This window comes from Arcanobacterium sp. (ex Cirak et al. 2026) (assembly GCF_053585065.1).
The window spans coordinates 1-54,789 of record NZ_JBQJCE010000004.1 but is presented as its reverse complement, the minus strand read 5'-3'; the positions used below and the strand labels follow the sequence as shown (position 1 = coordinate 54,789).

Below are 54,789 nucleotides of genomic sequence, written 5' to 3'. Positions count from 1 at the left end.
TCCCAGTCGGCAGTGTTTCCGCGGCGTTCGTCGTTCGACAGGCCGAAGCCGATGACGTCGCCAGGGCCATCTCCAGCATACTGAGCTGCTAGACGCGCTAGCGTGCGCCCATCGAGCGGGTGTTTCATACGCGAGGCTGCAACAATCACTCCTACTTGGACGCCGGTGGCGTGCCAGGCGTCAATGGCGGCGTCGAGGACGATTTCGAGCGCGGGGGTGAGACCCCCAACGAATGGTGCGTAGGAAGTGGGATCGATTTGGATCTCAAGGCGGCGAGAACCTTCGCGAGCGTCATCCTGAGCTGCCTCGAGGACAATTCGGCGCATTGCCGCCTCTGTGCGAACGACTTTCCGTGCAGCGTCGTAGTTGCGTTGGAAACGGAACCATCCACGTTTGTCGGCGGGAACAGAGAGCGCACGATTATCGGTGAGGTTTTCCGGTAGACGGATTCCTTCCTCCGCCGCCATATCAGCGAGCGTGGAGACACGCATTGAGCCGGTGAAGTGCAAGTGGAGGTGAGCTTTAGGTAGCAGCGCGAGATTTCTCATGCGGTTCAGTGTAGTGGCGCGTTGAAGCAAGCGCGAAATCTTTCTATAACTAAACGTATGACTTCCACCGAGATTGAGAGAGCAGATCTGGCCGCACTAACCGATGAGACTATCGGTAACATGCTCACATTATTTCTTGGGGAAGATTTTGGCCTAACATCGTGGCGTGTACATGCGATTCATCATCGCGTGGGTGGAGGCGTGTCGGTTGGCTATTCTGTGCGCGGGCACAGCGAGGATACGTACGTCATTGCGTCGAGTGCACGTGTGGATGAAGCGAGTTTGACTGAGCATGGAGGCCATATTTTCGACTATGAAGGGCGACGCTACTTCGTGTGGCGTTTTCCTTTTGACCCGCAACTTCCCGGGCTTGCTTTGGCGTGTAAAGCCAGCGCTCTGTCAGATTTTCTTGGGATGGAAGTTGAAGTGGAGCTGCTCGCATATCGCCCGACGAGACGTGCAGTGGTCAAGGCAACGGGTGAACAGACCTACTTCGTCAAAGTCGTTCCACCTGTGGCAGTGCAGAGTGTTATCGCGAGGCTCACACTCGCCAGAGAGAGTCTTCCATCGCCGAAGATTGTGCGGGCTACTGACGACGGCGTCGTCGTGTGCCATGAAATCCCGGGTGTACCGTTGAGCCGTTTCCTTTCGTCTGACCCAACACCACAGGAAATTGATGCGATGTTTGTTCATCTGCGCAATCTTCTTGATGCGATGTCGGAACGGATTGTGTCTTTGAAGCCACGCAAAGCCTGGGCACAACGAGCTGACGCATATGGTGTGGCAGCAGCGGCAGCTTTTCCTGAGATAAGCGATTGTGCTATTGAATTGGGGAAGGAAATTCGGCGTTTCGTCGAGGTGACCGATTATGGGCCAGTAGTGCCGACCCATGGAGATTTTTATGAAGCCAATGTGTTTGTTGATCCGGCGCATTGGCAGATCTCAGGGATTATCGACATTGATACTTTAGGCCCTGGACATCGTGCCCATGATTGGGGATGTCTCTTAGGACATATGTCAGTATTGGAAGATTTATCTCCAGTGCGATATCAAGGGGTCGCGCGAATTTTACAGCGCTGGCGTGATCTGGCCGCCCAAGAGGTGGGCCAGGCGGCGCTGGGTGCCAGCGCCGCCGGTGTCGTCTTGTCCCTCGTCGCAGGTCCTGCGAAGGCGCGCAAGCGAGGATGGAAGGGGCATTGTCAAGCTCGTTTCGATATCGCGCGTCAGTGGTTCAGTTACGCACAAGGCGCTGGTGAACTATTTAATTGAGAGGAAAAGCTTCATGAGGCGGTCGGCCCCTTCAGCGAGAGCCTCGTCGGCAAGTGCGTAGGACAGGCGTAGGTGCCCAGGTGCGCCGAAGGCTTCGCCTGGAACGAGGGCAACATCGATCTCCTCAAGGATGAGCTGAGCGAGCTCTGCCGAAGTATGGGCGACTTTGCCATTGATCTCCTTTCCTAGCGCATGTTCAACGTTAGGGAAAGCGTAGAACGCGCCCGACGGCGTCGGCACCGAAAAGACATCGATCTGACGGAGCTTGTCCAAAAGCGTGAGACGACGCCGATTGAAGGCAGCCTTCATCACTGCCACAAATTGCTGGTCAGCTTCCACGGCTGCGAGGGCTGCGTGCTGGGCAATATTGTTGACATGGGAGGACAGGTGTCCCTGAAGAATTCGCGCGCCACGAATGACGTCCGCGGGGCCGAACATCCACCCCACGCGCCATCCCGTCATTGCATACGATTTTGCAACGCCATTGACGGTAATCAGCCGATCAGCGATTTCAGGGAGAACTTCCAACAAGTAGGACATTTCGCCTTCGTAGACAAGATTCTCGTAAATTTCGTCGGAGATGACCCAGAGATCTTTTGACATCGCCCACTGACCGATTGCACGCAGCTCATCGGATGTGTAGACGGCGCCGGTGGGGTTCGATGGTGAGCACATGAGCAGGGTTGTTGTTGCCGGTGTGTAGGCGGCCTCAAGTTGTTCCACCGTCACTTTGTAGCCTGCTTCGGCTGGCGCAAATACTTCGATGGGGGTGCCACCGGCTAGACGGATCGCTTCGGGATAGGTTGTCCAGTAAGGGGCTGGGAGGAGGACGTCGTCACCAGGGGAGACGGTCGCCATAAATGCTTGGTAGACCGCTTGTTTTCCGCCATTAGTGACAATGACATTATTGGGGTCTACTACAGCCCCTGAGTCGCGTAGTGCTTTGGCACAGATCGCTTCGCGTAGTTCGAGTAGACCCGCAGCTGCCGTGTAGTGGTGATTTTTGGGATCTTTGGCAGCGCCAATCGCGGCATCCACGATGAAGGCAGCGGTTGGAAAGTCTGGTTCACCTGCACCGAAGCCGATGATTGGTCGGCCTGCGGCCGCAAGTTCCTTCGCTCGCAAATCGACAGCGAGCGTTGCGGAAGGTTGGAGTGAGGAAACATGTGTAGACAGACGCATGGCTTAATCGTGGCACTTTTGTCTGTCATTGGCCAAGTTTGTTACGTAGCAGCAACAGCCGACGACGTCGGTGCGCTAGACGGAGCGCTCAGTGAAGGCGAGCCAGTATGCCGTGGTGCGGATAACACTGACGAATTTTATCTGGTCTGGAAAATGTTGTCAGTGCCCGATACACTTAATCGAGCAAACATTGGCTTTGTGGTGCATTCTTTGCAATAATGTTCAAGGCTTGTGTCAATAGGGTAGTGGCGCAATTGGTAGCGCACCGGTCTCCAAAACCGGCGGTTGTGGGTTCGAGTCCCTCCTGCCCTGCTAGAAAGCGGCCCATCTGGGCCGTTTCTTATATCAACTGAAAGGATCAACCGTGAACGAAGCTCGTAGCTCTGCCGTTAAGGAAGGCTTCTTCGCTCGCATTATCACTTTCTTCAAGGAAGTGATCGCTGAGTTCAAGAAGGTGCAACGCCCAACACGTGAAGAGCTGTGGAAGATGTTCGTCACGGTCGTGATATTCGTGACGATCATTATGGTGTTCGTGACCGCGATCGATCTGGTCTTCAACCAGTCCATGTTCTGGATCTTCGGTTAAATTCAGGCCAAAGTAAGGAAGCTTATATGAGTGAAGAGAATGTGAATAACCTGTTCTCCGACGCACAAGCGACACCAGAAGTCGTGGCCGGGGAAACGACACACGAGGTTGTCTCTGACCCTGAAACCGAGGTGAAGGTCGCGCAAGAGCCTGAGGCTCTCGCAAAAGAAGACGTTCGCGAAGGCGTCGTCACCGAAGAAATGGTTCGTGATCAGATTAGGGGTCTGCCCGGACGTTGGTATGTGCTCCACACCTACGCGGGCTATGAGAAGCGCGTGAAGCAATCGCTTGAAACCCGTATGCATTCGATGAATATGGAAGATTACATCTTCCAGGTTGAAGTGCCGATGGAAGAGGTTTACGAAGTAAAGAAGGGTCAGCAAAAACTGGTCTCGCGGGTTCGTATGCCTGGTTACGCCGTTGTTCGTATGGACCTCACTGATGATTCATGGCGAGTAGTTCAGTCCACTAATGGTGTGACCGGTTTTGTGGGGAACGGCCGTGATCCGGTCGCTCTGTCACTCGAAGAAGCCGTGCAGTTGCTCACGCCTGTTGTTGAGCAGCAGGTTGCTGCAGAGGCTGTAGCAGCCGGAAAGCCAGTACTTTCTGGCACTCCAGAATACGAAACCGAATATGAGGTCGGTGAAGTCGTGACCTTGACCACTGAGCCTTGGGTCGGAATGCCCGCTACAATCTCTCAAGTTGATCCGGTGAACCGCAGGCTCACCGTTCTCATGACACTTGTCGGCCAGGAAACACCGGTCGATTTATCCTTCGGCCAGATCAAGAAGATGGACTAACCCGCTTCTCGATTCGAAGGAAAACCGCCATTATTGCCATATGGCGGAAACTAACAGTTAGGATCAAACATGCCACCGAAGAAGAAGGTTGCCGGACTGATCAAGCTTCAGATCGAAGCTGGAGCTGCTTCACCGGCACCGCCGATTGGCCCGGCTCTGGGTCAGCACGGCGTGAACATCATGGAGTTCGTCAAGGCTTACAACGCTGCGACGGAATCGATGCGCGGAAACATCATCCCGGTTGAAATCACCGTTTATGAGGACCGCTCGTTCGACTTCATCACCAAGACCCCGCCGGCCTCAGGTCTCATCAAGAAGGCAGCTGGCATCAAGTCGGGTTCAGCTACTCCGCACACCGTGAAGGTCGCGCACCTCACCGCGGATCAGCTTCGTGAAATCGCGAAGACTAAGATGCCGGATCTCAACGCTAACGACATCGACAACGCTGCTCGCATCATTGCTGGCACCGCTCGCTCGATGGGCGTCACCACCGACGAAATCTGATAGCCAGCAACATCTGGCACGTGGTAGGGCCCTGAGCTGGTCCGTTCCCCCACAGCTGCTAAGAAGGAGACAAGCAGAATGGCAAAGCGCTCAAAGAATTACCGTAAAGCGGCCGAGCTGATTCAGCCCGGCGAGCTTTATTCGCCGAGCGAGGCATTCGACCTCGCGAAGAAGACTTCGATAACGAAGTTCGCCTCCACCGTTGAGGTGATGTTCCGTCTGAACGTTGATCCGCGTAAGGCTGATCAGCTCGTTCGCGGCACTGTTTCCCTTCCCCACGGCACAGGCAAGACCGCTAAGGTCGTTGTTTTTGCTGTTGGTGAGAAGGCGCAGGCTGCTCTTGAAGCTGGCGCCGACGTCGTCGGCGATGACGATCTGATCGCGAAGGTTGCCGACGGCTGGACTGACTTCGACGCCGCCGTCGCAACCCCCGATATGATGGGTAAGGTTGGTCGCCTGGGTCGTGTGCTCGGTCCGCGTAACCTCATGCCGAATCCGAAGACTGGCACCGTGACCATGGATGTGGCCAAAGCAGTCAAGGATATCAAGGGTGGTCGTATCGAGTTTCGCGTTGACAAGCACGGTAATCTCGCGTTCATCGTGGGTAACACCGACTTCGAGCTTGATCAGCTGATCGAGAACTACAACGCTGCTGCTGAAGAGATTTTGCGCCTGAAGCCTGCTTCGGCAAAGGGACGCTACATCACCAAGGCAACCGTGTCGACGACGATGGGGCCGGGTATCCCGTTGGATGCCACCAAGACTCGTACCGAAGCCTGATCTTCGAAGAATGTTAAGCAATGGGTCTCGCACCGATTGTGTGAGGCCCATTGCTTTACAATTGTGTGGAGAAAATTTGAGGGAGGCGCCATGAATCGACCGTTCGTCATCGGAATTGCAGGAGGAACAGGAAGCGGTAAAACGACGCTGACAAACGCGATAGCAACGCGTTATCAGGGTAAAACGGCTGTGGTGTACCACGACAATTACTACAAGGCTCATGATGATCTCGATTATGAGCACCGTGCTGCGCTGAATTATGACTCCCCAGATGCATTTGATAATGACCTGATGATTGCAGATCTGCGTGCGCTGGTGTCCGGTAGTGCTATCGAATCTCCGGTCTACGATTATGCCGCTCATAATCGTTCTGCCGATACGACGCATGTTGAACCTGCACCCGTGATTTTGGTCGAAGGTATCCTCATCTTTCATGATCCGCGCATGTGCGATTTGTTCGATGTGAAAATTTTTGTGGATACTGATGCAGACGTCAGAATCATGCGCCGAATTAAGCGTGATGTCCTTGAGCGTGGGCGTTCCATTGAATCAGTGGAAGCTCAGTATTTGACAACAGTGAAACCGATGCACGAACTCTATGTTGAACCCTCGAAACGTCGCGCGGATCTCATTGTGCCTGAGGGAGGCCAAAATCTTGTAGCACTCGATATGCTTTTCCACCGCATTGCACATGAGCTGGGAGGGGAACCGCGCTGAGTAATGACAGCGCTTGTGCCATATCGATCATTCAGCTTTGATGTGACCCTCATCGAGTAGCACGCTGCATCGTCGTGGTATGTGCCACGAAACGAAATTCGCGCTAGACAGAGTCGACGGCGATCGGTACGCTAAAGAACGCCCAAGACCGCAGGTCCCACTTCGGGATAAATACGAAACGTAGCCAGCGCAGGTGAGAATTCCATACTTCCTTGATTTGCTAGGGAGAGTTTGGCCTCGCACCTGTTTGTGCGAGGTTTTTTATTTGCTCTGCGGCGTACAACGGAAGGAGGTCCCATGGCACGGACCGATAAGTCTGCAGCGATTGCAGAGCTCAAGGATCTGTTCCAGAACTCTGCAGCCGTTCTCGTCACCGAGTATCGCGGACTGACTGTGGAGCAGATGAAGAAGCTTCGTCGCGCTCTTGGTCAGGAAGCACACTACACGGTTGCGAAGAACACCCTCGCTCGCATCGCGGCCAAAGAAGCTGGCGTCGAAGGACTTGACGACTACCTCAAGGGCCCCGTTGCACTTGCATTCGTTTCCGGTGACATCGCTTCCGCAGCTAAGGCTATTAAGAACTTCTCCAAGGAACATGATGCCCTGATTACTAAGGGCGGCGTTCTCGAAGGCAATGTTCTTGATGCCGAAGGTGTCAAGAAGCTCGCCGATCTCGAATCTCGCGAGGTTCTGCTTGGAAAGACCGCTGGCGTCCTCAAGGCGTCGCTCTACCAGGCTGCTTACATGTTCACCGCGCCGCTGGTCAAGACAGTGCGCACCGTGGACGCCCTGCGCGCGAAGCAGGAAGAAGCTGCCTGATCGGCAGCGCAAAACCAATATTTATCTGCCTCGCAAGTAGGCAAAAGGAAGGAAGGCCACCATGGCTAAGCTCACTGCTGAAGAGCTCATCGAAGCATTCAAGGAGCTCACTCTCGTTGAGCTCTCGGACTTCGTGAAGAAGTTCGAAGAGGAATTTGATGTTGAGGCTGCTGCTCCGGTTGCTGCCGTTGCTGCTGCTCCGGCTGCTGGCGGCGAGGCCGCTGCTGCCGAAGAGAAGGATGAGTTTGACGTTGTCATCGCATCCGCAGGCGACAAGAAGATCCAGGTCATCAAGGAGGTGCGCGCTCTTACCTCGCTCGGTCTGAAGGAAGCAAAGGAGCTCGTTGACTCCGCTCCTAAGGCTGTTCTCGAAGGTGTTAACAAGGAGACCGCCGAGAAGGCTAAGGAAGCTCTCGAAGGCGCCGGCGCCACCATTGAGCTCAAGTGATTTACGCGGCGTAGCCGCTGTTCACTTCAGGAAAGCCCCAGCATGAGCTGGGGCTTTCCTTGTTTTCTCCATGTGATGTCTGTGAAAGAAGTGCGGGCGTGTTCTATAGCTACCGACGTCGGGCGGCGGGTCGGGTTGCGAAGATAGGCGGTTCGTGGGAAAGTCGTACCCGAGGTTTTCCTCGGTTACATTCTGTGCAATCGATGAAACCGCCACCAGCACCGGTGACGGATCTTCGAGGATTGTCCAGACATTATGGTGTCGTGACCCTCTCCACATGGGTGAGGGCTGGACTTGTGTATCCCAAACGTGTAAATTTGAAACTTGCCGTGGCATCTTTGTGCCCAAAATTGAACGTTACACGTCCGATTGGCCCTAAAGCCCGCGGTTTTTAGCCTTACCGGATCAAGGGAAGGAAGCCCCTTTGGCTGCTTCGAGCACCTCTAAGCCTACTGTTGTTGACGGCCGCCTCGCTGCTGACCGCGTCTCGTTCGCAAAGATTCACGAGCCTCTCGCCGTGCCGGATTTGCTGGGTTTGCAAACCTCCAGCTACCGCTGGTTGATCGGCGCCCCCGAATGGCGTGAGAACGCCCAACCGGGGGAGAAATCGGGTCTTGAAGAGATTTTTGAAGAAGTCTCCCCGATTGAGAACACTGCCCAAACTATGGGCCTGGTTCTTTCCAACCCGCATCTTGAGGAAGAAAAAGCCTCGATGGCGGAGTGCAAGGAAAAGGATCTGACATACTCGGCGGCTCTGTACGTGACCGCTGAATTCCAGAACTATGAGACTGGCGAAATCAAGTCCCAGACCACCTTTATTGGCGATTTCCCGTTGATGACACCGCAAGGAACCTTCATCATCAACGGTACCGAGCGTGTTGTGGTCTCCCAGCTCGTTCGTTCGCCAGGCGTTTACTTCGAAACCGCTGCTGACAAGACCTCCGACAAGTTGATCTACTCAACCAAGATCATTCCGTCGCGTGGTGCTTGGCTTGAGTTTGAAATCGACAAGCGCGACGCCGTTGGTGTGCGAGTGGATCGCAAGCGTAAGCAGTCGGTCACAGTCTTCCTCAAGGCGATCGGTATGTCGGAGTCGGAGATCCGTGAGGAATTCGCTGATTACCCGGTTCTCATCGACACACTTGAGAAGGACACCGTCCACACTCAGGAAGAAGCTCTGACGGATCTGTACCGCAAGCTTCGCCCAGGTGAGCCGCCGACGGCGGAGGCGGGTCGTTCCCTCCTTCGCAATTTCTACTTCAACCCCAAGCGTTACGACCTCGCTAAGGTCGGCCGCTACAAGGTCAACACCAAGCTTGGTCTGGACACAGCAGCGACTGAACGCCAGCTCACGATTGCCGATATCACAGCCACGATCCGTTACCTCCTCGCGCTTCATGCGGGCGAGACTGAGACTGTCACCGCCGAAGGCGGTAGCGCTGTCCCTGTGGAGAACGACGATATCGATCACTTCGGCAACCGCCGTATCCGCGCTGTGGGCGAATTGATTCAAAACCAGGTTCGTACCGGTTTGTCGCGCCTAGATCGCATGGTTCGTGAGCGGATGACCACTCAGGAAGCAGAAGCGATCACCCCGTCGTCGCTGATCAACATCCGCCCGATCGTTGCCGCGATCAAAGAGTTCTTCGGCACATCGCAGCTGTCGCAGTTTATGGATCAGAATAACCCGCTGGCTGGTCTGACCCACAAGCGTCGTCTGTCTGCTCTGGGTCCAGGCGGTTTGTCACGTGACCGCGCCTCGATGGAAGTTCGAGATGTTCACCCGTCCCACTACGGACGTATGTGCCCTATTGAGACACCAGAAGGCCCCAACATTGGTCTGATTGGCTCGCTCGCATCTTACGGTCGTGTCAATTCCTTCGGCTTCATCGAGACCCCATACCGTAAGGTTGTTGACGGCAAGGTGACCGATGAGATTGAGTACCTCAACGCTACTGATGAAGATCGCTATGCTATCGCTCAGGCATCAGCTCCGCTGAACGCTGACGGCTCCTTCCGTGACGAAGAAGTCCTCGTGCGTCTGCCTGGTGGCGAGCCAGCGCTGATCGAAGCTCGCGAAGTGGGCTACATGGACGTGTCCGCACGTCAGATGGTGTCCGTTGGTACAGCTTCGATTCCGTTCCTCGAGCATGACGACGCTAACCGAGCTCTCATGGGTGCTAACATGCAGCGCCAGGCCGTGCCGTTGCTTCGCCCAACTGCTCCACTCGTGGGTACCGGCGTCGAGATCCGTACCGCCGTTGATTCTGGCGACGTTACCGTGGCACTCGCACCGGGCGTTGTCACTGAAGTCTCTGCGGATGCTGTTCACGTGGAAGAAGATTCCGGCAAGCACCGTGTATACCGATTGGCGAAGTTTGAGCGTTCCAATCCAGGTAACTGCACCAACCAGAAGGTGGCCGTGAACGAAGGCGACCGCCTCGAAAAGGGTTCGCTTATTGCTGACGGTCCGGCAACCGACGGTGGCGAACTTGCTCTCGGTCAGAACCTTCTCGTGGCTTTCATGGCATGGAATGGTTACAACTACGAGGACGCGATCATCCTGTCTCAGCGTGTTCAGTCCGAAGACATCCTCACCTCGATCCATATTGAGGAGCATGAGGTTGATGCTCGTGACACCAAGCTCGGACCGGAAGAGATCACCCGAGATATCCCGAACGTTTCGGAAGATACCCTGGCAAACCTCGACGAGCGTGGCATCATCCGTATTGGTGCTGAAGTCAAGGCTGGCGACATTCTCGTTGGCAAGATCACTCCAAAGGGTGAAACTGAGCTCACCTCTGAAGAGCGACTTCTTCGCGCAATCTTCGGTGAGAAGGCGAAAGAAGTGCGCGACACCTCGATGCGCGTGCCACATGGTGAGTGGGGCATCGTCATCGGTGTTCACGAGTTCTCTGCTGAGAACCACGACGAACTTGCTGCTGATGTCCGCCAGTCCGTGCGCGTGCTGATTGCTCAGCGACGCAAGATCGTCATTGGCGATAAGATGGCAGGACGTCATGGTAACAAGGGTGTTGTTTCGCGCATTCTTCCGCTCGAGGATATGCCGTTCCTTGAGGACGGAACACCTGTTGATGTTGTCCTGAACCCGTTGGGTGTGCCGAGCCGTATGAACCTCGGTCAGGTCTTCGAGCTCCACCTTGGCTGGATTGCTAAGCAGGGGTGGGATGCAACCGAAGCGCGTGCCAACGGCGAAGAGTGGGCGAATCGCATTCCAGATGAAGCTGTGATCGGTCACCCACACCGTCTTGTGTCCACTCCAGTATTCGACGGTGTCCGCCACGATGAGCTTTCGGGTCTCCTGGCTAACACCCTCCCCAACCGCGACGGTGATCGCATGGTCGATGGCTCTGGTAAGGCTCGTCTGTTTGACGGTCGTACCGGTGAACCGTTCCCTGAGCGCGTCTCGGTGGGCTACATGTACATGCTCAAGCTCCATCACTTGGTGGATGACAAGATCCACGCCCGTTCCACGGGCCCGTACTCGATGGTGACCCAGCAGCCACTTGGTGGTAAGGCACAGTTCGGCGGACAGCGTTTCGGCGAGATGGAAGTGTGGGCGCTCGAAGCATACGGCGCTGCACACACTCTTCAGGAAATGTTGACCATCAAATCCGACGATACTGTCGGCCGCGTCAAAGTGTACGAGGCAATCGTGAAGGGCGACAACGTGCCCGAGCCGGGTATCCCGGAGTCCTTCAAGGTTTTGGTACAGGAAATGCGTTCCCTGTGCCTCAATGTTGAAGCTCTTGATGCCGCAGGCAATCCGATCAACCTGCAGGATTCGGACGAAGATGCGTTCCGTGCCCCGCAGTCGGCTGGAATCTCCACAGGTCTCGAAGGCCTGACCACGGGTGCGGATTTCTGATCCCACTGAAAACTTGTTGCGGGCGGGCCGCGCCGCTCGCCCGCAACGAGTGAACTGATATCAGGCGTAAAAATTGAGGAAGTAGGAATCTTGCTCGACGTTAATCTGTTCGATCAGCTTCATATTGCTCTTGCGACGTCGGAAGACATTCGCAAGTGGTCGCATGGCACAGTGACCAAGCCAGAGACCATCAACTACCGCACCCTCAAGCCAGAGAAAGACGGCTTGTTCGGTGAGCAAATCTTTGGTCCGACCCGTGATTGGGAATGTGCGTGTGGTAAGTACAAGCGCCCCCGTTACAAGGGCATTGTCTGTGAGCGCTGTGGTGTAGAAGTCACTCGCTCCAAGGTGCGCCGTGAGCGCATGGGTCATATTGAGCTTGCTGCTCCTGTGACTCATATTTGGTACTTCAAGGGCGTTCCGTCGCGTCTTGGCTACCTCATGGATATCGCTCCGAAAGATCTGGAAAAGGTCATCTACTTTGCTGCCTACATGGTGACAGATGTCGACGAAGAGCGTCGTCATAATGACCTTCCATCTCTGACGGCTGAGTACGAGCTTGAGCGCGAAAACATCATCAAGGATCGCGACGCTGCTGTCGAACGCGCACTCAAAGCTGAAGAGGCGGCTCTTGCCGAAGCTGAAGCCGCCGACGCTGATGCTGCAGCTCGCGCCAAGATCAAGCGTAATGCTGAATCGGACACGCGTCGTGTGCGCCGTCAGTACGAAGAAGACCTCGCCCGTCTGGAGTCTGTGTGGGATAAATTCACCAAACTCAAGGTTGGCGACCTTGAGGGCGATGAAGAGTCCTACCGTGAAATGAATCTTCGTTGGGGTGACTACTTTGAAGCTTCGCGCGGTGCAGAAGCTGTGCAGAAGCGTCTGAAGAACTTCGATCTCCAGGCTGAGCACGATCTTCTTGTTGAGCAGATCGAGACCGGTACTGCCCAGCGCAAGACCCGCGCCCTGAAGCGAATCAAGGTTGTCAACGCGTTCCTTCACTCGGGTATTGCTCCTGAATCGATGGTTCTTGATGCGATTCCGGTGATTCCGCCGGATCTGCGCCCAATGGTTCAGCTTGACGGTGGCCGCTTCGCGACGTCGGATCTCAACGATCTTTACCGCCGCGTGATCAACCGCAACAACCGTCTCCAGCGTATGCTCGATCTCAATGCGCCGGAAATCATGGTGAACAACGAAAAACGTATGCTTCAGGAAGCTGTCGATGCGCTCTTCGACAATGGCCGCCGTGGACGCCCTGTTCAGGGTGCCGGTAACCGTCCGCTGAAGTCGTTGTCTGACATGCTCAAGGGTAAGCAAGGTCGTTTCCGTCAGAACCTTCTGGGCAAGCGAGTGGACTACTCGGGTCGTTCGGTTATTGTCGTGGGTCCGACCCTCAAGCTTCACCAGTGTGGTCTTCCAAAGACCATGGCTCTGGAGCTGTTCAAGCCATTTGTTCAGAAGCGTCTTGTGGATCTCGAGCTTGCGAAGAATATCAAGGCGGCAAAGCGCCTGATCGATCGTCAGCGCGACGAGGTCTTCGATGTGCTCGAAGAGGTTATTAAGGAGCACCCGGTTCTGCTCAACCGTGCACCAACTCTGCACCGTCTGGGCATCCAGGCCTTCGAGCCACAGCTGATTGAAGGTAAGGCAATCCGTCTCCATCCGCTCGTGTGTTCCGCGTTCAACGCTGACTTCGATGGCGATCAGATGGCTGTTCACCTTCCGTTGTCTGTTGAGGCACAGGCCGAGGCTCGTATCCTCATGCTCTCGGCTAACAACATTCTCAAGCCGTCCGATGGTCGTCCGGTGACTGTTCCAGCTCAGGACATGATTATTGGTCTGTACCACTTGACGATGCTCCGTCCAGGAGCCGTAGGTGAAGGCCACTACTTCACGTCGATGGCTGAGGCGGAGATGGCCAAGGATTTGGGTAAGCTCAATCTTGAGGCTGAGTGCTACATTCGCTTCCACGCCGGTGATATCACCTTGCCGCGTGACTGGGAAGCTCCGGAGGGCTATGAAGAGGGCGACGACATCATCCTCAAGACCTCCCTTGGCCGTGCGCTGTTCAACGAAGCGCTCCCAACCACGTTCCCGTACGTCAACAAGGTCGTCAACAAGAAGGTTCTCGGCTCGCTCGTGAACGAGCTCGCTGAACGTTACCCGAAGGTCGACGTCGGTGCGTCGCTCGATGCACTGAAGAACACCGGTTACTACTGGGGCGGTCGTTCCGGCGTTACCATCGCTGTGTCTGATGTTGCGACTCCGCCAAACAAGGCAGAGATCCTGGAGAAGGCTGAAGCTCGCGCCGCAAAGATCGAGCAGGACTTCCAGGAAGGTAACATCCGCGATTCGGATCGCCGTCGTGACCTGGTGAGCCTGTGGACCGAAGTGACCGATACAGTTGCTGACGAAATGCGTGCCCACTTTGATGACTTCAACAACATCAACCAGATGGTGTCGTCGGGTGCTCGTGGTAACTGGATGCAGATTCGCCAGGTGGCGGGTATGCGCGGTCTCGTGGCTGACCCGAAGGGTGAAATTATTCCTCGCCCGATTAAGTCGAACTACTACGAAGGCCTGTCCGCTCTTGAGTACTTCACGGCAACGCACGGTGCTCGTAAGGGCCTGGCCGATACGGCTCTGCGTACCGCTGACTCAGGCTACCTCACCCGTCGTCTGGTGGACGTTGCTCAGGATGTTATCGTTCGTGAAGCAGACTGCGGTACGCGCCGTGGTCTAACTAAGTCGATCGTCGAAATCGACGCCGATCGTCACGAAATTCGTCTGGTCAACGGTCAGCGTGTGACGGAGAAGGAAGTTTCCGCTGCTGATTGGGCAGCTGGAGAAGTCTTGCCACACGAAGAGATCGACACCTCGGTTTACGCTCGTACCCTTGCGAAGGATGCGGTCGACGCTGAGGGCAACGTTGTGATCGCTGCCGGTACCGATATTGGTGACGTTGCGCTGGAGAAGATGCTCGCAGCAGGAATCAAGGAGATTTCGGTTCGTTCCGTTCTCACCTGTGATTCGCGCGTGGGTACTTGCGCAATGTGCTACGGCCGCTCGCTGGCGACCGGCAAGCTGGTTGATATCGGTGAAGCCGTCGGTATTGTCTCGGCACAGTCAATTGGAGAGCCTGGTACTCAGTTGACAATGCGTACCTTCCACACTGGTGGTGCCGCATCGGCAGAGGATATTACCCAGGGTCTTCCACGTGTTCAGGAGCTTTTCGAAGCGCGTACACCAAAGGGTGAGGCTCCGATCGTTGAGGCGGCCGGCAAGTTGGAGATTGAGGATCTGGAGCGTTCGCGTCGCCTGATCATCAAGCGTGACGACGGCGACGAGGACATCACATACCTCGTGGCGAAGCGCGCTAAACTTCTCGTTCCCGAAGGATCGCATGTCGAGGTTGGACAGCAGCTTGTTGAGGGCTCGGTTGACCCGAAGAAGGTTCTGCGTATCTCCGGTCGTCGCACGGCACAGCTTCACCTCGTTTCCGAGGTTCAGCACGTGTACCGCTCGCAGGGCGTGGAGATCCACGACAAGCACATCGAGGTGATCGTTCGCCAGATGCTGCGTCGTGTTACGGTGCTCGACTCGGGTGAATCGACGCTTCTGCCAGGTGAGCTCGTTGACGTCTCCGTCTTCGAAGACGCCAACCGCGCAACTTTGGCAAACGGCGGAAAGCCAGCTTCTGGCCGCCCAGAGTTGATGGGTATTACCAAGGCATCGCTTGCTACCGACTCGTGGCTATCAGCCGCGTCGTTCCAGGAGACCACGAAGGTTCTGACGGAAGCAGCATTGAACTCCAAGTCGGATCCGCTTGCGGGTCTTAAGGAGAACGTTATCCTCGGTAAGCTCATCCCAGCTGGTACTGGTTTGGAGACGTTGCGTCACGTCTCGGTTGAGCCAACACCTGAAGCTCGCTCGGAGTATGAGTCGGTGAATTCCTTTGTTGGAAATTCCGGCGAGTATGACGATCTTTACGGTTACTCATCGATGGATTTTGACTCCGGCCTCGGTTACGGATTCAATAACTTCTGATACCGTGTGTATGGAGAGAGCCCCACGAAAGTGGGGCTTTTTCCATACCTTCATGTAGGTAAAACAAGGCCGATACATGTACGGAAAACAAGATCGATACATGTACGGAAAACAAGATCGATACACAGCATGTAGAATGAGTCGCATTATTGACAGCGCAATTTTTTCTGTACGATCAAGGCACAATTCCCACGCTGTCAGTGAGAGACAACTGACGTTTACTCTCACTGGAGGAACGATGAAGTTCGCCCGAAAAGTCTGTGTACTCGCATCTCTATCCGCGATTGTCCTCGGTGTCCCGGAGATTGTGTTAGCATCCTCGAAAGATGAAACAAAACGCAGCACTTCGGGTACTACTTACACTCTGTCCGGCAAGAATATTCGCGGCGGATTATCGGCAAATCGACATGCTGCAGATGCAACGGTTTGCCAAGATGTGAAATGGTCATGGGATCGGTGCAGTAAGCCGTTAACGGTGACACGATAATCTGAGCGAGAGGCGATACTCCATGATTGTGAGAGAAGGCAAGAACCTCCGATTTTCCTATGGCTCCCGTGAAGTCTTTTCTGATTTAAATATTGAACTTCCACGAGGGTTAACTGGACTGGTTGGACCCAATGGGGCAGGCAAGACCACTGTTTTGCGCATCTTAGCTGGCATCATCAAGCCGTCATCAGGGTATGTGATGCACGACGGAGAGAAAATTCTCTCGGCTCGTTCGCGGTCAGTTCTCCGTCAGAAAACTGGATATCTCCCACAAAATCCGACGTGGACGTCGTTGACTTCTGTTGGAGACTTTGTCGAGTATTGTTTTCGGATGAATGGCGGTCGCAACGAAGTAAGCCGCGCAGTCGCAGCCGCTCTCGAAGCCACGAATGTGTACCAATTGAGAGATCGTAAGATTGGTCAGCTTTCTGGGGGAGAGCGCCGCCGAGTGTATCTTGCAGGAGCGATTGTTCACAGTCCTGAAGTCGTTATTCTTGATGAGCCCACAGTGGGTTTAGACCCTGAGCAACGTATCCATTTCCGACAGATGGTAGAAAACCTTGCCACTGAGAGTACGGTTTTACTTTCAACCCACATCATTGAAGACCTCAGCGGAATAGCTCACGCAATCAGCGTATTAAACGAGGGCAAAGTGATCTGGAATGGCACTGTTGACGCTCTGCGTTCATATGGTGAGGGAGCGAAAGGGATGTCTGATTTGGAAGCGGGGTATCTGTATGTCTTGGGCCATTAAACATCTTTGGTTTGTTCTAGCGCTCGGCATCACTGCCGCTCTGACACTCCTGTCCTATTTTCTTTCATATTCGCAAACCCATATCTCCTATATATGGGAGATTGACTCAGCGTTATCGGCAACCACTATTGTCGCTCCTGTCTTAGCGGGGCTCGCTGCGGTGCGCTCATGGGTGCAACAATCACGAGCAGAAATCATCTCGAGTTTTCCTGCACGAGGTCAGTTTCTCGCATACGTTGCCGATCCCATCGCGATGTCTGGTGGAGCTATCTTTGGCATAGCATTAGCATCTGCAGTTGTTACTGCGATCAGTTTGGCGCACGGTAACGCTTTTGCATGGTTAGCACTTGCTCCTCTGCCCGTGGCAATCGCACATATCATCGCGATGATCTTTTTGGGGGCAGGATTGGGGTATATTTTTCCCTATTTGCTCACCGGACCGCTTGTTGTTATTGCGCTTTATATTGCGACTGCCTTCGATGTCGGAGGCTTATCGGTTGCGGGAGATTATGCGGGTGCATCGGTCGAATGGTTGGGGCAGATGCAATACTCGACGCGTGCCTTACTTTTTCTCCTCGTATCATTTCTTGCTTTCGTTATCGGTGGGCTCGCAGTACTCACGGCGAATGCATACAAGAATATGACGCTTTCGTCGATAGGCATTGTTTTATTTATCGTGGCTTTGTCCTCTTTCACCCTCCAACGTGATATCCCCTTATGGGAGAATCGTCCATTCGTCGCATGTGCGAACGTAGGTCACTCGGATATCAATATTTGTGTTCCTAACGAACAAAAACATGCGTTGGCTCACATCACTCGGAAACTTGAGTCGCCCGTGAATCGGCTCGTGCAGCTAGATCTGGGTGTGCGAGGGGAAAAAGTGACAATACCGGGATCTATGAGTTTCGCAGACATTGTCTCGAAGTCTGCATTGGACACCTCGACAGCTATGAATTTTCTTTGGGAATTTTCGTGTGTGTCACAGATGTCTGAGGAAGCACGAGACCAGATACCGGCCGAAACGCGCTTCGAGATGACGGATGCACGCGAGGAAGTCGCACGATGGTTGCTTGGCGAAAGTGATATTGTTCGAGCTCGCAACGCCTACACTGTGATGACAAGTGCATGTGACGGTTGAAATGAGAACATTCGCCAAAATTTGGATTCGTATTCCAAGCTTCGTTGCGACTTTAGTGGCAACATTCTTTATTTCTGGAATAGGGGATACGTATTCGCTTGACGTGTTATTCAGATATGAGGCAGAGTTCGTCCCGTTCTATGTGCTTGTATTCCTCGTGCCTGTCGGTTTTATTCCGAGCTTCACTTCACCAAGTCTTGAGATTGAGGAATGTTTCCCTGTTTCACCCCGATTCCGCTATCGCTTGTTGCTTGTATTATGTGTGCCATTGGCTGCAGTTTTGTGTTTGGCTGCTGCTGTCCCTCTCCTTGGGCTGTCGTTTGGATCTTTAGCTATCGCCGCCCGAAATGTGATTGGAGGACTGGGCATCATCCTTGTCTCAAGGCATTTTTTCTCAATGGAATACTCGTGGATACTACCAGTGACGTACGCGGGGCTATGTTGGGTTCTTGGAGCACCAGACTATTCGCAGATCGCCTACCCGTGGGCGCTACCACTTCGTGACGGCTCCGACGTCGTAGCGGCGCTGAGCTTCTGTTGCGTGTATGTGTTGGGCGCACGATTTTTTGTCACAGGTAAATAACGCAGGACATAAGTTGTGAGGCTCGTTCTTGATTTTGGAAATGTGCCCGACCCCACCTGCGTCGGTGAATACATACTTTTGACGTTTTGCTCCCGCGGGCACTATTCTTGACAATGGTGCCCGTTCCGGGGGCTTTATGTTGCCCTGTTTGGAAAGAGCCATTGCCTCCACGCAATGAATTTTTCCAACTTGAAGCCCACGGACGTGATGAGGGGACGGTGTCCCTCTGACCGCAGGCTGAAGTGAAAAGGGCTTGGCAGGCGGGCAAAACTGACGAAATCATTCGACATAGGAGTAATAGTGCCAACTATTCAGCAGCTGGTCCGTAAGGGCCGCTCGAACAAGTCGAGTGCATCCTCTACTCGCGCGCTGAAGGGTTCCCCACAGCGTCGAGGCGTGTGCACCCGCGTCTACACCACCACTCCGAAGAAGCCGAACTCGGCTCTTCGTAAGGTTGCCCGTGTGCGTCTTTCCTCGGGTATCGAGGTCTCCGCATACATCCCAGGTGAGGGTCACAACCTCCAGGAGCACTCGATCGTGCTCGTTCGTGGAGGCCGTGTGAAGGATCTCCCGGGTGTTCGTTACCACATCGTCCGCGGCGCGCTTGACACCCAGGGTGTGAAGAACCGTTCGCAGGGACGTTCCAAGTACGGTGCGAAGAAGGAGAAGAAGTAATGGCACGTAAGGGCCCAATCAAGAAGCGCCCGTTGGTGGCCGATCCGGTTCACCACTCGCAGCTCGTTACCCAGCTCATTAACCGCGTTCTGCTCGACGGTAAGAAGACGAAGGCAGAGGCTATTGTTTACGGTGCGCTCGCAGGTGTCGCCGCAAAGACCAGCCAAGAACCGCTCGACGTTCTCAAGCGCGCGATGGAAAACATCCGCCCGCAGCTCGAAGTTCGTTCGCGCCGCGTCGGTGGTGCGACCTACCAGGTTCCAACCGAAGTCAAGCCGAACCGTGCTAACACGCTCGCTCTGCGCTGGCTCGTTGATTTCTCCCGCCAGCGTCGTGAGAACACCATGCAGGATCGTCTCATGAACGAGATCATGGACGCTGCAAATGGCCTCGGAGCTGCTGTGAAGCGCCGCGAGGATATGCACCGTATGGCTGAGGCTAACCGCGCCTTCGCCCACTACCGTTGGTAATCGAAGGGAGCTATCCAAGTGGCAGAGCATAAGGTTATTACAGACCTCAGCCGCGTTCGTAACATTGGTATTATGGCGCACATCGACGCCGGTAAGACCACCACGACCGAGCGCATTCTTTTCTACACCGGTATCAACTACAAGATCGGTGAAACCCACGACGGCGCTTCGACAACCGACTGGATGGAGCAGGAGAAGGAGCGCGGCATCACGATTACGTCGGCTGCTGTGACCTCCTACTGGAAGAACGCTCGGGGCAAGGATGTTCAGATCAACATCATCGACACCCCTGGCCACGTTGACTTCACTGTTGAGGTGGAGCGTTCGCTGCGTGTCCTCGACGGCGCTGTTGCAGTGTTCGACGGTAAGGAAGGCGTGGAGCCACAGTCAGAGACTGTGTGGCGCCAGGCCGACAAGTACGATGTTCCGCGCGTCTGCTTCATCAACAAGATGGACAAGATGGGTGCGGACTTCTATTTCTCCGTGCAGACCATCAAGGAACGTCTCAAGGCAAAGCCGCTCGTTCTTAACCTGCCGATCGGTGCTGAGTCAGAGCTCTCCGGCGTCGTCGATCTGCTCAAGATGAAGGCAATCCGATTCCCGGCGAAGGACGACAAGGGGAACGACACCCTCGGTTCTGTCGTTGTGGAAGAGGAAATTCCAGCAGATATGCTCGATAAAGCGGAAGAGTACCGCAACGAGCTTATCGAGACCATCGCTGAGAATGACGAAGAATTGCTCGAGAAGTACCTCGGTGGCGAAGAGCCAACCGTGGAAGAGATGAAGGCAGTTATTCGCCGTATGACGATCGCTTCTGAGGCGTTCCCAGTCTTCGCTGGTTCGGCCTACAAGAATATCGGCGTGCAGCCAATTCTCGACGCTGTTGTGGATTACCTCCCCTCACCGCTCGACATTGGTGCTGTTCATGGTCATGATCCGAAGGATGAAGAAGTCGAGCTCACCCGTGAGCCTTCAGAGGATGCCCCGTTCTCCGCTCTTGCCTTCAAGATTGCCGTTCACCCGTTCTTCGGGCGCCTGACTTTCGTCCGTATTTACTCGGGCAAAGTTTCGCAGGGTGACCAGGTTCTCAACGCCACCAAGGGTAAGAAGGAGCGCATCGGAAAGATTTTCCAGATGCACTCGAACAAGGAAAACCCGGTTGATGCTGCACACGCAGGTCACATTTACGCCGTCGTTGGTCTCAAGGACACCACCACGGGTGATTCTTTGACTGATGTCAACCACCCCATCTCGCTCGAATCGATGACCTTCCCGGATCCAGTGATCCACGTGGCCATCGAGCCGAAGTCGAAGGCTGACCAGGAGAAGCTGGGTCTCGCTATCCAGAAGCTGGCTGAAGAGGATCCGACCTTTACGGTTCGCCTCGATGATGAGTCTGGTCAGACCGTTATTGGCGGCATGGGTGAGCTCCACCTTGATATTCTTGTCGACCGTATGCGTCGTGAATTCAAGGTTGATGCGAATGTTGGCTCGCCGATGGTTGCTTACCGTGAGACAATCCGCGGCACTGCAAAGTCCGTCGAGTACACTCACAAGAAGCAGACCGGTGGTTCCGGTCAATTCGCAAAGGTTCTTGTGACCTTCGAGCCTCTTGAGGAGAACGAAGAAGGCAAGACCTACGAGTTTGTCGACGCCGTTACCGGCGGCCGCGTGCCGCGCGAGTACATTCCGTCAGTCGATGCTGGTATTCAGGCTGCCATGGAGAACGGTGTTCTCGCCGGTTACCCGATGGTGAACGTGAAGGCCACCCTCGAAGATGGTGCGTACCACGACGTCGATTCCTCCGAAATGGCGTTCAAGATTGCAGGCCAGATGGTATTCCGTGAGGGCGCTAAGCGCGCGAAGCCGGTTATCCTCGAACCTGTGATGGACGTGGAGGTTCGTACTCCTGAGGAGTACATGGGAGATGTGATCGGCGACCTTAACTCTCGCCGTGGTCAGATCTCCTCGATGGAGGATGCGACGGGTGTGAAGATTGTTCGCGCTCTCGTTCCGCTTTCCGAAATGTTTGGTTACATTGGCGATCTGCGTTCCAAGACGCAGGGTCGCGCGGTGTACACCATGCAGTTCGCAAAGTACCAGGAGGTTCCGAAGGCTGTGTCCGACGAAATCATCCAGAAGACCCGTGGCGAGTGAGCCAACAGGTAGATTACAATAAACAGTAACCAGTAGGTTTCTGGCCTCGGGTTAGGGAGCGTGTGCTTCCGTCCCAAAGCTATACAACCAAACAATCGAATCCCAGGAGGGGAATAGTGGCCAAGGCCAAGTACGACAAGTCCAAGCCGCATATGAATATCGGCACCATCGGTCACGTCGATCACGGTAAGACGACGACGACCGCTGCTATCACGAAGGTTCTCGCAGACAAGTACCCGGATCTGAACGAATTCACCCCGTTCGACCAGGTTGATAACGCTCCAGAAGAGCGCCAGCGCGGAATTACCATCAACGTTTCCCACGTTGAGTACCAGACCGAAAAGCGTCATTACGCTCACGTTGACGCCCCGGGCCACGCTGACTACATCAAGAACATGATTACCGGTGCCGCTCAGATGGACGGCGCAATCCTCGTGGTTGCTGCTACTGACGGCCCGATGGCTCAGACCCGTGAGCACGTTCTGCTCGCTCGCCAGGTGGGCGTGCCGCAGATCATCGTTGCCCTTAACAAGGCTGACATGGTTGACGATGAAGAGCTCCTCGAGCTCGTTGAGATGGAAGTTCGTGACCTCCTCTCGTCCCAGGATTACCCGGGTGACGATCTCCCAGTGGTGAAGATCTCGGCTCTCAAGGCTCTTGAGGGCGACGAGAAGTGGACTGCTTCCATCGAAGAGCTCATGGAAGCTGTTGACACCTACTTCGACGATCCAGTTCGCGATCTCGACAAGCCGTTCCTCATGCCGATCGAGGACGTCTTCACCATCACCGGCCGTGGTACCGTTGTGACCGGTCGTGTTGAGCGTGGCCAGCTGAACCTGAACGAAGAAGTCGAGATTCTCGGCATTCGAGCTCCTCAGAAGACCACCGTTACTGGTATTGAGATGTTCCACAAGCAGATGGACTACGCTGAGGCTGGCGAAAACTGTGGCCTCCTCCTGCGTGGCACCAAGCGTGAGGACGTTGAGCGTGGCCAGGTTGTGGCCAAGCCGGGTTCGATCACCCCGCACACCAACTTCGAAGCACAGGTCTACGTGTTGAAGAAGGAAGAGGGCGGCCGTCATAACCCGTTCTTCTCGAACTACCGTCCGCAGTTCTACTTCCGTACCACCGACGTGACCGGCATCATCACTCTCCCAGAGGGTACCGAGATGGTCATGCCTGGCGATAACACTGAGATGACCGTTGAGCTCATCCAGCCAATCGCTATGGAAGAGGGTCTTGGCTTCGCTATCCGCGAGGGTGGCCACACTGTTGGTTCAGGCCGCGTCACCAAGATCATCAAGTGATGATCTGACCGGTTAAAACAAAGGAACCCCGATGCAATGCATCGGGGTTCCTTTGTTTTCACTTGGTGCCTCAAGGTGATGGAAACATGGCGGAGTGGAACATGGGGTGGAACATAACGTCAGTTTTGGAAAATGCATAACAATGCTGGTAACATATTTCAGGTTCTTGCCAAAACGGCACTCACCAGTTCTGTTATTTCGTGTGTTTGGACACGATCTAATGAATGAAATTGCCTCGTCTGGGGAATTTCTGACATACTGGTTCAGTTGCCCGGGAGGGCTTTAAGAACTTGGCCGATCTGCAAAAGCAGACCGGTACATTGAATGGTTCATCAAAATCACATAGGGCTTGACGGATTGCGACTCATCATCGTGCGGCACGCCCATGCTTATGGGATTTTGGTTAGCCGCGGTAGAGAGAGGGAGACGACGCCATGGCGGGACAAAAGATCCGCATCCGTCTGAAGTCTTATGACCACGAGGTCATCGACAACGCAGCGAAAAAGCTCGTCGACGAAGTTACCCGTACTGGAGCGTCTGTTGTGGGACCAGTTCCGTTGCCGACCGAGAAGAATGTCTTCACGGTCATTCGCTCACCCCACAAGTACAAGGACAGTCGCGAGGCGTTTGAAATGCGTACGCATAAGCGCCTGATCGACATTGTCGATCCGACCCTGAAGACCATCGATACCCTGCGTCGTCTGGACTTGCCGGCCGATGTCAGCGTCGATATTACGCTCTGAGGTAACGCATTATGACCAAGAAAATTACTTTTGCGCCGCAGAAGCCTGCTTACAAGGCGCTTCTCGGTACCAAGCTGGGTATGACCCAGGTGTGGGATGAAGAGGGCCACCTCATTCCCGTCACCGTGGTGTCTGTTGGAAAGAACGTTGTGACGCAGATCCGCACACCTGAGGTTGACGGATACGCCGCCGTTCAGATCGGCTCTGGTGAGCTGAAGAACAAGAACGTGACCAAGCCACTTGCTGGTCATTTCGAGAAAGCCGGAGTCGCTCCGCGTCGCCATGTTGCTGAGATCCGCACCGAGGACGCTGCCGAGTACTCGCTCGGTCAGGAGCTTGGTGTTGAGACCTTCGAGGCTGGCGCAGTTGTCGATGTTATCGGCAAGTCCAAGGGCAAGGGTTTCGCCGGTGTGATGAAGCGCCACGGCTTTGCTGGTGTTTCGGCATCGCACGGCGCCCACCGTAATCACCGCAAGCCGGGTTCGATTGGCGCCTGCGCCACACCGTCCCGCGTGTTCCGCGGTATGCGCATGGCAGGACGCATGGGCTCGACCCGCGTCACCGTGCAGAACCTGACCATTCACGCGATTGACGCCGAGAACAACCTGCTTCTCGTTACCGGTGCAATTCCGGGCCCCAAGGGTGGCGTGGTCGTTATTCGTTCGTCCGTGAAGGGAGCCTGATTTTAAATGGCAGACTTCAAGGTAGACGTGCTCGATGCAACCGGTAAGAAGACCGGCGATATGACTCTGGCAGCTGATCTGTTTGACCTCGAGGTTAACATTCCGCTGATTCACCAGGTTGTCGTTGCTCAGCTTGCTGCTGCACGCCAGGGCACCCACAAGACCAAGACCCGTGGAGAGGTCTCCGGTGGTGGCGTTAAGCCGTTCAAGCAGAAGGGGACAGGCCGCGCTCGTCAGGGCTCGATCCGTGCACCGCACTTCACCGGCGGTGGAACTGTTCACGGTCCTCAGCCGCGCTCCTACGCTCAGCGCACCCCCAAGAAGATGATTGCTGCTGCTTTGCGCCAGGCTCTGTCTGACCGCGCACGCAACGGCCGCATCCACGTCGTGACCGAGTTCCTCAGTGGCGAGAAGCCTTCAACCAAGACCGCTCTCGTTCTGCTGAACAAGGTTGCACAGTCCGGTAACTCGCTCGTTGTCATCGAGCGTTCGGATGAGCTCTCAGCTCTCTCGTTGCGTAACGCACCTGAGGCACATGTGCTCTACGCCGATCAGCTCAATGCATACGATGTGCTCGTTGCGGACGACGTCATCTTCACCGAGGCTGCTCTGAACAACTGGGTTGCCGCTAATTCGAAGGAGACCACGAAGTGACTGAGTACGCAGCTTTCAAGAACAAGAACCCGCGCGACATTATCCTGGCGCCGGTAGCCTCCGAGAAGGCAGCCCGTCTGGAAGACGAGGGTAAGTACACGTTCCTCGTGCACCCGGATTCAAACAAGACCGAGATCAGACTCGCGATCGAGGAGATCTTCAAGGTCAAAGTTGATTCGGTGAACACCCAGAACCGTTACGGCAAGACTCGTCGTACTCGCAACGGCATTGGCCGTCGCAAGGCAACGAAGCGCGCTATCGTGACCCTCCGTGAGGGCTCGATCGATATCTACGGTGACATCGTCGGCTGACGCCGGCAGGACTAAGAGGAAAAGAACTCATGGGAATTCGTAAGTACAAGCCGACGACCCCGGGTCGTCGCGGTGCGAGCGTTGCCGACTTCGCCGAGATCACCCGATCCACTCCGGAGAAGTCACTGCTTCGCCCGCTTCACAAGACTGGTGGCCGCAACAACAACGGCCGCATCACCACTCGTCATAAGGGTGGCGGACACAAGCGCCAGTACCGCGTGATTGACTTCCGTCGTCACGACAAAGATGGCGTGCCAGCACGTGTTGCTCATATTGAATACGATCCGAACCGTACCGCGCGTATTGCTCTTCTGCACTACGCCGACGGTGAGAAGCGCTATATTCTGGCTCCGAATAAGCTCGTTCAGGGAGCCATGGTTGAGAACGGTTCGTCTGCTGACATTAAGCCGGGCAACAACCTCCCGCTGCGTAATATCCCGGTTGGTACCGTGATTCACGCTGTCGAGATGCGTCCGGGTGGCGGCGCCAAGATTGCACGTTCAGCTGGCACTTCGGTTCAGCTCGTTGCGAAGGAAGGTAAGCTCGCTCAGCTGCGTATGCCTTCAGGCGAAATCCGCAATGTTGATGCTCGTTGCCGCGCCACTGTTGGCGAGGTTGGCAACGCTGAGCAGTCCAACATCAACTGGGGTAAGGCCGGCCGTATGCGCTGGAAGGGCGTTCGCCCAACTGTCCGTGGTGTTGTGATGAACCCGTTCGACCACCCACATGGTGGTGGTGAAGGTAAGACTTCCGGCGGTCGCCATCCGGTTACTCCGTGGGGTAAGCCCGAGGGACGTACCCGCCATGCCAACAAGCACAGCGACAAGCTCATTGTTCGCCGTCGCAAGACCGGTAAGAAGCGCTGATCAGGAGGATATGAGCTATGCCGCGTAGTTTGAAGAAAGGCCCGTTCGTTGATGACCATCTCATGAAGAAGGTCGACGAGCAGAATGAAAAGGGCACCAAGAACGTTATTAAGACTTGGTCGCGTCGCTCGGTTATTACGCCGGACTTCCTTGGCCACACGTTCGCAGTTCACGACGGCCGGAAGCACGTTCCGGTGTTCGTCACCGAATCCATGGTTGGTCACAAGCTCGGCGAGTTCGCCCCGACGCGCACCTTCAAGGGTCACGTCAAGGACGATCGCAAGGGCCGTCGCCGCTGAGGCAAGAGGAGAGAATTATGGAAGCAAAAGCACAGGCGCGTTACGTGCGTGTGACTCCGCAGAAGTCTCGCCGCGTGGTCAACGAGATCCGTGGTATGCGTGCACTTGCAGCAGTTGATCTGCTTACATATGCGCCACAGGCGGTTGCGAAGGACGTGAAGAAGGTTCTCGAGTCGGCTCTCGCGAACGCTCGTTACGCTGCAGATGCAGCCGGTGAGAAGTTTGTCGACGGCGATTTCGTGGTTTCGGCTGCCTACGTTGACGAAGGCCCGACAATGAAGCGCATCCAGCCGCGTGCACAGGGTCGCGCAAACCGCATCCTGAAGCGCACGAGCCACATCACGGTCGTTGTCTCGAACGGCACCAAGTCCGAGAAGAAGGGAGCCTGATAATGGGACAGAAAGTTAACCCGACCGGTTTCCGCCTCGGTCTGACCACCGAGCACCGTGCCAAGTGGTTCACTGATTCGTCCAAGCCGGGTCAGAGCTATGCCGATTTCATCGGCGAAGATATCAAGATCCGTAAGATGGTCGAGAAGAACCTTGATCGCGCGGGAATCTCTCGCGTGAAGATCGAGCGCCGTTCGGAGCGCGTGGTTGTGGATATCCACACCGCACGTCCAGGAATCGTCATCGGCCGACGAGGAGCTGAAGCTGAGCGCCTTCGCGCTGATCTTGAGAAGCTTATCGGCAAGGGTATTCACCTCAACATCCTTGATGTGAAGAATCCTGAAGCTGATGCCCAGCTGATCGCACAGGGTATTGCTGAGCAGCTTGCAGCTCGCGTTTCGTTCCGTCGCGCAATGCGTAAGTCGATTCAATCGGCTCAGCGTGCTGGCGTGAAGGGTATCCGCGTATCGGTTTCAGGTCGTCTTGGCGGCGCTGAAATGTCGCGCAACGAGTTCTACCTCGAAGGTCGTGTGCCGTTGCATACGCTCCGTGCAAACATCGACTATGGCTTCTACGAGGCTAAGACCACCTTCGGCCGTATCGGTGTGAAGGTTTGGGTTTACCGTGGCGATATGACCGACGCCGAGTACGAGCGTCAGCTCAACGAGTCGTCGCGTGGCCGTGGCCGTGGCAATGGTCGCGGTGGCCGTCGTAATGACCGTGGTAACCGCGGTGGCCGTGGCAACCGCCAGGAGAACGTGAACAAGGCTGAGGCGCCTAAGGCCGAGCAGCCCGCTACTACCCAGGAAACGGAGGCCTGAGTTAAATGCTCATTCCCCGCCGCACAAAGCACCGTAAGCAGCACCGTCCCACCCGTTCGGGTATGTCCAAGGGCGGCAACACCCTGGCATTTGGCGAATACGGCATTCAGGCTCTCGAGCCGGCCTACATCACCAACCGTCAGATCGAAGCAGCACGTATTGCGATGACCCGTCACATCAAGCGTGGCGGCAAGGTGTGGATCAACATCTTCCCGGATCGCCCGCTGACCCAGAAGCCGCTTGGTACCCGTATGGGTTCAGGCAAGGGCGCTGTGGAATGGTGGATCGCAAACGTGAAGCCTGGCCGTGTTCTCTTCGAGCTCGGCGGCGTTGACGAGAACCTGGCCCGTGAGGCTATGTCTCGTGCGATGCATAAGCTTCCCATGAAGACCCGTTTTATTACCCGAGAGGAAGGTGAATGATGGCTAAGGGCATCAGCACCGCAGAGCTCGATAAGCTCACCGATGCGCAGCTCGCAGAGCGCCTTGGAGAGTCGAAGGAAGAACTGTTTAACCTTCGTTTCTCCGCCGTGACCCACCGTCTCGAGGACAGCGGTCGCCTGAAGGAAGTTCGCCGCGAAATCGCACGTATCTACACCGTTGCCCGCGAGCGTGAGTTGGGCATTCGCACCGCTCCGTCGGCAAAGAAGTGAGGAACTCAATGAGCGAGCAGATTGAAACGACCCAGCGCAATTACCGTAAGGTTCGCACGGGCTACGTTGTCAGTGAGAAAATGGACAAGACCATCGTGGTTGAAGTTAATGATCGCCGTAAGCACCCGCTTTACGGTAAGGTCATGACTCGTACCAAGAAGGTTAAGGCTCACGACGAGAATAACGAGGCGCACCTCGGCGATCTCGTCCGTATCATGGAGACCCGCCCGTTGTCTGCGACCAAGCATTTCCGCCTGGTCGAGATCATTGAGCGAGCCAAGTGATCTCGGTTTTCCGAGAAGTAACCCATCCGTTCGGCAAGGCTCGAAAGAGAACCGGCACGACGACAGGAGATAATAAATGATCCAGCAGGAGTCGCGGCTGAAAGTCGCCGATAACACCGGTGCGAAGGAAATTCTCACCATCCGTGTTCTCGGTGGCTCGAAGAGGCGCTACGCCGGAATTGGCGACACGATTGTCGCTACCGTCAAGGATGCTATCCCTGGCGGAAATGTGAAGAAGGGCGACGTCGTTAAGGCGGTTGTCGTCCGTGCAACGAAGAGCACGCGCCGCGCTGACGGTTCGTACATCAAGTTCGACGAGAACGCGGCAGTGCTCCTGAAGAACGACAACGAGCCCCGCGGAACCCGTATTTTCGGGCCCGTGGCACGCGAGCTGCGCGATAAGAAGTTTATGCGCATCGTCTCGCTCGCTCCGGAGGTGATCTGATGGCGAAGATCAAGAAGGGTGACCTGGTTCAGGTTATCGCTGGTCGCGACAAGGGTCTCCAAGGCCGCGTGCTCGAAGTCGATACCAAGCGTGATCGCGTGGTAGTCGAGGGCGTGCAGCGCGTCAAGAAGCACACAAAGGTGTCCCGCACCGAGCGCGGTGCTGCGACCGGTGGAATCGAGACCGTTGAGGCTCCGATTCACGTGTCGAACGTCGCGCTTGTTGGCCCGGACAAGAAGCCGATTCGCGTCGGCTTCCGTGAGGTCGAAGTGGAGCGTGATGGTCGTAAGAAGATCATGCGCGAGCGTATCGGCCGCCGCGCAGGAGAGGAGATCGAACTGTGACCCCTCGTAAGAAGGCTATGTACAAGGACGAAATCGTTTCTAAGCTCCAGGAGGAGTTCAAATACGAGAACGTTTCGCTCATCCCAGGTCTGTCCAAGATCGTTGTGAACATGGGTGTCGGGGACGCCGCTCGTGATTCGAAGGTGCTCGACGGTGCTATTGCCGACATCACCGCGATTACTGGCCAGAAGCCGCAGGTGACGAAGGCTCGCAAGTCGATCGCTCAGTTTAAGCTTCGCGAAGGTCAGCCGATTGGTTGCCATGTGACGCTTCGTGGCGATCGCATGTGGGAGTTCCTTGATCGTCTGCTCTCGACCGCTCTGCCGCGTATTCGCGATTTTCGCGGCCTTTCCGCGAAGCAGTTCGACGGCAATGGCAACTACACCTTCGGTCTGACGGAACAGTCTGTGTTCCACGAGATCGACATGGACAAGATTGATCGTGTCCGTGGTATGGATATCACTGTTGTCACCACTGCTAAGACCGATGACGAGGGTCGCTCGCTTCTCAAGCACCTCGGCTTCCCGTTTAAGGAGAACTGACAATGGCGAAAACGTCTCTGAAGGTAAAGGCTGCTCGTAAGCCGAAGTTTGCCGTTCGTGCCTACACGCGCTGCCAGCGCTGTGGCCGTCCACATTCGGTTTACCGCAAGTTCGGTCTCTGCCGTGTCTGCCTACGTGAGATGGCCCTCGCGGGCGAGCTCCCGGGCGTCAAGAAGTCCAGCTGGTAAGAAACTACGTCGTAGGTCCGTAAGGGAAACCACGACGAGGAAGGGCAAAAGCCCAATGTCTATGACAGACCCAATTGCAGATATGCTCACGCGTCTGCGCAACGCCAATTCGGCGTTCCACGAGTCGGTGTCTATGCCGTACTCGAAGATGAAGGCCAATATCGCCTCGATTCTCGAGCGCGAAGGCTACATCGCCAAGTTCGAGGTGGAGGAGGCGAAGGTCGGCAAGACCCTCACCCTGACCCTCAAGTACGGTTCGGGTCGCGAGCGTGCGCTCGCTGGTCTGCGTCGTATCTCGAAGCCGGGTCTTCGTGTTTACGCGAAGTCCACCAATCTCCCTCAGGTCCTCGGTGGCCTCGGCGTTGCGATTCTTTCGACTTCGTCGGGACTGCTGACCGATCGCGAGGCCAAGGACAAAGGCGTAGGCGGGGAAGTCCTCGCTTACATCTGGTAAGGAAGGAGTTCACAATGTCTCGTATTGGTAAGCTCCCTGTTGCCGTCCCCGCTGGCGTAGAGGTCAAGATTGATGGTCGCACCGTTTCGGTGAAGGGTCCTAAGGGTGAACTCACCCACGAGGTTCCTGCTCCGATCGAGGTCGCGCTCGAAGACGGCGAAATCGTCGTTACCCGTCCGAACGATGAGCGTGTTTCGCGTTCACTTCACGGCCTGACCCGCACGCTGATCAACAACAACGTGATTGGCGTGACCGAAGGCTACTCCAAGGCTCTCGAAATTGTCGGTACTGGTTACCGCGTCGTTGCCAAGGGTTCGGATCTCGAGTTTTCGCTCGGCTACTCGCACACCATCCTCGTCGAAGCTCCTGAGGGCATCACTTTCCAGGTTGATGGCCCGACGAAGTTCTCGGTGAATGGCATCAACAAGCAGCTGGTTGGCGAGATTGCTGCCCGCATCCGCAAGCTTCGTAAGCCTGAACCCTACAAGGGTAAGGGTGTTAAGTACGCCGGTGAGCAGATCCGCCGCAAGGCTGGAAAGGCTGGTAAGTGATGGCAGTATCAATCAAGGGCAAGGGCAAGTTTGTTGCTCGCGCACGCCGCCACATGCGTCTGCGCAAGCGCATCTCGGGTACCACCGAGCGTCCACGTCTCGTTGTCACCCGCTCCAACCGCCACATGGTTGCGCAGGTTATCGACGATACCGTCGGCCGTACCCTGGTGTCTGCTTCTACCCTCGAGGCCGAGCTTCGCTCTGGCTCCGAGAACAAGGTGGATAAGGCGCGCAAGGTTGGCGAGCTGATCGCCAAGCGCGCTACTGAGGCCGGAATTACTGCAGTGGTCTTTGACCGCGGCGGTAACAAGTACCATGGTCGCGTTGCTGCGGTTGCTGATGGCGCCCGCGACGGCGGACTGACCCTGTAAGGCTAAGCGAGAGGATAAAGACATGACTGCAGAGCAGCATGAAGCGAACGGCACTGGACGCGAACAGCGTCAGAGCCGCCGCGGTGGCCGCAACAATGACCGCCGCAACGATCGCCGCGCCGAGGAGAAGAATCCGTACGTCGAGCGCGTGGTCAGCATTAACCGCGTTGCGAAGACCGTCAAGGGCGGTCGTCGTATGTCGTTCACCGCTCTTGTGGTGGTTGGCGATGGCAACGGCACCGTTGGTGTCGGTTACGGCAAGGCAAAGGAAGTTCCTGCAGCAATTGCTAAGGGAACCGAGGAAGCAAAGAAGAACTTCTTCAAGGTTCCGCGCTTGGGCACCACCATCCCGCACGTTGTGCAGGGTGAAGATGCCGCCGGCGTGGTTCTCCTTCGTCCGGCTTCCCAGGGTACTGGTGTTATTGCTGGTGGCCCGGTTCGTGCGATCATGGAAGCCGCTGGCATCCACAACGTGCTGAGCAAGTCGCTCGGTTCTTCGAACGCGATCAACATCGTGCGTGGAACCATTGCGGCTCTCAAGAAGCTCGAGCAGCCTGAGGCAGTGGCAGCACGCCGCGGTCTCCCGCTTGAGCGCGTGGCTCCGGCCGCGATGCTCCGTGCTCGTGCGGAGTTCGAGAAGAAGGCTCGTGAAGATGCTGAGGCCGCTGAGGCAGCAGCTGAGAATGAGGCTGCGGCCGCAGGAGTTGGTGCGTGATGAAGCTTCAGATTACTCAGGTTAAGGGCCTCGTTGGCTCGAAGGTTAATCAGAAGGAAACCATGAAGACCCTCGGGCTTCGCAAGATCCACCAGAGCGTGGTTCGTGAAGATACCCCAGCGGTTCGAGGTATGATCCGCGCCGTGGCGCACCTGGTTGAAGTGGAGGAGGTTGACTGATGGCAGAGCAGAACGAAGGCAAGATCCTGAAGGTTCACGATCTCTACCCGGCACCAGGCTCCAAGAAGTCTCGCACTCGCGTTGGTCGTGGTGAGGGCTCGAAGGGCAAGACTGCTGGTCGCGGTACGAAGGGTACGAAGGCTCGTTACCAGGTTCGTCCAGGCTTCGAAGGTGGCCAGATGCCGATGCATATGCGCCTTCCGAAGCTTCGCGGCTTCAAAAACCCGGCTCGTGTTGAGTACCAAGTGGTCAATGTTTCGGCACTGAATGATCTCTTCCCGAATGGTGGAGATGTCACTGTCGAGCAGCTCGTCGCCCTGGGCGCCGTTCGTAGCGGACACCTGGTGAAGGTTCTCGGCAATGGCGATCTGTCGGTGAAGGTTAACGTCACTGTGGATGCTTGGTCTGGTTCCGCTAAGGAGAAGATCGAAGCAGCCGGCGGTTCCGTGAACGCTCGCTGATCGTAATACTCAAGATGGGGTTCGCACTTAGTGCGAACCCCATCTTTATTGTGAAAGTGCACGATCTCTATTGTGAAGATCAAGAAACGTTCTCAGGGAGTGAGATACGCCGCCCAATCTTCTCAAGGACGTGTGCAATTCCTCGTTGCCGGGTATAGTCTTTTCTTGGCGCTCTGTGCGCCGTTACAGAGCCCCGCCACGAGTGGCCACAATCCAGGAGGAGATTCCTTGTTTAGAGCGCTAGTGTCTGCATTCCGCACGCCGGATCTGCGGCGAAAGCTGCTGATCACGATCCTCATCATGGTGATCTATCGCTTCGGTACCTATGTCCCTGCGCCGTATGTCTCATACAAAAATGTTGAGACATGTTTGACGCAAGCTGGTACTGCAGATCTTCTTGCCATGATGAATATCTTCGCTGGCGGTGGCCTACTGAAACTTTCAGTGTTTGCGCTTGGTATCATGCCTTACATCACATCGTCGATTATCGTCCAGCTGATGCGCGTGGTTATTCCTCGTTTCGAGGAGCTTCATAAAGAAGGCCAGACTGGTCAGAATAAGCTGACGGAGTACACTCGTTATCTCACGGTATTCCTAGCAATTGTCCAGTCATCTGTGTTTGCATCGGTTGCTGCCTCTGGTCAGCTTTTTCAAGCCTGCCAGCTTCCCGTGGTTCCGGATTCGAGCCCGTTCCGACTCCTGATGATCATCCTGGCGATGACTGCTGGAACGACCCTCGTGATGTGGCTTGCGGAAGTGATCACTGAACGTGGCATTGGCAATGGTATGTCTCTGTTGATTTTCACCGGCATTGCAGCGAATTTCCCCGCTCTCCTCGGACAGGTGTACCAGGGCAACGGTGGTCTGACCTGGATGATCCTGGTTATTGTCATGTTCCTCGTGATTACTGCTGTGGTTGTCTACGTTGAGTCCTGCCAGCGTCGTGTCCCCGTTCAGTATGCGAAGCGGGTGATTGGCCGTCGCACATACGGAGGCACTTCAACCTACATTCCGATCAAGATTAATATGGCAAACGTGATCCCCGTGATCTTTGCGTCGTCCATCTTGTCGTTGCCACAGATGATTGCTCAGTTTGGAAACCAAAACTCCACCTGGGTTGCATGGGTGCATAATAACTTCACCTACCAGTCCTTCTGGTACATCCTCACCTACGTCGTGCTGATCATCTTCTTCTCGTTCTTCTACACGTCGATTACTTTCAATCCAGAAGAGATCTCGGACAACATGAAACGCTACGGTGGCTTTATCCCAGGTATCCGCGCCGGCGCACCAACGGCGGATTATTTGCGTTACGTTGTTCGTCGCATTAATTGGGTCGGAGCGATTTATCTTGCGATCGTTGCGCTGATTCCGCAGATCGTCTTCGCCCGCATGGGCGTTCAAGGTGCTGCTTTCGGTGGCACGTCAATTATCATTCTCGTTGGAGTGGGTCTGCAGACCGTTAAGGACATTAACGCCCAGCTCCAGCAGCGTCATTATGAAGGATTCTTGCGATGACTCGTCTTATTCTCGTTGGCCCTCCTGGTGCAGGTAAGGGCACACAGGCAACATTCATTTCCGAAGCGTTGTCAATTCCCGCCATCTCCACGGGTGCCATTTTCCGAAAGAATATGTCTGAGGGAACTGAGCTGGGGAAGAAGGCTCAGGAATACACGTCGAAGGGAAACCTCGTTCCAGACGAGATTACTGATGCGATGGTTCGCGATCGTCTTGCGCAAGATGACGCAAAGGACGGCTTCCTCCTCGACGGCTACCCTCGTAATCTCGCCCAGGTTGACGCATTGGATGCGATGCTGGCGGAAAAGGACGAGGTAATCGACGTCGTCGTTGAAATTGCCCTCCCGGATGAGGATATCGTTGGCAGACTTCTGAATCGTGCACAACTTGAGGGACGTGCTGACGATACTGAAGAGGTCATCAAGCACCGCATTGAGGTCTACCATGCCGAGACTGCTCCACTCGTTGATGTCTATGCAAAGCGCGGACTTGTTCTCGAAGTGGATGGTAGCGGAACTATCGAAGACGTGACTGAACGCATCCTGTCTGCGTTGGAAGAGCGTCTTGCCTGATGCGCGTGCGCGACAAGATTGAATATAAGACAGACGACCAGTTTCGCGCGATGCGCGAGGCTGGTCTCGTCGTAGCACGAATCCATCAGGCTCTGCGTGAAAACGTGCGCGCGGGCGTGACAACCAAAGAGCTCGACGACGTCGCTTTGCAGGTTCTCAATGAAGCTGGTGTGAAGTCGAACTTCTTCGGATACTACGGATACCCGGCGCAAACGTGTATTTCAGTGAATTCGACGATCGTGCACGGCATCCCGAACGACTACGTTTTACAACCTGGAGATCTTGTTTCCTTTGACTGCGGAGCGGTCGTGAATGGATGGAACGGCGACGCTGCGTTTTCAGTAGTGTTGCCTGGGGGAGATCCTCAGGTGCAAGTTGACCGTCAGCGGTTGTGTGCTCAGACCGAGGAATCGATGTGGGTTGGTATTGCGGCGATGGCTCAGGGGCGTTTCGTCGGCGATATTGGTGAAGCGATTGACGACTACGTCATGTCACTTCCCTCCAGTGAACGGCCTGATATCGTCCTCGATTATGTTGGCCACGGAATTGGGACGTCAATGCACTTGCCTCCCGACGTGCCGAACTACAACACAGGGGATCGTGGGCCACGACTGAAGCCGGGAATGGCGTTGTGTATCGAGCCTATGCTGACTGCCGGCAAGCAGGACAATAGAACGCTTTCGGATAATTGGACAGTGGTGACCATTGACGGCAAGGATGCGTGTCATTGGGAGCATGAAGTCGTCCTCCACGAAGGTGGCATCTGGGTGATTACTTCTCCCGACGGCGGTGCAAGTGAGCTTGCACGTTTCGGAGTCGATGTTGCTCCTCTCGATTGAGATGTATCGGGTGGCAGGGTTTCCTGCCACCCGATTGTTTTTTCTTTGAGTGACAGGGGTCCTCTCAAGAGGCGCTGACGAAGGATAGGTAGTGACGCGCTCCACCGTATCGCCACTTTTCAAAACAAAGTATCCGGGCGTAAACTTATCTATTGGTGCATTCTGCGTGCAGGATCACTCACTGTTCCATCGGGGCAGTGCCAAATTGCAATCAACGTAAGCGGAGAATATGGCGAAAAAAGAAGGCGTCATCGAGGTAGAAGGTACGGTCGTTGAGGCTTTGCCTAATGCGATGTTTCGAGTCGAGTTGGAGAACGGGCACGTCGTGCTCGCTCACATTTCTGGCAAGATGCGCCAGCACTACATCAAGATTCTTCAAGAGGATCGTGTGGTCGTAGAGATGACTCCCTACGATCTGTCTCGTGGCCGAATCGTCTACCGCTACAAGTAAAACTCCGCCTTTCGAGGCGGGCAAGGAAGAACGACAACTATGAAGGTCAAGCCGTCTGTTAAGAAGATCTGCGAAAACTGCAAGATCATTCGCCGGCATGGTCGCGTCATGGTCATCTGCGACAATCCGCGACACAAGCAACGTCAGGGCTGAAACTGACATTTTGAAAGAGGCATTGCAGGCGAAAGCCAACCCTCGGTCCGAAGGCCGGGGCCCATTTGGGAAGCAATGTTCCACACCTTCGGAAGAAAAATAGGAGCCAACACAATGGCACGTCTCTCTGGAGTTGATCTCCCTCGCGAAAAGCGTATCGAGGTTGCTCTCACCTACATTTTCGGCATTGGACACACTCGCGCGGTTGAGACTCTCGCCGCTACCGGTGTCAACCCTGATACCCGCGTTAAGGATCTCACTGAGGATGAGCTCGTCAAGCTGAAGAATCACATTGACGAGTCCTACAAGGTCGAAGGCGATCTTCGACGTGAGATCCAAGCGGACATCCGCCGCAAGATCGAAATCGGTTCTTACCAGGGCCGTCGTCACCGCTTGGGCCTGCCGGTTCACGGTCAGCGCACGAAGACCAATGCTCGTACCCGTAAGGGGCCGAAGCGTACGGTTGCGGGTAAGAAGAAGTAGTAGTTCCGCTTTTTAGCGAGAATCGACGATATTCAGGAGTATTGACAAAAATGCCACCAAAGTCTCAGAACCGGTCGCGCCGCAACCTTCGTAAGAACGTCGGCAACGGCCAGGCTCATATCAAGTCCACCTTCAACAACACGATCGTTTCGATCACCGACACCAAGGGCGAAGTTATTGCTCAGGCATCGTCGGGCATGGTCGGCTTCAAGGGTTCGCGTAAGTCGACCCCATACGCAGCTCAGCTTGCTGCTGAGAATGCCGCACGCCGCGCAATCGAGCAGGGCGTGAAGAAGGTTGACGTTTTCGTGAAGGGTCCGGGTTCAGGCCGAGAGACCGCTATTCGTTCGCTGACCGCCGCTGGTCTGGAGGTGACGTCGATTTCGGACGTGACCCCTCAGGCTCATAATGGCGTTCGTCCGCCCAAGCGCCGTCGCGTTTGATCCACTGGCCTTCGGGCTTTTCCTCGGCGGCGCCGCCGCCACTTGAGAGGATCGTGTAATAGGCGTCATATAGTGGGCGTCATGTGAAAGGAAAACATAGTGATCATTGAACAGCGTCCAGTGCTGCGTGAGGAGCAGCTGTCCGACACCCGCTCTCGCTTCACTCTTGAGCCGCTTGAGCCGGGCTTCGGATACACGCTTGGCAATTCGCTCCGTCGTACCCTTCTGTCCTCGATCCCGGGAGCTGCTGTGACCTCCGTCCATATTGACGGTGTGCTTCACGAGTTTTCGACTATTGAGGGAGTTAAGGAAGACGTTGCTGAGATCATTCTGAACATCAAGGATCTCGTTATTACCTCAGAAAACGATGAGCCTGTTCAGATGTACCTGCGCAAGGCAGGCCCGGGTCAAGTTCTTGCCTCCGATATCACTCCGCCGGCAGGCGTGGAGATCCACAATCCGGATCTCGTGCTTGCCACGCTCAATGAGAAGGGCAAGATTGAAGTGGACCTCACGGTGGAGCGTGGCCGCGGCTACGTCTCTGCTTCGCTGAACAAGTCCCCGGATGACGAGATCGGCCGTATTCCGGTTGATTCGATCTACTCGCCCGTGGTCAAGGTTTCCTACAAGGTTGAGGCAACTCGAGTTGGTCAGCGCACCGACTTCGATAAGCTCATCGTTGACATCGAGACAAAAGCTTCAATGCTTCCGCGCGACGCATTTGCGTCTGCTGGCAAGACCCTTGTTGAGCTGTTCGGTCTGACGACCGAACTGAACGAGGAAGTTGAAGGACTGGAACTGAAGGAAGCTCCAGTTGTCGAGACACAGTCGTCTGATCTTGCCCGCCCGATCACGATTCTCAATCTCCCGGCGCGTTCACAGAACTGCCTGCAGCGCGAGGGAATCCACACGATTGGCGAACTTGTTCAGCGTTCGGAGGCCGACCTGCTCGATATTCGTAACTTCGGTGCGAAGTCGATCGAGGATGTCAAGGATGAGCTTGCAAAGCTCGACCTCCACCTGAAGGATTCTCCGGCCGGCTTCAATGCTGGTTTCGGTGATGACAATTACGCCATGTTCAGCGACGATTCGCAGGCTTGAGCCCGCGAGAAATACTTTTAATAGGAGAACATCATGCCGAAGCCCGCAAAGGGTCCGCGCCTGGGAGGATCCCCGGCGAACGAGCGCAAGATCATTGCAAACCTCTGCAAGGCGCTCATCACCAACGAGTCTGTTGTGACCACTGAGACTCGCGCGCGTCGCGTGCGTCCGTACATCGAGAAGCTCATCACGAAGGCGAAGAAGGGCGATACCCACAACCGTCGTCTCGCGTTGCGTACTCTTGGTGATCGCGAAGTTGCCTATATCCTCTTCGAAGAGCTTGCTCCTAAGTTCGAGGGGCGCAATGGTGGCTACACACGTATCGTCAAACTTGCTCACCGTAAGGGTGATAATGCGCCTATGGCCGAGATCTCCCTCGTTACCGAGAAGGTTTCGCCGAAGCCGTCCAAGAAGAAGGTCGCTCAGGAGGCAACTCCTGCCACGTCGACTGAGGCAGAAGAATCTGCCTCTTCGGAGTCCTCAGCATCGGCTGAGTCCGCCGAGTGATGTGACGTAAGGGTGTGGGTCGGAAGGAAATCCTTCCGACCCACACCCTTACTCTTACTATTCAAGATGAGCTGGGAGGTCAAAATTATGAGCGGGCTGGCTTCCCATCAGCAGCATCAGCAGCATTAGTGCTCAGCGCTGAGCACGGTTGTGGGATGAGGAGTTGCCATCGACCATGCGCGTACACCTCCCGAAGTACCCGCCATGTTTGGCACAAAAATTGCGGGCGTCAGGCGTGCTCGGACTGACTCAGTAATCCGCGCAGCATTCCCTCCGCCGATATACAGCTGATCCCAACGAAATACGGGCATGAGCGAGTCGATAGCTTTCAGCACTCGTCGCGACCACGCGGAATCACCGAGACGAAGACGCTCTGCCTCACCGACCACATCATCGTAGGTCAGACCCCACTTCATCGGAGCATGAGAGATCTCGAGATGTGGAGCGAGACGTCCGTTGTCGAGAAATGCTGTTCCGAGCCCAGTGCCGAGTGTCATGACAAGTTCGAGCCCATGACCGCGAACAACACCCGCTGCGGCAACTTCGGCGTCGTTGAGTACTAGAACAGGGACGCCAAAGCGTCGTTCAAGTGCTGTTTGCAGATCGAGACCATTCCATGCCTCTTCGAGCGGCGGTAGTGGCCGAGTGTGCGGGCCTGAGCGCCGGATATAGTGCGGGGTGTAGACGACGACTCCGTGTCGGATCATTCCCGGCAGACCCACTGTGATCCGGGTAAATGCTCCATGCGTCTGTCCATGATCGGCGATAATCTCAATGAGGTCATCAGGGGAAAAGGGATAGGGAACCGGCGTTCGTAGAGAATCGCCGATTTGGAAACCTCCGCTGTTGAGTAAAGCAGATTTGATTCCGCCGCCGCCGCAGTCGACGGTCAACGTAAGTTCGTGGGAAACTTCTGTCATGGATTCGACGGTATCGCACACAACCAGAATTCGCATTGATTGCGCTTATGACGGTGCGGCTTTTCACGGTTGGGCTCGCCAACCGCAGTTGCGCACGGTTCAAGGTGTCCTCGAGGAGGCTCTTGAGCGAATCTTGCGAGTGCCAATCACTTTGACTGTCGCTGGACGTACTGATGCTGGCGTTCACGCTAGTGGTCAGGTCGCACATTTCGATGTGTCGTCAACCACATGGCAAGCGTTGCCCGGTCGCTCCACATTTTCTCCAGCGCAGTCACTCGTGCGTCGGCTCAATGCTCTCACCGCGGCAGGAGCCAGGGGAGCAGGGATTCCGGGTTACACCGACGTCGTTGTGACAGGTGTACAGGAAGTGCCGGAAACATTCGATGCCCGTTTTTCTGCTTTATGGCGAGCGTATACCTATCGAATGGCTGAGGGTCCGCGTGCCTGGGATCCTAAACGGCGTGATGTGCTGTGGCTACCAGGAGAATTGGATATCGATGCTATGAATCGGGCTGCCCAAACTATTGTCGGTGAACACGATTTCTTGTCATTTTGCCGTCCACGGGAAGGGGCTTCGACTGTGCGGACACTTCATGAATTGCGCTTTGAGCGTGCCGATTCCCTCCTGCTTGGGTATGCGCGTGCCGATGCGTTCTGCCATTCACAGGTGCGCACGCTCATGGGGACAATGATCGAGGTCGGCCGTCACGCCCGTTCAGAAGAGTGGCCGCTCGAACGGCTCAAGGCTGCCTCTCGTGATGGTGAGGTGGTTGTTGCACCTCCTCACCCCCTCACGCTTGAAGAGATCGGATATCCACGAGAAAAGGACTATGGAACGCAGGCCACATTGGCGCGCAGATTCCGCGGGCCGACGTCGGAAAACGTCGGCAATTTCGGGGAATGAATCCGCTCACAGCCACACCTTTCCTTTGACGGGGCAACATGAACCGACTACAGTGGGTAAATGCTGTGGAAACTCATGCGTTGATGCTAATTCCCACTCGTCGCGCGAGAGCTTCCCACCGTTAACTTTGACCAGGGGTAAACCGCTTTGAAATAAGCCATTTTTGAAGCGTGACGCCCACGATTAACAGAAACGAAGGCTACGCAAGTGCGCACTTATACACCGAAGCCCGGGGACGTTGAGAAGAAGTGGTATGTCATTGACGCCACCGATATCGTCCTTGGCCGTCTGGCAGCTCAAGTTGCCAACCTGCTCCGTGGGAAGCACAAGCCCAACTTCGCTCCGAACGCTGACACCGGCGATTTCGTCATCGTGATCAACGCCGAGAAGGTGGCGCTCACGGGTGCAAAGCTCGAACAGAAGAAGGCTTACCACCACTCCGGTTTCCCGGGTGGTTTGAAGGCTACGTCCTACGCCGAACTCCTGGAGGAGAATCCGGAGAAGGCTGTCATGAAGGCTGTCGCGGGCATGGTCCCGAAGACCACCCTCGGACGTCAGCAGCTGACCAAGCTCAAGGTTTACCGCGGTGCGGAGCATCCGCATGCTGCTCAGCAGCCGGAGGCCTACGAGCTCAAGCAGGTCGTTCAGTAAGGCCCGGGCGCTGCCCGCAAGATTTTAAGGAGAAGCTGTGGCTGAAACCACTGCAACTGAAGAGTTCGAGGAGACCCCGACCTCGTACACTACCGTGAGCGAAACTGAGCTCACGGGTCAGGGCGCTTCGCTAACGGCTCCGGGCGCAGGCCTGGGTCGCCGTAAGGAAGCAATTGCCCGTGTCCGCCTCGTGTCGGGCACTGGCGAATGGAAGATCAACGGTCGCACACTTGAGGAGTACTTCCCGAACAAGCTGCACCAGCAGCTCGTGCATTCGCCGTTTGTTCTTCTGGACATCGAAGGCCGTTTTGACGTGATTGCCCGCATTAACGGCGGCGGTACGTCCGGTCAGGCAGGCGCTCTGCGTATGGGTATTTCCCGTGCGCTTAATGAGATCGATCGCGAGGCGAATCGTCCGGCACTGAAGAAGGCTGGCTTCCTCACTCGCGATGCTCGTGCAGTCGAGCGTAAGAAGGCAGGTCTCAAGAAGGCTCGTAAGGCTTCGCAGTTCTCGAAGCGCTGATCGATACCGATCACTTTCAAAAAGCATCCCCGCCTCGGCGGGGATGCTTTTCTTTTTGTGGTTTGGGTTTGCTCCGGCTTTCCTGGTCACGCCAGTGACAGCGAAGTGGAATAATAGCAGTGTTATAAAAACTTAGTGAAGGAGGCGTTATGGCTCGCATGTTCGGTACAGACGGCGTTCGCGGCCTGGCGAATAAGGACATCACTGTTGATTTAGCGGTGAAGCTAGGCGAGGCCGGTGGTCGTGTCCTAGCGAAAGGTGTTGAAGGCAGACGTCCAAAGGCAATTATTGGCCGTGATACGCGTCAGTCCTCGCCAATGCTCTCGCACGCTCTCGGCGCTGGTCTTGCAGCGGCCGGTATCGACGTGGAACATGCCCGTGAAATTCCGACTCCGGGTATCGCCTACCTCACTGCGGAAAAGGGGTATGACCTTGGCGTGGTGATTTCGGCATCGCACAATGCAATGCCGGATAACGGTATTAAGTTTATTTCCTCCAATGGATTCAAGCTTGATGATTCACTCGAAGATGAGATCGAAGCTGTCTTGGGTCAAGAATGGGAACGTCCAACCGGCGAAGGGGTTGGCCGGGTAACTGAAAACGCTGTAGTGACGGATCGCGCGTACATGGATCACCTCGTGTCGTGCGGTGCCCCGCTGAACGGTCTGCGTATCGCCTTAGACTGCGCTAATGGTGCGGCATCCGAAGTTGCACCGACAGTGTTCCGTGAGCTTGGTGCCGACGTCGTCGTGATCAACGCTGAACCTGATGGCCGTAATATTAATCTCAACGCCGGTTCCACCCACCCAGAGGCTCTTCAGGCAATGGTCGTGGCTTCCGGAGCAGATATGGGATTCGCATTCGATGGTGATGCAGATCGATGCCTTGCTGTTGATGAAGACGGCAACATGGTCGACGGAGATCAGATCATGGGTTTGCTTGCTGTTGACCTGCATGAACAGGGAAAGCTTGTAAACGACACCCTTGTGATCACGGTCATGAGTAACCTCGGTCTGCGCTTGGCGATGAAGGAAAAGGGCATCAATGTCGCGATTACCGGTGTCGGCGATCGTTACGTTCTCGAAGAGATGTTGGACAAAGGCCATGTGCTCGGTGGTGAACAATCAGGCCACGTCATCGATCTTGAGTACGCGACTACCGGCGATGGGACGCTCACAGCGATTCTCGTGTCATCCATTGTCGCCCGCAAGGGTGCGCCAAAGCTTTCCGAGCTTGTCAGCTTCGTTAAGCGTTTACCACAAACTCTGATCAACGTGCGAGGAGTGGATAAGACCGCAACAGACAGGATTGCCGACGAAGTCGCGCAAGCTGAGAAGGAACTCGGTGAAACGGGACGCGTGCTCTTACGTGCGTCGGGAACTGAGCCTCTCGTTCGTGTGATGGTTGAGGCAGCGACACAGAAGCAAGCTGATGATGTCGCCAAGCGTCTGGCAGCTGTTGTAGAAGAGAAATTGGCTTTGTAACACACAGCAACGACAGCAACGCGCCGACGTCGGCAGGACAAACTTCCGACGTCGGCGCGTTGTATCGCTGTATTAGATCCGCTTGAGGTGAACTTTCTCGATGCGATGGTTTTCACCCTTTGTCAGAATGACCGTGGCGCGGGGCCGGGTGGGAGCGATGTTTTCCCGTAGATTCGGCAGGTTAATGGCGCGCCAGATATCGCGCGCGGTGGATACTGCCTGCTCATCAGAGAGCCCAGCGTAGGTCGTGAAATACGAACGTGGATCAGAAAATGCTGTGTCGCGCAGTTTCAAGAATCGATCCACGTACCATTCTTCGAGACTCGTTTCTGGGGCATCGAGGTAAATGGTGAAATCAAAGTAGTCGTAGACCCCAGCATATTGGCCGGTAGAATCCAACTTCGCTGGCTGGAGGAGTGTCAGCCCTTCGACAATGAGGATATCCGGTTGAGACACCGTGATCGTTTCCTCAGGCACAATATCGTAGGAGATGTGATCGTATACCGGAACTTCGGCGTCTCGCCCGGATTTGATCGTGTCAAGGAAGCGCGTCAGTGCCCCAGGAATGTAAGACTCGGGGAAACCTTTGCGTCCCATGAGCCCGCGAGCTTCGAGCTGCGCGTTGGGCATGAGGAACCCATCGGTAGGCACGAGAGCAACATGTGGTGTGCCAGGCCAACGTGAGAGTAATTCGCGCAAGAGACGTGCAGAGGTTGATTTTCCAACAGATACGGAGCCGGCAATACCGACGATAAATGGAGTGCGGGTCTGGGAAAAACCGAGGAATTCTTTTGCTCGTGAAAAGAGTGCCCCTTGGGCTTGTGCGTACATCTGGATAATTGCAGCCAGCGGACGGTAAATCGCATCTGCCTCGGTCAGCGAGATAGGGTCTCCAAGGGATGAGAGCCGAGTGAGATCTCGATCTGTCAGAGGAAGGGCAGTAGACGATGCAAGGTCTGCCCATTGATCGTGGTCAAAAGTCACGTATGGCATGACATAAGTGTGGCATGTTTTCAGTGCCCGAGGCTGGTGGAGTGGCGTGAATGCGCGTTACATTTGCCACGTTGATGACATGAAATTCGTGACGCTTCGCCGTCGGAAACATTCTGTGAGTCGTCTGTCGCAGAACTTTTGGCATATTCAACGTATATTTTGTGGCATGTGTGGAATCGTTGGATATATTGGCCAGTCTGTTTCGGCTCGCCCACTCGCTGTTGTTCTTGAAGGTCTGTCACGTCTGGAATACCGAGGCTATGATTCGGCTGGCGTTGCTATTGCCACAGGCGGCAGCGTTGATCTGCGTAAAAAGCAGGGGCGTGTGGACAACCTGCGCCACTCGCTTGAAGAACTGCCCTTAGGAGAAGGGACAGCCGCCATTGGCCATACCCGTTGGGCTACACATGGTGTGCCGAGCGATCGTAACTCGCATCCACATGCGTCTGCTGATGGCAAAGTCGCCATCGTTCACAACGGAATTATCGAAAACTACCGTTCGCTTCGTCAGGAACTGGAATCCAACGGTATCACCTTCGCCTCCGACACAGATTCGGAGGTTATCGCCCATCTCATGGCTGGACAACTCGCCGACGGTGTAGACATCACAGAAGCAATGCGTCGCGTGGCTTTGCGCTTGGAAGGCTCATTTGCCACGGTTGCTGTGAGCGCTGAACACCCCGACGTCCTGGTAGGAGCGCGCCGAAATTCTCCACTCGTGATTGGGCTAGGTGACGGAGAGAACTTCGTTGGTTCGGACGTTGTCGCCTTCGTCGGCTCGACAACGAAGGCGATGGAAATCGACCAAGACCGCATCGTCACCGTGCACGCCGACAAGGTTGACATCCGTGATTTTGACGGAAACCTGGTGAAGGGGAAGACATACGAAGTCGAATGGAACGCTGAAATGGCGATGCATGACGGCTACGACACCTACATGGATAAGGAAATCCATGAACAACCCACCGCAGTGGCCGAGACGTTGCGCGGACGCATGGTGGATGGCGCCCTGACGTTGGATGAACTGCGTATCCCTGAGGAAGAACTGCGAAGCGTTGACAAGATCATCGTTGTCGCATGTGGAACTGCGGCTTACGCGGGGCACGTCGCCAAGTACGCAATCGAGCATTGGTGCCGAATTGGTGTCGAAGTCGAGCTTGCTCACGAGTTTCGCTACCGCGATCCCATCCTCACGCCCCGAACACTCGTTGTCGCAATTTCGCAGTCGGGGGAGACCATGGACACGCTGATGGCGATTCGCCATGCTCGTGAGCAAGGTTCGAGCGTATTGTCAATTGTCAATACCTACGGTTCGACCATTGCCCGTGAATCGGACGCTGTTTTGTACACCCACGCCGGTCCCGAAGTTGCTGTTGCGTCCACGAAGGCATTCACTGCGCAGATTACGGCCACATATCTGCTCGGCCTCTACCTCGCCCAACTGCGTGGAAATAAATTCCCTGACGAAGTCAGGACGTATCTCGATGAACTCGCCCTCATGCCTGAGCGTATCGAAGCAGTGCTGGATCAGGAAGAAAAGATCAAAGGCTTGGCAAACGAGATGCAGGACGCTGACTCAATTCTTTTCCTCGGGCGCCATGTCGGGTTCCCGATTGCGCTCGAAGGCGCTCTGAAGCTCAAGGAACTTGCCTACATTCACGCTGAAGGGTTCGCAGCTGGAGAGCTCAAGCATGGACCAATTGCTTTGGTTGAGGAGGGTCTGCCAGTGTTTTTCATCGTGCCGACTCCACGTCGTCCGCTTCTGCATTCGAAGGTGATCTCCAACATTGCTGAGATTCGCGCCCGTGGTGCTCGTGTTGTCGCGATCGCAGAGGAAGGCGATAGCGCAGTGGATGACATTTCAGAATTTGTTATTCGCGTTCCGCGTTCCACCCCGACGTTGATGATGCCGCTGGTGACGGTTGTCCCGTTACAGATCTTCGCTGGTGCGCTCGCGATGGCAAAGGGATATGACGTTGATAAACCCCGTAACCTGGCAAAGTCAGTTACCGTGGAATAAAAGGTCATCAGAGCGCCGGCATTGACGTGATACCGGCGCTCTGTCGTTCACAGATAGAACGAGCACTCATTTTTGTCATGCCCGAGGGTTAGGCTTGAGATATGGACAGATCGTATCTACCTCATGATGTTGTCGTGGCGGAAAAGCCTCTTCTTGATGCTGGTGAGCCGTTGATGGCGCTGGCATCGTTTGCGTGCGCGCAGGCAGTGATAGCGGATCTCCACCGACGTGGTGCGCGGGTGAGCGGTTCGACAATACTTGTCCTAGCTGGACGTGGAAACAACGGAGGTGATGCTCTGTTCGCGGGCGCCGCACTTGCACGGCGCGGAGCCCAGGTGAGAATCGCTCATTGCCCTGGTGCTCATAGGGAGGGGTTAGCTGCCGCACTTGCCAATGGGGCACGAGCCTATGAAATCGGAGATTCCCCCAGCGACTGTGCACGTCTGCGCGATCTTGCCGCCTGGGGTAGGACATGGATCGATGGCCTGTTAGGGATCGGGTCAACTGGTGCTGCACGCGCACCTATCTCCACCTGGATTGAGGTTCTCACCCATGAACGCGTGATCAGCCCTGACGAGCCGCGTGTCGTGGCAGTTGATGTCCCCAGTGGAGTGGATGTTGCCACAGGACGCGTGCCCGGTCCAGCCCTGCGTGCTGATGTCACTGTTGCGATGGGCGTGAGAAAACCTGCGCATCTACTGCCGCCGGCGTCGTCTTACAGCGGAAGAATCGTTGACGTTCCGCTCGGAATCGAGTCGTCTCTTCCTCACCCCCCTTACGTGTGTTCTTTGTCCGACGCCGACGTCGCTGACATGTGGATGATTCCGGGGGAGCATGACCACAAGTACACTCGCGGTGTACTGGGGATGCTCACCGGATCTGATCGTTACCCGGGGGCGGCCTTACTCGGAATTGCAGGGGCACTTGCTGTGGGGCCGGGAATGGTTCGCTATGTTGGCTCTGTGGACGTCACATCCCGTTTTCCTGAAATAGTGACAGAATCTGGGCGTGTGCAGGCCTGGGTGATCGGATCTGGGCTTGATGTGTTTGACGATGCTCGACAGATTCTTCGCAATGCTCGAGCCGATTTTCTCCCAGTAGTGCTTGACGCGGGTGCTGTCGCGCTCGCGGCTGAGGAGGACTTACCGGAAGTAACAGTCCTGACCCCACATGCTGGCGAGCTATCGTCACTACTCGGACAGCTGGGTGAACCAATGAGCCGCCGTGATATTGAAGCGCAGCCTATGGAAGCCGCGCGTCTGGCGGCGGAAAAGACGGGTGCAATCGTCGTCGCCAAAGGGAATGTTGATGTGATTGTTCCGCCGACAGGTGTGTCGTACGCTCAGGGTGGTGCCCCGGGGTGGCGTGCCGTTGCCGGAGCTGGAGACACATACGCGGGGATGATCGGTGGGCTTCTTGCGGGGCTCTCGCCAAGCCGTGAAAACGCTGCTTGGGGAGCGGCAGCTGCATCACATATTCATGCTCGTGCAGCGTTGCGTGCTTCGCGTGCCGCGGGGCGGATTGGACACCCTATCCGGGCTTACGAGATCGCCGGTGCCATAAGCGACGTTATTGATGCGATTTTGAATGGAGAATCATGAGTTATCCTTCACGCGCGTATATTTCGAAGAGCGCGTTCCTGCATAACCTCGATATCGCACAGAGTTTTGGGCCGGCGATGGCGATCGTCAAAGCTAATGCATATGGGCATGGAATTGAATTCATTTCTCGTTGGGCTCTCGGTGCGGGAGTGGAGTGGTTCGGTGCTGCACAACTTGAGGAGGCGATGCATCTGCGTCACCTTGTCGGTCCCGGGCCACGCGTCTTTACATGGATCTATTCCCCTGGAGCGAACCTGCGTGGCGCAATCGAGAACAGAATCGATATTAGTGTCGGCAGTTCGTGGGCGCTGACGGAGCTTGTTGACGCGGCGCGTCAGGCGGGAATACCGGCTCAAGTGCATATTGAAGTTGACACCGGAATGGCGCGCGGTGGTGTGTGTCCCCAAGAGGTCGACGCGATCGCGCGTCGGCTACTCGCCTACGAAGCAGAAGGCGCGATCGAGATCGTCGGGTTGTGGAGCCACCTAGCAAATGCTGACAGTATTGATCCAGGGCCAACGCTGGCACAGATCGAAGAATTCGAAGCGGCGCGATCGATTTTCTCAGGGCACGGACTTGTGCCGCGTATGTGTCACCTGGCTGCTTCAGGCGGTGCGCTGTGGTTTCCCCAAGCACGGTACGATATGGTTCGCACGGGGATCATTCTCTATGGGCTTTCACCGAATATTGATCGTGCCAGTGCATCTGAGCTGGGACTTGAACCAGTGATGCGTCTCGAAGCCAATGTCATGGCTGTGCGTGACGTTCCTGAACACACGGGTATTTCCTACGGTCACACTGAAGTGACCACACATCCAACACACTTGGCAGTTGTTCCATTGGGGTATGGGGATGGGATTCCGCGGTCGGCGTCGCGTAACGCCTACGTTTGCGTGAATGGCCAGCGAGCGAAAATTATGGGAACAGTGTGTATGGATCAGTTCATGGTTGAAGCACCAGGTGTCGAAGCAGGTCAAACTGTGGTGCTCTTTGGAGGTGCTCAAACACCAACCGCGGATGAATGGGGACGCGCTGCTGGGTCGATTGGATATGAGATAGTCACCAGGATTGGGCCGAGGGTGGCACGTATCCCTGAGCTCTAACGTAGAATACATAAGCGAAAGGAGAGAGATGGTTTCTCTACTGGTTCCCCTCGCCGCCGATATTCAGGCGGTTGGATATGCAATTGGACAAGCATCTCAGGCTGGCGATCTTGTGATGCTCAACGGACCACTCGGTGCTGGCAAAACGACGATGACACAGGGTATCGCGCGCGGCCTCGGAATTGACGGCGCAGTTGCCAGCCCGACATTTGTTATTGCACAGATTCATCATGGTCGTATTGATTTAGTTCATGTTGACGCTTACCGGCTCAATTCGATTGAAGAGATCGACGCGCTCGATCTGGATACTTCGCTTGAAGAGTCTCTCACTGTCGTTGAGTGGGGGAGTGGCAAGGTTGAAATGTTGGCAGAGGATCGCCTTGAGATTCAGATCGTGCGTCCTGAAGGATCCGATGCAGGCGAAGAAGTTGACGACTTGTACGAAGATGCTCCTCGCACACTGACCTTCATCACTCATGGCACTCGCTCTGCACAACTTGCTGATGCGGTGCTTGCTGACGAGCGAGTTCAGGCTCTAGAACGCCGATGAAAATCGTGGCGTATGTGTTGGTGCTCCTGGGATTGTTCCCAGGAGCAGGGTCGACATTCGCCCTCGATGTTCCACCTGCTGCTGACATCGCGCATTGGTTTGAAAACGATGGGCTACGCGAATCGGAGCGTCAAGCGCCGTCTGTATTCGGAGTTGCTGCAGATAGCCCAACAATTATCACGGTGGGCGCTCCGAAGCGTTCTTTCCGGTTCTCTGGATCGGGTTCAAACGCACAAGTGGTGCAGACAAATAATTGGGTTGCACCAGTGTCGAAGAACGGTGCAGTGGTTGGTGCGATCGAAGCGAATTTCGATGATCGTCGTCCCAAGGCGATTACGGTCAGTGCAGACGTTCGTTTGGGTAGTGCCGCGGGAAGTCCGCAGACGCGTTTGGTTGCTGACTCGGAACTCGACGCGTGGTTTTCGCTGGGCGATCAGGAGATTTCCCCAGCGTCGAAAACAGGTGCTGAACTCGTACTCGGTGAGATCCCACTCAAAGAGTTTCTTGCTAATCGCGGCGCTCTTGCAGGAGAAAAAAGGCAACACTTAACCTCGGGTAGTCCAACCGACGAGTCTAAAGATGGCCATTCACTCCTTGCAATGATCACTGTGGGGTGGGGCGTCGGCCTCCTGGTGGTCTTTTCTCTGCTGTGGTTACGCTGGGATCTCAACCACCGTGAAAAGCTTGAGAAATTGCCGCAGGCGGTGCTACCTCCCGAGCCTGAGCCTGCTCACGATAAGCCGTCGTTCAAAGATGCCGCCCCGAAGGTCGCTGTTTATCAGCTGCCACGTACAAATGAGAATGTGGAAAAGGAAAATAATGACAATCCTGACGATTGATACCTCTGCCGGTATTTCTATCGGCCTGGTGGGAGAGAATTTTGACGTTCTTTCCGCGATTCATGAAACAGATTCACGCCACCATGCTGAGCATCTTGCTCCGTTCGTTGCCAAAGTATTGGCAGAGGCCGGTGTTGAGCGCCCCGACCTCATCGTTGCCGGTACCGGTCCAGCCGCATTCACCGGCTTGCGTGCTGGCTTGATGACAGCCCGTGCGCTATCGCGTGGATGGGGAGTTCCCCTTGAAGGAGTCTCGTCGCTGGAAGTTTTGGCACGTGCAGCGGCTGATTCCGGGGCTCAAGAAATCGTCAGCATTATTGACGCACGCCGTAAGGAAGTCTACGCGTTGCGCGCACGTCCGATGGGAGCAGACGACGTCGCCGTGCTTACTCCAGCACGCGTCCTCAAACCTGCTGTTCTTGTTCAAGAACTGGAACAGGAATCGGCAGTGCTCGCTTCTCCTTCACAGGATCTGTTTGAATCTGAACTTGGCGAACGTGTCGTTGTTTTCGCTGATCCGGCGGTAATGGCACGTCTGGATGCCTCGCGCAGGTCGCGTGTCGAAGCGGGTGAGGAACTGGATTTGGGGACAGAGCCACAGTATTTGCGTCGCCCTGATGTACACGGTGGGGCACACGCCCAACCACAGGCTGAAGGCAACCCGTACCAGTGATTTTCCGCCCGGTTCGCGCTGGCGATGCTGCGCGTCTTGCACGTTTTGATCGCGCTATCTTCGGATCTGACGCGTGGCCATTGCTCGTGTGGCAACACGTGGTCGGAGCATCAGGTCAGCTCTACCTCCTCGCTGAGAGCGAACCTGAGCTCGGACAACCCGCCGGCGATATTGTGGCGTTAGGCGGCGTGGGTTTCGGCCCGGATGCCGAAATCTTGACGATCGCTGTCGCTCCTCAGGCACGGGGTCAAGGTCTTGGCCGGCAGCTCCTCGACAATCTCATTAATGCAGCGTGGTCCGATGGCAGTGAAGCAATCTTTCTTGAAGTGCGTTCGCGTGGGATGGCAGCACAACGGCTGTATGAACGAGCTGGTTTCACGGTGGTGGGTCGGCGAAAGAACTATTACTCCGATGACGATGCCCTCATTATGAAGCTTGAGGCGCCGGCGTCGGGAGATGAGATAAAAAGCAGTGAAAGGTGAGCGTGCGTGCCATGGAAAAAGAGCATGGTGCGGGCGCGGTAGGATATGAGTGTGGAAAAACTAGTTTTAGGAATTGAATCTTCCTGCGATGAAACCGGTGTTGCATTGGTTCGTGGTGGGGAACTTCTTGCGGATGTGACGGCCACGTCAATGGATGAATTTGCACGTTTTGGCGGCATTATTCCGGAGATCGCCTCACGTGCGCACCTGCAGTCGTTTGTGCCGACTCTCAACGCAGCGCTCGAAAAGGCGGGTGTGTCCCTTGAGGATGTCGATGCCATTGCTGTGACTGCTGGCCCGGGTCTGGTTGGATCGCTCACGGTGGGCGTTTCGGCTGCAAAGGCTCTTGCGCTTTCGCTGGGAAAGCCGTTGTATGGTGTTAACCACATCATCGGACACATCGCCGTCGATCAACTGGTTCATGGTGAATTTCCCGATAAGTTCGTCGGACTTGCTGTGTCAGGCGGGCACTCCCACCTGATGCTCGTCAATAACATTGCAACCGATGTGAAAGAACTTGGGGGCACACTTGATGATGCCGCAGGTGAGGCTTTTGACAAGGTTGGTCGCCTGCTCGGTACACCGTATCCGGGCGGCCCGCATGTTGATAAATTGGCTCAGGCAGGTGATCCAACGGCCATTCGTTTCCCGCGTGGGCTGTCAAAGGGCAAAGACAAGGTGAATCACCCTTACGATTACTCTTTCTCAGGTTTGAAGACTGCTGTTGCTCGCCATATTGAGGGCACTCTTGCGCGTGGAGAAGAACTTCAACGCGAAAATATCTCGGCGGGTTTTCAAGAGGCTGTTGCCGATGTTCTCACAGCAAAGGCATTCCAAGCCTGCGAAGATTTCGGTTGTGACACGCTGGTTATTGGTGGAGGTTTCTCAGCAAACTCGCGCTTGCGGTCGATGGCTCAGGAACGTGCTGCTCAGCATGGAGTGACAGTACGAATTCCTCCCATTCGCTACTGCACTGATAACGGTGCCATGATCGCTGCGCTCGGATACTCGTTAGCGATGGCTGGCGTGGAACCAAGTGATTTAGGCATCACCGTAGATACTGGGCTGTCGCGAGACGTTATCGTCGTACGATGAGTGTGTTGGAGGGGCGTACGTGGTACGCCCCTCCAACACTTAGACTCGTTCAGCCACGATTGCCCGATGCTTGCCCAAAAGTGGAGAGAGAATGATCGTGGCAGAACCGGGACGTTTCACGTCGAGTTTCAGTTTCTTTCGCAGAGTCTCGGGGACGACGTCAGTGCCCCGTTTTTTAATTTCGACCCGCCCGATATCTCTCTGAGTCAAGGCACGGCGAAGTGCTTTGACATCGAAGGGGAGAACGTCAAGCACTCGAAAACACGATAAGAATCCCGAGCTAACCTTGCCACCAGTGAGGTAAGCAATCGCATGGGAGACCGGCGCTAACCCGAGGTGATCAGCAAGTGAGGCAACCGATCCCGATCGAATAATCGCAGGATCGGGTTCGTACAGGTATTCTCCGAGCTCTTGTGGTGGTAGCATCGGAGCCTCGCGGGTTGGGTCGTCGACGTGGGGATCCCACGTCTGTACATCGTCTGAGAGGACGAGCGCTTCACGTCCGGGTTGTTCTGCCAATTCTCCCAGCCAAATCACTGCCTCCACCAGTTCTCCGCCGTCGGAAATCCATGTTACTCGGGAATCTTGGGGTAGGTGCTGATAATCGATCCCCGGGGCAACTTTGATCCCTGCGGCTCGAAACATCCGCGCGATCGAGATTGCTGTGCTGAGCGATGGCATCCATTGGTCAGGAGAAGTCAACCGCTTTCCGTTCGCTCGCCGTGCAGGATCCAGCCAGACAGCATCAGTCCCAAACGAGGGCAGATCGAGCGAGAATGCGTCGCCGCGATAGACCTTTGTCGTGGGAAACTGGGCGAGGTTGAAGGATGCTGCCGCAGCGGCGTCGGGAGAAATGTCAATAGCGGTGACATCCATTCCAAGCCCAGAAAAGGCGAGGGAATCGCCGCCGATGCCACAACCGACGTCTAAAATGCTCCTGATGCCGACGTCGCGAAAACGCTTGGCATGGTGGGCTGATACCCGCAACCTGGTAGATTGCTCTAACCCATCAGGAGTGAACATCATCGACTGAGCGAATGGCCCAAACTTCGCTGTGGCTGCTGCGCGTAAACGAGCCTGAGTTAGTGCTGCTGAGACAAGCTCAGGCGCGTATCCCTCGTTGCGTAGACGCTGAGTCAGTGAGAAAACGTTGGCAGCATCGTAGTCACCAATTGCTTCAAGGAGGGCGATACCTTGTGGGGATAGGAGGGAAGAAATCACGTTCTCTATCCTGCCATGTTTCAGCGCGTTCGCGCCCGGCGATGAGTTGGCACTCGCATTGACCGAGTGCCAAAATCAGCCTAATCTAGGAAGTGTTCTGGGAGTGAGGTGACCCCCGCGACGGCGCCCCGTTCCACCAAAAGTTGACAAGACAAAGGAGGAATCCGAATGTCGGTTTCCATTAAGCCGCTTGACGATCGCATCGTCATCCGTCAGGTTTCTGCTGAGCAGACCACAGCCTCCGGCCTGGTCCTTCCCGATACTGCGAAGGAAAAGCCGCAGGAAGGCGAAGTATTGGCAGTCGGCCCGGGTCGCGTGGATGACAATGGCAACCGTGTTGCTATGGACGTCAAGGTGGGCGACAAGGTCATTTACTCGAAGTTCGGTGGTACCGAGGTCAAGTATGGTGATGATGAGTTCATCATCCTCTCTCAGCGTGATGTTCTGGCGGTAGTCGAGCGCTGATCTTTTTGCGTAAAAGAAGTGGGGGGTGACCCCAGCTGGTGCACCCCATGATTTATGTGTTTTGTTTAAATATTGGGTGTGGG

General features: G+C 55.5%; 66 protein-coding genes and 1 tRNA gene (1 of these 67 only partly in view). 62 read left to right on the top strand and 5 right to left on the bottom strand.

What is annotated here, in order from left to right:
- Positions 1-548 carry the 5' portion of an adenosine deaminase gene (locus ACTOVJ_RS03405; RefSeq protein WP_449503728.1) on the bottom strand. The gene continues 472 nt to the left of window position 1, outside the view, so only the first 548 of its 1,020 coding nucleotides appear in the window; it begins with the start codon at positions 546-548; its stop codon lies beyond the left edge, outside the window.
- 57 nt (positions 549-605) lie between these two features.
- Between ACTOVJ_RS03405 and ACTOVJ_RS03400 the strand changes: the two genes are divergently transcribed.
- Positions 606-1,817 (top strand): phosphotransferase family protein, encoded by a 1,212-nt coding sequence (locus ACTOVJ_RS03400; protein ID WP_449503729.1) that lies wholly within the window; start codon positions 606-608, stop codon positions 1,815-1,817.
- Here ACTOVJ_RS03400 and ACTOVJ_RS03395 read toward each other — a convergent pair.
- A complete protein-coding gene (locus ACTOVJ_RS03395; protein WP_449502589.1) occupies positions 1,806-2,999 on the bottom strand; it encodes a pyridoxal phosphate-dependent aminotransferase in 1,194 nt (397 codons plus the stop codon). The two genes, ACTOVJ_RS03400 and ACTOVJ_RS03395, sit on opposite strands and share 12 nt — an antisense overlap.
- Between ACTOVJ_RS03395 and ACTOVJ_RS03390 the strand changes: the two genes are divergently transcribed.
- The 48 genes from ACTOVJ_RS03390 to rplQ all read left to right on the top strand — a co-directional run bounded on the left by ACTOVJ_RS03390 (position 2,982) and on the right by rplQ (position 39,182).
- A complete protein-coding gene (locus tag ACTOVJ_RS03390) occupies positions 2,982-3,218 on the top strand; it encodes a hypothetical protein (protein WP_449504626.1) in 237 nt (78 codons plus the stop codon). The genes ACTOVJ_RS03395 and ACTOVJ_RS03390 overlap by 18 nt on opposite strands.
- A 20-nt stretch (positions 3,219-3,238) precedes the next feature.
- A tRNA-Trp gene (locus ACTOVJ_RS03385) sits at positions 3,239-3,311 on the top strand.
- A 52-nt stretch (positions 3,312-3,363) separates the two neighbouring features.
- The gene (gene secE / locus ACTOVJ_RS03380) at positions 3,364-3,585 is read left to right on the top strand and encodes a preprotein translocase subunit SecE (protein ID WP_278013167.1); all 222 of its coding nucleotides are present in this window, start codon (positions 3,364-3,366) and stop codon (positions 3,583-3,585) included.
- A 26-nt stretch (positions 3,586-3,611) separates the two neighbouring features.
- Positions 3,612-4,385, top strand: coding sequence for a transcription termination/antitermination protein NusG (nusG, locus tag ACTOVJ_RS03375; RefSeq protein WP_449503731.1), 774 nt, complete (start codon positions 3,612-3,614; stop codon positions 4,383-4,385).
- A 69-nt stretch (positions 4,386-4,454) separates the two neighbouring features.
- Complete coding sequence (gene rplK, locus ACTOVJ_RS03370; RefSeq protein WP_449501244.1) at positions 4,455-4,889, top strand: 50S ribosomal protein L11; 435 nt, start codon at positions 4,455-4,457, stop codon at positions 4,887-4,889.
- A 78-nt stretch (positions 4,890-4,967) separates the two neighbouring features.
- Positions 4,968-5,669, top strand: a complete 702-nt coding sequence (gene rplA / locus ACTOVJ_RS03365; RefSeq protein WP_449501243.1) for a 50S ribosomal protein L1 — start codon at positions 4,968-4,970, stop codon at positions 5,667-5,669.
- 90 nt (positions 5,670-5,759) lie between these two features.
- Positions 5,760-6,386, top strand: coding sequence for a uridine kinase (gene udk, locus ACTOVJ_RS03360; RefSeq protein WP_449501242.1), 627 nt, complete (start codon positions 5,760-5,762; stop codon positions 6,384-6,386).
- 297 nt (positions 6,387-6,683) lie between these two features.
- Positions 6,684-7,205 (top strand): 50S ribosomal protein L10, encoded by a 522-nt coding sequence (gene rplJ / locus ACTOVJ_RS03355; RefSeq protein WP_278013172.1) that lies wholly within the window; start codon positions 6,684-6,686, stop codon positions 7,203-7,205.
- A 61-nt stretch (positions 7,206-7,266) separates the two neighbouring features.
- Entirely contained in the window at positions 7,267-7,653 is a 387-nt protein-coding gene (rplL, locus tag ACTOVJ_RS03350) for a 50S ribosomal protein L7/L12 (RefSeq protein WP_278013173.1), read from the top strand.
- Between the two features lie 424 nt (positions 7,654-8,077).
- A complete protein-coding gene (rpoB, locus tag ACTOVJ_RS03345; protein ID WP_449501241.1) occupies positions 8,078-11,542 on the top strand; it encodes a DNA-directed RNA polymerase subunit beta in 3,465 nt (1,154 codons plus the stop codon).
- A 90-nt stretch (positions 11,543-11,632) separates the two neighbouring features.
- Positions 11,633-15,592: a DNA-directed RNA polymerase subunit beta' gene (gene rpoC / locus ACTOVJ_RS03340; RefSeq protein ID WP_449501240.1), complete on the top strand. Its 3,960-nt coding sequence runs from the start codon at positions 11,633-11,635 to the stop codon at positions 15,590-15,592.
- 509 nt (positions 15,593-16,101) lie between these two features.
- A complete protein-coding gene (locus ACTOVJ_RS03335) occupies positions 16,102-16,833 on the top strand; it encodes an ATP-binding cassette domain-containing protein (RefSeq protein WP_449501239.1) in 732 nt (243 codons plus the stop codon).
- Positions 16,817-17,971, top strand: a complete 1,155-nt coding sequence (locus tag ACTOVJ_RS03330) for a hypothetical protein (RefSeq protein WP_449503732.1) — start codon at positions 16,817-16,819, stop codon at positions 17,969-17,971. The genes ACTOVJ_RS03335 and ACTOVJ_RS03330 overlap by 17 nt, the downstream gene beginning before the upstream one ends.
- The gene (locus tag ACTOVJ_RS03325) at positions 17,955-18,554 is read left to right on the top strand and encodes a hypothetical protein (protein WP_449503733.1); all 600 of its coding nucleotides are present in this window, start codon (positions 17,955-17,957) and stop codon (positions 18,552-18,554) included. Before ACTOVJ_RS03330 ends, ACTOVJ_RS03325 begins: the two co-directional genes overlap by 17 nt.
- 300 nt (positions 18,555-18,854) lie before the next feature.
- Positions 18,855-19,229, top strand: coding sequence for a 30S ribosomal protein S12 (gene rpsL, locus ACTOVJ_RS03320; protein ID WP_449501236.1), 375 nt, complete (start codon positions 18,855-18,857; stop codon positions 19,227-19,229).
- Positions 19,229-19,699, top strand: coding sequence for a 30S ribosomal protein S7 (rpsG, locus tag ACTOVJ_RS03315; protein WP_278013180.1), 471 nt, complete (start codon positions 19,229-19,231; stop codon positions 19,697-19,699). The genes rpsL and rpsG overlap by 1 nt, the downstream gene beginning before the upstream one ends.
- A gap of 18 nt (positions 19,700-19,717) precedes the next feature.
- Positions 19,718-21,856: an elongation factor G gene (gene fusA, locus ACTOVJ_RS03310; RefSeq protein ID WP_449501235.1), complete on the top strand. Its 2,139-nt coding sequence runs from the start codon at positions 19,718-19,720 to the stop codon at positions 21,854-21,856.
- Between the two features lie 116 nt (positions 21,857-21,972).
- Positions 21,973-23,163 carry an elongation factor Tu gene (tuf, locus tag ACTOVJ_RS03305; RefSeq protein ID WP_278013181.1) on the top strand — a complete coding sequence of 397 codons (1,191 nt, stop codon included), beginning with the start codon at positions 21,973-21,975 and terminating at the stop codon, positions 23,161-23,163.
- Between the two features lie 434 nt (positions 23,164-23,597).
- Complete coding sequence (gene rpsJ / locus ACTOVJ_RS03300) at positions 23,598-23,906, top strand: 30S ribosomal protein S10 (RefSeq protein WP_278013182.1); 309 nt, start codon at positions 23,598-23,600, stop codon at positions 23,904-23,906.
- 11 nt (positions 23,907-23,917) lie between these two features.
- Positions 23,918-24,589 carry a 50S ribosomal protein L3 gene (rplC, locus tag ACTOVJ_RS03295; protein ID WP_449503734.1) on the top strand — a complete coding sequence of 224 codons (672 nt, stop codon included), beginning with the start codon at positions 23,918-23,920 and terminating at the stop codon, positions 24,587-24,589.
- 6 nt (positions 24,590-24,595) lie between these two features.
- Positions 24,596-25,243, top strand: coding sequence for a 50S ribosomal protein L4 (rplD, locus tag ACTOVJ_RS03290; protein ID WP_449501234.1), 648 nt, complete (start codon positions 24,596-24,598; stop codon positions 25,241-25,243).
- Positions 25,240-25,554, top strand: a complete 315-nt coding sequence (rplW, locus tag ACTOVJ_RS03285) for a 50S ribosomal protein L23 (RefSeq protein WP_278013185.1) — start codon at positions 25,240-25,242, stop codon at positions 25,552-25,554. Before rplD ends, rplW begins: the two co-directional genes overlap by 4 nt.
- 29 nt (positions 25,555-25,583) lie before the next feature.
- Positions 25,584-26,420, top strand: coding sequence for a 50S ribosomal protein L2 (gene rplB / locus ACTOVJ_RS03280; protein ID WP_449501233.1), 837 nt, complete (start codon positions 25,584-25,586; stop codon positions 26,418-26,420).
- A gap of 17 nt (positions 26,421-26,437) precedes the next feature.
- The gene (gene rpsS / locus ACTOVJ_RS03275; RefSeq protein WP_278059360.1) at positions 26,438-26,719 is read left to right on the top strand and encodes a 30S ribosomal protein S19; all 282 of its coding nucleotides are present in this window, start codon (positions 26,438-26,440) and stop codon (positions 26,717-26,719) included.
- 17 nt (positions 26,720-26,736) lie between these two features.
- Positions 26,737-27,108 carry a 50S ribosomal protein L22 gene (gene rplV, locus ACTOVJ_RS03270; protein WP_449501232.1) on the top strand — a complete coding sequence of 124 codons (372 nt, stop codon included), beginning with the start codon at positions 26,737-26,739 and terminating at the stop codon, positions 27,106-27,108.
- A gap of 2 nt (positions 27,109-27,110) precedes the next feature.
- The gene (rpsC, locus tag ACTOVJ_RS03265; protein ID WP_449501231.1) at positions 27,111-27,929 is read left to right on the top strand and encodes a 30S ribosomal protein S3; all 819 of its coding nucleotides are present in this window, start codon (positions 27,111-27,113) and stop codon (positions 27,927-27,929) included.
- Positions 27,930-27,934: 5 nt separating this feature from the next.
- Positions 27,935-28,351: a 50S ribosomal protein L16 gene (gene rplP, locus ACTOVJ_RS03260; RefSeq protein ID WP_449501230.1), complete on the top strand. Its 417-nt coding sequence runs from the start codon at positions 27,935-27,937 to the stop codon at positions 28,349-28,351.
- A complete protein-coding gene (gene rpmC / locus ACTOVJ_RS03255; RefSeq protein WP_370870596.1) occupies positions 28,348-28,581 on the top strand; it encodes a 50S ribosomal protein L29 in 234 nt (77 codons plus the stop codon). Before rplP ends, rpmC begins: the two co-directional genes overlap by 4 nt.
- An 8-nt stretch (positions 28,582-28,589) precedes the next feature.
- The gene (rpsQ, locus tag ACTOVJ_RS03250; protein ID WP_278013191.1) at positions 28,590-28,865 is read left to right on the top strand and encodes a 30S ribosomal protein S17; all 276 of its coding nucleotides are present in this window, start codon (positions 28,590-28,592) and stop codon (positions 28,863-28,865) included.
- 76 nt (positions 28,866-28,941) lie between these two features.
- Complete coding sequence (rplN, locus tag ACTOVJ_RS03245; protein ID WP_278013192.1) at positions 28,942-29,310, top strand: 50S ribosomal protein L14; 369 nt, start codon at positions 28,942-28,944, stop codon at positions 29,308-29,310.
- A complete protein-coding gene (rplX, locus tag ACTOVJ_RS03240) occupies positions 29,310-29,654 on the top strand; it encodes a 50S ribosomal protein L24 (protein ID WP_278013193.1) in 345 nt (114 codons plus the stop codon). Before rplN ends, rplX begins: the two co-directional genes overlap by 1 nt.
- On the top strand, positions 29,651-30,196 hold the full coding sequence (gene rplE, locus ACTOVJ_RS03235; protein WP_278013194.1) for a 50S ribosomal protein L5: 546 nt from the start codon (positions 29,651-29,653) through the stop codon (positions 30,194-30,196). Before rplX ends, rplE begins: the two co-directional genes overlap by 4 nt.
- A 2-nt stretch (positions 30,197-30,198) precedes the next feature.
- Positions 30,199-30,384 carry a type Z 30S ribosomal protein S14 gene (locus ACTOVJ_RS03230; RefSeq protein WP_278013195.1) on the top strand — a complete coding sequence of 62 codons (186 nt, stop codon included), beginning with the start codon at positions 30,199-30,201 and terminating at the stop codon, positions 30,382-30,384.
- A 55-nt stretch (positions 30,385-30,439) separates the two neighbouring features.
- Positions 30,440-30,838 carry a 30S ribosomal protein S8 gene (gene rpsH / locus ACTOVJ_RS03225; protein ID WP_278013196.1) on the top strand — a complete coding sequence of 133 codons (399 nt, stop codon included), beginning with the start codon at positions 30,440-30,442 and terminating at the stop codon, positions 30,836-30,838.
- 14 nt (positions 30,839-30,852) lie between these two features.
- Entirely contained in the window at positions 30,853-31,389 is a 537-nt protein-coding gene (gene rplF / locus ACTOVJ_RS03220) for a 50S ribosomal protein L6 (RefSeq protein WP_449501229.1), read from the top strand.
- Entirely contained in the window at positions 31,389-31,760 is a 372-nt protein-coding gene (gene rplR, locus ACTOVJ_RS03215) for a 50S ribosomal protein L18 (protein WP_278013584.1), read from the top strand. The genes rplF and rplR overlap by 1 nt, the downstream gene beginning before the upstream one ends.
- 22 nt (positions 31,761-31,782) lie before the next feature.
- Positions 31,783-32,475, top strand: coding sequence for a 30S ribosomal protein S5 (gene rpsE / locus ACTOVJ_RS03210; protein WP_449501228.1), 693 nt, complete (start codon positions 31,783-31,785; stop codon positions 32,473-32,475).
- A complete protein-coding gene (gene rpmD / locus ACTOVJ_RS03205; RefSeq protein ID WP_449501227.1) occupies positions 32,472-32,654 on the top strand; it encodes a 50S ribosomal protein L30 in 183 nt (60 codons plus the stop codon). Before rpsE ends, rpmD begins: the two co-directional genes overlap by 4 nt.
- The gene (gene rplO / locus ACTOVJ_RS03200) at positions 32,654-33,115 is read left to right on the top strand and encodes a 50S ribosomal protein L15 (RefSeq protein ID WP_449501226.1); all 462 of its coding nucleotides are present in this window, start codon (positions 32,654-32,656) and stop codon (positions 33,113-33,115) included. The genes rpmD and rplO overlap by 1 nt, the downstream gene beginning before the upstream one ends.
- A gap of 228 nt (positions 33,116-33,343) precedes the next feature.
- Positions 33,344-34,633: a preprotein translocase subunit SecY gene (gene secY, locus ACTOVJ_RS03195; protein ID WP_449501225.1), complete on the top strand. Its 1,290-nt coding sequence runs from the start codon at positions 33,344-33,346 to the stop codon at positions 34,631-34,633.
- Positions 34,630-35,205 carry an adenylate kinase gene (locus ACTOVJ_RS03190; RefSeq protein WP_449501224.1) on the top strand — a complete coding sequence of 192 codons (576 nt, stop codon included), beginning with the start codon at positions 34,630-34,632 and terminating at the stop codon, positions 35,203-35,205. The genes secY and ACTOVJ_RS03190 overlap by 4 nt, the downstream gene beginning before the upstream one ends.
- A complete protein-coding gene (gene map / locus ACTOVJ_RS03185; RefSeq protein WP_449501223.1) occupies positions 35,205-36,044 on the top strand; it encodes a type I methionyl aminopeptidase in 840 nt (279 codons plus the stop codon). Before ACTOVJ_RS03190 ends, map begins: the two co-directional genes overlap by 1 nt.
- Positions 36,045-36,273: 229 nt before the next feature.
- A complete protein-coding gene (gene infA, locus ACTOVJ_RS03180) occupies positions 36,274-36,495 on the top strand; it encodes a translation initiation factor IF-1 (RefSeq protein WP_278013204.1) in 222 nt (73 codons plus the stop codon).
- Between the two features lie 39 nt (positions 36,496-36,534).
- Complete coding sequence (gene rpmJ / locus ACTOVJ_RS03175) at positions 36,535-36,648, top strand: 50S ribosomal protein L36 (protein WP_278013205.1); 114 nt, start codon at positions 36,535-36,537, stop codon at positions 36,646-36,648.
- A gap of 114 nt (positions 36,649-36,762) precedes the next feature.
- Positions 36,763-37,131 carry a 30S ribosomal protein S13 gene (gene rpsM / locus ACTOVJ_RS03170; RefSeq protein ID WP_449501222.1) on the top strand — a complete coding sequence of 123 codons (369 nt, stop codon included), beginning with the start codon at positions 36,763-36,765 and terminating at the stop codon, positions 37,129-37,131.
- A 50-nt stretch (positions 37,132-37,181) separates the two neighbouring features.
- On the top strand, positions 37,182-37,574 hold the full coding sequence (gene rpsK / locus ACTOVJ_RS03165; RefSeq protein WP_278013207.1) for a 30S ribosomal protein S11: 393 nt from the start codon (positions 37,182-37,184) through the stop codon (positions 37,572-37,574).
- Between the two features lie 99 nt (positions 37,575-37,673).
- A complete protein-coding gene (locus tag ACTOVJ_RS03160; RefSeq protein ID WP_449501221.1) occupies positions 37,674-38,675 on the top strand; it encodes a DNA-directed RNA polymerase subunit alpha in 1,002 nt (333 codons plus the stop codon).
- Positions 38,676-38,708: 33 nt separating this feature from the next.
- Positions 38,709-39,182 carry a 50S ribosomal protein L17 gene (gene rplQ / locus ACTOVJ_RS03155; RefSeq protein WP_449501220.1) on the top strand — a complete coding sequence of 158 codons (474 nt, stop codon included), beginning with the start codon at positions 38,709-38,711 and terminating at the stop codon, positions 39,180-39,182.
- A 125-nt stretch (positions 39,183-39,307) separates the two neighbouring features.
- On the opposite strand, the gene ACTOVJ_RS03150 is transcribed toward rplQ, so the two are convergent.
- Entirely contained in the window at positions 39,308-40,102 is a 795-nt protein-coding gene (locus ACTOVJ_RS03150) for an ROK family protein (RefSeq protein WP_449501219.1), read from the bottom strand.
- Here ACTOVJ_RS03150 and truA point away from each other — a divergent pair.
- The 4 genes from truA (at position 40,101) to glmM (ending at position 43,664) form a co-directional block, all read left to right on the top strand.
- Complete coding sequence (truA, locus tag ACTOVJ_RS03145) at positions 40,101-41,006, top strand: tRNA pseudouridine(38-40) synthase TruA (RefSeq protein WP_449503735.1); 906 nt, start codon at positions 40,101-40,103, stop codon at positions 41,004-41,006. The genes ACTOVJ_RS03150 and truA overlap by 2 nt on opposite strands.
- Positions 41,007-41,213: 207 nt before the next feature.
- Positions 41,214-41,657, top strand: coding sequence for a 50S ribosomal protein L13 (gene rplM, locus ACTOVJ_RS03140; RefSeq protein WP_278013212.1), 444 nt, complete (start codon positions 41,214-41,216; stop codon positions 41,655-41,657).
- A 37-nt stretch (positions 41,658-41,694) separates the two neighbouring features.
- Positions 41,695-42,180 (top strand): 30S ribosomal protein S9, encoded by a 486-nt coding sequence (rpsI, locus tag ACTOVJ_RS03135; protein WP_449503736.1) that lies wholly within the window; start codon positions 41,695-41,697, stop codon positions 42,178-42,180.
- 149 nt (positions 42,181-42,329) lie between these two features.
- Entirely contained in the window at positions 42,330-43,664 is a 1,335-nt protein-coding gene (gene glmM, locus ACTOVJ_RS03130) for a phosphoglucosamine mutase (protein WP_449501216.1), read from the top strand.
- Positions 43,665-43,736: 72 nt separating this feature from the next.
- Here the strand turns inward: glmM and coaA are convergent, their stop codons facing one another.
- Positions 43,737-44,657 (bottom strand): type I pantothenate kinase, encoded by a 921-nt coding sequence (coaA, locus tag ACTOVJ_RS03125; RefSeq protein WP_449503737.1) that lies wholly within the window; start codon positions 44,655-44,657, stop codon positions 43,737-43,739.
- A 166-nt stretch (positions 44,658-44,823) separates the two neighbouring features.
- Between coaA and glmS the strand changes: the two genes are divergently transcribed.
- From glmS to tsaD, 8 genes are all read left to right on the top strand, one after another.
- On the top strand, positions 44,824-46,677 hold the full coding sequence (gene glmS, locus ACTOVJ_RS03120) for a glutamine--fructose-6-phosphate transaminase (isomerizing) (protein WP_449503738.1): 1,854 nt from the start codon (positions 44,824-44,826) through the stop codon (positions 46,675-46,677).
- 101 nt (positions 46,678-46,778) lie between these two features.
- On the top strand, positions 46,779-48,278 hold the full coding sequence (locus ACTOVJ_RS03115) for a bifunctional ADP-dependent NAD(P)H-hydrate dehydratase/NAD(P)H-hydrate epimerase (RefSeq protein ID WP_449503739.1): 1,500 nt from the start codon (positions 46,779-46,781) through the stop codon (positions 48,276-48,278).
- Complete coding sequence (gene alr, locus ACTOVJ_RS03110) at positions 48,275-49,381, top strand: alanine racemase (RefSeq protein ID WP_449501212.1); 1,107 nt, start codon at positions 48,275-48,277, stop codon at positions 49,379-49,381. Before ACTOVJ_RS03115 ends, alr begins: the two co-directional genes overlap by 4 nt.
- A 28-nt stretch (positions 49,382-49,409) precedes the next feature.
- Entirely contained in the window at positions 49,410-49,931 is a 522-nt protein-coding gene (tsaE, locus tag ACTOVJ_RS03105) for a tRNA (adenosine(37)-N6)-threonylcarbamoyltransferase complex ATPase subunit type 1 TsaE (protein ID WP_449501211.1), read from the top strand.
- The gene (locus tag ACTOVJ_RS03100; protein WP_449503740.1) at positions 49,928-50,770 is read left to right on the top strand and encodes a hypothetical protein; all 843 of its coding nucleotides are present in this window, start codon (positions 49,928-49,930) and stop codon (positions 50,768-50,770) included. Before tsaE ends, ACTOVJ_RS03100 begins: the two co-directional genes overlap by 4 nt.
- Positions 50,751-51,443: a tRNA (adenosine(37)-N6)-threonylcarbamoyltransferase complex dimerization subunit type 1 TsaB gene (gene tsaB / locus ACTOVJ_RS03095; RefSeq protein WP_449503741.1), complete on the top strand. Its 693-nt coding sequence runs from the start codon at positions 50,751-50,753 to the stop codon at positions 51,441-51,443. Before ACTOVJ_RS03100 ends, tsaB begins: the two co-directional genes overlap by 20 nt.
- Entirely contained in the window at positions 51,440-51,925 is a 486-nt protein-coding gene (gene rimI / locus ACTOVJ_RS03090; protein WP_449503742.1) for a ribosomal protein S18-alanine N-acetyltransferase, read from the top strand. Before tsaB ends, rimI begins: the two co-directional genes overlap by 4 nt.
- A 45-nt stretch (positions 51,926-51,970) precedes the next feature.
- On the top strand, positions 51,971-53,020 hold the full coding sequence (gene tsaD, locus ACTOVJ_RS03085; protein WP_449501207.1) for a tRNA (adenosine(37)-N6)-threonylcarbamoyltransferase complex transferase subunit TsaD: 1,050 nt from the start codon (positions 51,971-51,973) through the stop codon (positions 53,018-53,020).
- Positions 53,021-53,059: 39 nt separating this feature from the next.
- Here the strand turns inward: tsaD and ACTOVJ_RS03080 are convergent, their stop codons facing one another.
- Positions 53,060-54,241, bottom strand: coding sequence for a class I SAM-dependent methyltransferase (locus ACTOVJ_RS03080; protein ID WP_449503743.1), 1,182 nt, complete (start codon positions 54,239-54,241; stop codon positions 53,060-53,062).
- A 168-nt stretch (positions 54,242-54,409) separates the two neighbouring features.
- Here ACTOVJ_RS03080 and groES point away from each other — a divergent pair, with 168 nt between their 5' ends.
- On the top strand, positions 54,410-54,706 hold the full coding sequence (gene groES / locus ACTOVJ_RS03075; RefSeq protein ID WP_449501205.1) for a co-chaperone GroES: 297 nt from the start codon (positions 54,410-54,412) through the stop codon (positions 54,704-54,706).
- Positions 54,707-54,789: the final 83 nt, after the last annotated feature.

What these genes read in the sequence shown, in the direction of transcription:
- ACTOVJ_RS03400 (WP_449503729.1), top strand. Translation starts at nt 606, where the DNA reads ATGACTTCCACCGAGATTGAGAGAGCAGATCTGGCCGCACTAACCGAT.
- ACTOVJ_RS03390 (WP_449504626.1), top strand. Translation starts at nt 2,982, where the DNA reads ATGTGTAGACAGACGCATGGCTTAATCGTGGCACTTTTGTCTGTCATT.
- ACTOVJ_RS03395 (WP_449502589.1), bottom strand. Translation starts at nt 2,999, where the DNA reads ATGCGTCTGTCTACACATGTTTCCTCACTCCAACCTTCCGCAACGCTC.
- nusG (WP_449503731.1), top strand. Translation starts at nt 3,612, where the DNA reads ATGAGTGAAGAGAATGTGAATAACCTGTTCTCCGACGCACAAGCGACA.
- rplK (WP_449501244.1), top strand. Translation starts at nt 4,455, where the DNA reads ATGCCACCGAAGAAGAAGGTTGCCGGACTGATCAAGCTTCAGATCGAA.
- rplA (WP_449501243.1), top strand. Translation starts at nt 4,968, where the DNA reads ATGGCAAAGCGCTCAAAGAATTACCGTAAAGCGGCCGAGCTGATTCAG.
- udk (WP_449501242.1), top strand. Translation starts at nt 5,760, where the DNA reads ATGAATCGACCGTTCGTCATCGGAATTGCAGGAGGAACAGGAAGCGGT.
- rplJ (WP_278013172.1), top strand. Translation starts at nt 6,684, where the DNA reads ATGGCACGGACCGATAAGTCTGCAGCGATTGCAGAGCTCAAGGATCTG.
- rplL (WP_278013173.1), top strand. Translation starts at nt 7,267, where the DNA reads ATGGCTAAGCTCACTGCTGAAGAGCTCATCGAAGCATTCAAGGAGCTC.
- ACTOVJ_RS03335 (WP_449501239.1), top strand. Translation starts at nt 16,102, where the DNA reads ATGATTGTGAGAGAAGGCAAGAACCTCCGATTTTCCTATGGCTCCCGT.
- ACTOVJ_RS03330 (WP_449503732.1), top strand. Translation starts at nt 16,817, where the DNA reads ATGTCTTGGGCCATTAAACATCTTTGGTTTGTTCTAGCGCTCGGCATC.
- rpsG (WP_278013180.1), top strand. Translation starts at nt 19,229, where the DNA reads ATGGCACGTAAGGGCCCAATCAAGAAGCGCCCGTTGGTGGCCGATCCG.
- rpsJ (WP_278013182.1), top strand. Translation starts at nt 23,598, where the DNA reads ATGGCGGGACAAAAGATCCGCATCCGTCTGAAGTCTTATGACCACGAG.
- rplC (WP_449503734.1), top strand. Translation starts at nt 23,918, where the DNA reads ATGACCAAGAAAATTACTTTTGCGCCGCAGAAGCCTGCTTACAAGGCG.
- rplD (WP_449501234.1), top strand. Translation starts at nt 24,596, where the DNA reads ATGGCAGACTTCAAGGTAGACGTGCTCGATGCAACCGGTAAGAAGACC.
- rplB (WP_449501233.1), top strand. Translation starts at nt 25,584, where the DNA reads ATGGGAATTCGTAAGTACAAGCCGACGACCCCGGGTCGTCGCGGTGCG.
- rpsS (WP_278059360.1), top strand. Translation starts at nt 26,438, where the DNA reads ATGCCGCGTAGTTTGAAGAAAGGCCCGTTCGTTGATGACCATCTCATG.
- rplV (WP_449501232.1), top strand. Translation starts at nt 26,737, where the DNA reads ATGGAAGCAAAAGCACAGGCGCGTTACGTGCGTGTGACTCCGCAGAAG.
- rpsC (WP_449501231.1), top strand. Translation starts at nt 27,111, where the DNA reads ATGGGACAGAAAGTTAACCCGACCGGTTTCCGCCTCGGTCTGACCACC.
- rplP (WP_449501230.1), top strand. Translation starts at nt 27,935, where the DNA reads ATGCTCATTCCCCGCCGCACAAAGCACCGTAAGCAGCACCGTCCCACC.
- rpmC (WP_370870596.1), top strand. Translation starts at nt 28,348, where the DNA reads ATGATGGCTAAGGGCATCAGCACCGCAGAGCTCGATAAGCTCACCGAT.
- rpsQ (WP_278013191.1), top strand. Translation starts at nt 28,590, where the DNA reads ATGAGCGAGCAGATTGAAACGACCCAGCGCAATTACCGTAAGGTTCGC.
- rplN (WP_278013192.1), top strand. Translation starts at nt 28,942, where the DNA reads ATGATCCAGCAGGAGTCGCGGCTGAAAGTCGCCGATAACACCGGTGCG.
- rplX (WP_278013193.1), top strand. Translation starts at nt 29,310, where the DNA reads ATGGCGAAGATCAAGAAGGGTGACCTGGTTCAGGTTATCGCTGGTCGC.
- ACTOVJ_RS03230 (WP_278013195.1), top strand. Translation starts at nt 30,199, where the DNA reads ATGGCGAAAACGTCTCTGAAGGTAAAGGCTGCTCGTAAGCCGAAGTTT.
- rpsH (WP_278013196.1), top strand. Translation starts at nt 30,440, where the DNA reads ATGTCTATGACAGACCCAATTGCAGATATGCTCACGCGTCTGCGCAAC.
- rplF (WP_449501229.1), top strand. Translation starts at nt 30,853, where the DNA reads ATGTCTCGTATTGGTAAGCTCCCTGTTGCCGTCCCCGCTGGCGTAGAG.
- rplR (WP_278013584.1), top strand. Translation starts at nt 31,389, where the DNA reads ATGGCAGTATCAATCAAGGGCAAGGGCAAGTTTGTTGCTCGCGCACGC.
- rpsE (WP_449501228.1), top strand. Translation starts at nt 31,783, where the DNA reads ATGACTGCAGAGCAGCATGAAGCGAACGGCACTGGACGCGAACAGCGT.
- rplO (WP_449501226.1), top strand. Translation starts at nt 32,654, where the DNA reads ATGGCAGAGCAGAACGAAGGCAAGATCCTGAAGGTTCACGATCTCTAC.
- ACTOVJ_RS03190 (WP_449501224.1), top strand. Translation starts at nt 34,630, where the DNA reads ATGACTCGTCTTATTCTCGTTGGCCCTCCTGGTGCAGGTAAGGGCACA.
- map (WP_449501223.1), top strand. Translation starts at nt 35,205, where the DNA reads ATGCGCGTGCGCGACAAGATTGAATATAAGACAGACGACCAGTTTCGC.
- infA (WP_278013204.1), top strand. Translation starts at nt 36,274, where the DNA reads ATGGCGAAAAAAGAAGGCGTCATCGAGGTAGAAGGTACGGTCGTTGAG.
- rpmJ (WP_278013205.1), top strand. Translation starts at nt 36,535, where the DNA reads ATGAAGGTCAAGCCGTCTGTTAAGAAGATCTGCGAAAACTGCAAGATC.
- rpsM (WP_449501222.1), top strand. Translation starts at nt 36,763, where the DNA reads ATGGCACGTCTCTCTGGAGTTGATCTCCCTCGCGAAAAGCGTATCGAG.
- rpsK (WP_278013207.1), top strand. Translation starts at nt 37,182, where the DNA reads ATGCCACCAAAGTCTCAGAACCGGTCGCGCCGCAACCTTCGTAAGAAC.
- rplQ (WP_449501220.1), top strand. Translation starts at nt 38,709, where the DNA reads ATGCCGAAGCCCGCAAAGGGTCCGCGCCTGGGAGGATCCCCGGCGAAC.
- truA (WP_449503735.1), top strand. Translation starts at nt 40,101, where the DNA reads ATGGATTCGACGGTATCGCACACAACCAGAATTCGCATTGATTGCGCT.
- ACTOVJ_RS03150 (WP_449501219.1), bottom strand. Translation starts at nt 40,102, where the DNA reads ATGACAGAAGTTTCCCACGAACTTACGTTGACCGTCGACTGCGGCGGC.
- glmM (WP_449501216.1), top strand. Translation starts at nt 42,330, where the DNA reads ATGGCTCGCATGTTCGGTACAGACGGCGTTCGCGGCCTGGCGAATAAG.
- coaA (WP_449503737.1), bottom strand. Translation starts at nt 44,657, where the DNA reads ATGCCATACGTGACTTTTGACCACGATCAATGGGCAGACCTTGCATCG.
- glmS (WP_449503738.1), top strand. Translation starts at nt 44,824, where the DNA reads ATGTGTGGAATCGTTGGATATATTGGCCAGTCTGTTTCGGCTCGCCCA.
- ACTOVJ_RS03115 (WP_449503739.1), top strand. Translation starts at nt 46,779, where the DNA reads ATGGACAGATCGTATCTACCTCATGATGTTGTCGTGGCGGAAAAGCCT.
- alr (WP_449501212.1), top strand. Translation starts at nt 48,275, where the DNA reads ATGAGTTATCCTTCACGCGCGTATATTTCGAAGAGCGCGTTCCTGCAT.
- tsaE (WP_449501211.1), top strand. Translation starts at nt 49,410, where the DNA reads ATGGTTTCTCTACTGGTTCCCCTCGCCGCCGATATTCAGGCGGTTGGA.
- ACTOVJ_RS03100 (WP_449503740.1), top strand. Translation starts at nt 49,928, where the DNA reads ATGAAAATCGTGGCGTATGTGTTGGTGCTCCTGGGATTGTTCCCAGGA.
- tsaB (WP_449503741.1), top strand. Translation starts at nt 50,751, where the DNA reads ATGACAATCCTGACGATTGATACCTCTGCCGGTATTTCTATCGGCCTG.
- tsaD (WP_449501207.1), top strand. Translation starts at nt 51,971, where the DNA reads ATGAGTGTGGAAAAACTAGTTTTAGGAATTGAATCTTCCTGCGATGAA.
- groES (WP_449501205.1), top strand. Translation starts at nt 54,410, where the DNA reads ATGTCGGTTTCCATTAAGCCGCTTGACGATCGCATCGTCATCCGTCAG.